The organism is Methylotenera sp., assembly GCF_029946165.1.
Lineage (GTDB): Bacteria > Pseudomonadota > Gammaproteobacteria > Burkholderiales > Methylophilaceae > Methylotenera.
This window is the reverse complement of the sequence record NZ_JAQSDZ010000026.1, coordinates 1-54,716: the sequence shown is the minus strand read 5'-3', so window position 1 is coordinate 54,716 and position 54,716 is coordinate 1. Positions and strand designations below refer to the sequence as shown.

The 54,716-nt window shown below is 43.1% G+C and carries 70 protein-coding genes (1 of these 70 running past the window's edge); 31 read left to right on the top strand and 39 right to left on the bottom strand.

Going from position 1 to position 54,716, the window contains the following annotated elements:
- The 5 genes from erpA to fdx form a co-directional block, all read left to right on the top strand.
- Positions 1–337: the 3' portion of an iron-sulfur cluster insertion protein ErpA gene (erpA, locus tag PSV17_RS13575; protein WP_300483604.1), read on the top strand. 41 nt of this gene lie to the left of the window's left edge; only the last 337 of its 378 coding nucleotides appear in the window; the start codon falls outside the window, past its left edge; it ends in the stop codon at positions 335–337.
- Positions 338–347: 10 nt separating this feature from the next.
- A complete protein-coding gene (gene iscA, locus PSV17_RS13570; RefSeq protein ID WP_300483601.1) occupies positions 348–671 on the top strand; it encodes an iron-sulfur cluster assembly protein IscA in 324 nt (107 codons plus the stop codon).
- A 72-nt stretch (positions 672–743) separates the two neighbouring features.
- Positions 744–1,268, top strand: coding sequence for a Fe-S protein assembly co-chaperone HscB (gene hscB / locus PSV17_RS13565; protein WP_300483598.1), 525 nt, complete (start codon positions 744–746; stop codon positions 1,266–1,268).
- Between the two features lie 13 nt (positions 1,269–1,281).
- On the top strand, positions 1,282–3,174 hold the full coding sequence (gene hscA / locus PSV17_RS13560) for a Fe-S protein assembly chaperone HscA (RefSeq protein WP_300483595.1): 1,893 nt from the start codon (positions 1,282–1,284) through the stop codon (positions 3,172–3,174).
- Positions 3,171–3,524 carry an ISC system 2Fe-2S type ferredoxin gene (gene fdx / locus PSV17_RS13555; RefSeq protein ID WP_300483592.1) on the top strand — a complete coding sequence of 118 codons (354 nt, stop codon included), beginning with the start codon at positions 3,171–3,173 and terminating at the stop codon, positions 3,522–3,524. Before hscA ends, fdx begins: the two co-directional genes overlap by 4 nt.
- Positions 3,525–3,766: 242 nt before the next feature.
- On the opposite strand, the gene PSV17_RS13550 is transcribed toward fdx, so the two are convergent.
- The 6 genes from PSV17_RS13550 to PSV17_RS13525 all read right to left on the bottom strand — a co-directional run bounded on the left by PSV17_RS13550 (position 3,767) and on the right by PSV17_RS13525 (position 9,480).
- Entirely contained in the window at positions 3,767–4,078 is a 312-nt protein-coding gene (locus PSV17_RS13550; RefSeq protein WP_300483589.1) for a Rieske 2Fe-2S domain-containing protein, read from the bottom strand.
- Between the two features lie 29 nt (positions 4,079–4,107).
- Positions 4,108–5,652, bottom strand: a complete 1,545-nt coding sequence (locus PSV17_RS13545; protein WP_300483586.1) for an FAD-dependent oxidoreductase — start codon at positions 5,650–5,652, stop codon at positions 4,108–4,110.
- An 11-nt stretch (positions 5,653–5,663) separates the two neighbouring features.
- Complete coding sequence (locus PSV17_RS13540) at positions 5,664–7,013, bottom strand: 4Fe-4S dicluster domain-containing protein (RefSeq protein ID WP_300483584.1); 1,350 nt, start codon at positions 7,011–7,013, stop codon at positions 5,664–5,666.
- A 115-nt stretch (positions 7,014–7,128) separates the two neighbouring features.
- Positions 7,129–8,019 carry an NRDE family protein gene (locus tag PSV17_RS13535; protein WP_300483583.1) on the bottom strand — a complete coding sequence of 297 codons (891 nt, stop codon included), beginning with the start codon at positions 8,017–8,019 and terminating at the stop codon, positions 7,129–7,131.
- Between the two features lie 81 nt (positions 8,020–8,100).
- Entirely contained in the window at positions 8,101–8,730 is a 630-nt protein-coding gene (locus PSV17_RS13530; protein WP_300483580.1) for a glutathione S-transferase family protein, read from the bottom strand.
- A gap of 144 nt (positions 8,731–8,874) precedes the next feature.
- Positions 8,875–9,480 carry a DUF4202 domain-containing protein gene (locus PSV17_RS13525; RefSeq protein WP_300483578.1) on the bottom strand — a complete coding sequence of 202 codons (606 nt, stop codon included), beginning with the start codon at positions 9,478–9,480 and terminating at the stop codon, positions 8,875–8,877.
- Positions 9,481–9,691: 211 nt separating this feature from the next.
- Here PSV17_RS13525 and nifV point away from each other — a divergent pair, with 211 nt between their 5' ends.
- From nifV to PSV17_RS13440, 17 genes are all read left to right on the top strand, one after another.
- On the top strand, positions 9,692–10,828 hold the full coding sequence (gene nifV, locus PSV17_RS13520) for a homocitrate synthase (protein WP_300483575.1): 1,137 nt from the start codon (positions 9,692–9,694) through the stop codon (positions 10,826–10,828).
- Between the two features lie 45 nt (positions 10,829–10,873).
- A complete protein-coding gene (locus PSV17_RS13515; RefSeq protein WP_300483573.1) occupies positions 10,874–11,212 on the top strand; it encodes a nitrogenase-stabilizing/protective protein NifW in 339 nt (112 codons plus the stop codon).
- A gap of 156 nt (positions 11,213–11,368) precedes the next feature.
- Positions 11,369–12,214: an electron transfer flavoprotein subunit beta/FixA family protein gene (locus tag PSV17_RS13510; protein WP_300483570.1), complete on the top strand. Its 846-nt coding sequence runs from the start codon at positions 11,369–11,371 to the stop codon at positions 12,212–12,214.
- A gap of 15 nt (positions 12,215–12,229) precedes the next feature.
- Positions 12,230–13,321 carry an electron transfer flavoprotein subunit alpha/FixB family protein gene (locus tag PSV17_RS13505; RefSeq protein WP_300483568.1) on the top strand — a complete coding sequence of 364 codons (1,092 nt, stop codon included), beginning with the start codon at positions 12,230–12,232 and terminating at the stop codon, positions 13,319–13,321.
- Positions 13,322–13,468: 147 nt separating this feature from the next.
- Positions 13,469–14,767 (top strand): FAD-dependent monooxygenase, encoded by a 1,299-nt coding sequence (locus PSV17_RS13500; RefSeq protein WP_300483566.1) that lies wholly within the window; start codon positions 13,469–13,471, stop codon positions 14,765–14,767.
- The gene (locus PSV17_RS13495; protein ID WP_300483564.1) at positions 14,764–15,060 is read left to right on the top strand and encodes a ferredoxin family protein; all 297 of its coding nucleotides are present in this window, start codon (positions 14,764–14,766) and stop codon (positions 15,058–15,060) included. The genes PSV17_RS13500 and PSV17_RS13495 overlap by 4 nt, the downstream gene beginning before the upstream one ends.
- Before the next feature lie 12 nt (positions 15,061–15,072).
- Positions 15,073–16,347: an FprA family A-type flavoprotein gene (locus PSV17_RS13490; protein ID WP_300483562.1), complete on the top strand. Its 1,275-nt coding sequence runs from the start codon at positions 15,073–15,075 to the stop codon at positions 16,345–16,347.
- Between the two features lie 52 nt (positions 16,348–16,399).
- Positions 16,400–16,759 carry a 2Fe-2S iron-sulfur cluster binding domain-containing protein gene (locus PSV17_RS13485; protein ID WP_300483560.1) on the top strand — a complete coding sequence of 120 codons (360 nt, stop codon included), beginning with the start codon at positions 16,400–16,402 and terminating at the stop codon, positions 16,757–16,759.
- 9 nt (positions 16,760–16,768) lie between these two features.
- On the top strand, positions 16,769–17,053 hold the full coding sequence (locus PSV17_RS13480; protein ID WP_300483557.1) for a 2Fe-2S iron-sulfur cluster-binding protein: 285 nt from the start codon (positions 16,769–16,771) through the stop codon (positions 17,051–17,053).
- 44 nt (positions 17,054–17,097) lie between these two features.
- The gene (locus tag PSV17_RS13475) at positions 17,098–17,421 is read left to right on the top strand and encodes a (2Fe-2S) ferredoxin domain-containing protein (protein ID WP_300483554.1); all 324 of its coding nucleotides are present in this window, start codon (positions 17,098–17,100) and stop codon (positions 17,419–17,421) included.
- Positions 17,411–17,896 carry a hypothetical protein gene (locus tag PSV17_RS13470; protein ID WP_300483552.1) on the top strand — a complete coding sequence of 162 codons (486 nt, stop codon included), beginning with the start codon at positions 17,411–17,413 and terminating at the stop codon, positions 17,894–17,896. The genes PSV17_RS13475 and PSV17_RS13470 overlap by 11 nt, the downstream gene beginning before the upstream one ends.
- Entirely contained in the window at positions 17,893–18,252 is a 360-nt protein-coding gene (locus tag PSV17_RS13465; RefSeq protein ID WP_300483549.1) for a hypothetical protein, read from the top strand. Before PSV17_RS13470 ends, PSV17_RS13465 begins: the two co-directional genes overlap by 4 nt.
- Before the next feature lie 109 nt (positions 18,253–18,361).
- Complete coding sequence (modA, locus tag PSV17_RS13460) at positions 18,362–19,132, top strand: molybdate ABC transporter substrate-binding protein (RefSeq protein ID WP_300483546.1); 771 nt, start codon at positions 18,362–18,364, stop codon at positions 19,130–19,132.
- A complete protein-coding gene (locus PSV17_RS13455) occupies positions 19,129–19,542 on the top strand; it encodes a TOBE domain-containing protein (protein ID WP_300483544.1) in 414 nt (137 codons plus the stop codon). The genes modA and PSV17_RS13455 overlap by 4 nt, the downstream gene beginning before the upstream one ends.
- Positions 19,529–20,197 (top strand): molybdate ABC transporter permease subunit, encoded by a 669-nt coding sequence (gene modB, locus PSV17_RS13450; protein WP_300483543.1) that lies wholly within the window; start codon positions 19,529–19,531, stop codon positions 20,195–20,197. Before PSV17_RS13455 ends, modB begins: the two co-directional genes overlap by 14 nt.
- A complete protein-coding gene (locus PSV17_RS13445; RefSeq protein WP_300483540.1) occupies positions 20,194–21,069 on the top strand; it encodes an ATP-binding cassette domain-containing protein in 876 nt (291 codons plus the stop codon). The genes modB and PSV17_RS13445 overlap by 4 nt, the downstream gene beginning before the upstream one ends.
- A gap of 175 nt (positions 21,070–21,244) precedes the next feature.
- Positions 21,245–21,538, top strand: a complete 294-nt coding sequence (locus PSV17_RS13440; protein WP_300483538.1) for a 2Fe-2S iron-sulfur cluster-binding protein — start codon at positions 21,245–21,247, stop codon at positions 21,536–21,538.
- 92 nt (positions 21,539–21,630) lie between these two features.
- Here PSV17_RS13440 and PSV17_RS13435 read toward each other — a convergent pair whose 3' ends face one another.
- The 14 genes from PSV17_RS13435 to nifH form a co-directional block, all read right to left on the bottom strand.
- Positions 21,631–21,960, bottom strand: a complete 330-nt coding sequence (locus PSV17_RS13435) for a hypothetical protein (protein ID WP_300483537.1) — start codon at positions 21,958–21,960, stop codon at positions 21,631–21,633.
- A gap of 62 nt (positions 21,961–22,022) precedes the next feature.
- The gene (locus PSV17_RS13430) at positions 22,023–22,808 is read right to left on the bottom strand and encodes an ankyrin repeat domain-containing protein (protein WP_300483535.1); all 786 of its coding nucleotides are present in this window, start codon (positions 22,806–22,808) and stop codon (positions 22,023–22,025) included.
- Positions 22,809–22,819: 11 nt separating this feature from the next.
- Positions 22,820–24,493 (bottom strand): SagB family peptide dehydrogenase, encoded by a 1,674-nt coding sequence (locus PSV17_RS13425; RefSeq protein ID WP_300483532.1) that lies wholly within the window; start codon positions 24,491–24,493, stop codon positions 22,820–22,822.
- Between the two features lie 13 nt (positions 24,494–24,506).
- Entirely contained in the window at positions 24,507–24,902 is a 396-nt protein-coding gene (locus tag PSV17_RS13420) for a nitrogen fixation protein NifQ (RefSeq protein WP_300483530.1), read from the bottom strand.
- A 13-nt stretch (positions 24,903–24,915) separates the two neighbouring features.
- Positions 24,916–25,221, bottom strand: coding sequence for a ferredoxin III, nif-specific (gene fdxB, locus PSV17_RS13415; RefSeq protein ID WP_300483529.1), 306 nt, complete (start codon positions 25,219–25,221; stop codon positions 24,916–24,918).
- A 1-nt stretch (position 25,222) separates the two neighbouring features.
- Entirely contained in the window at positions 25,223–25,429 is a 207-nt protein-coding gene (locus PSV17_RS13410) for a CCE_0567 family metalloprotein (RefSeq protein WP_300483527.1), read from the bottom strand.
- A gap of 27 nt (positions 25,430–25,456) precedes the next feature.
- Complete coding sequence (locus PSV17_RS13405) at positions 25,457–25,960, bottom strand: NifX-associated nitrogen fixation protein (protein WP_300483525.1); 504 nt, start codon at positions 25,958–25,960, stop codon at positions 25,457–25,459.
- Positions 25,961–26,015: 55 nt separating this feature from the next.
- Positions 26,016–26,420: a nitrogen fixation protein NifX gene (nifX, locus tag PSV17_RS13400; RefSeq protein WP_300483524.1), complete on the bottom strand. Its 405-nt coding sequence runs from the start codon at positions 26,418–26,420 to the stop codon at positions 26,016–26,018.
- 18 nt (positions 26,421–26,438) lie between these two features.
- Entirely contained in the window at positions 26,439–27,842 is a 1,404-nt protein-coding gene (gene nifN, locus PSV17_RS13395) for a nitrogenase iron-molybdenum cofactor biosynthesis protein NifN (protein WP_300483522.1), read from the bottom strand.
- Positions 27,839–29,254, bottom strand: a complete 1,416-nt coding sequence (gene nifE / locus PSV17_RS13390; RefSeq protein WP_300483520.1) for a nitrogenase iron-molybdenum cofactor biosynthesis protein NifE — start codon at positions 29,252–29,254, stop codon at positions 27,839–27,841. The genes nifN and nifE overlap by 4 nt, the downstream gene beginning before the upstream one ends.
- Positions 29,255–29,477: 223 nt before the next feature.
- On the bottom strand, positions 29,478–29,825 hold the full coding sequence (locus tag PSV17_RS13385; protein WP_300483517.1) for a 2Fe-2S iron-sulfur cluster-binding protein: 348 nt from the start codon (positions 29,823–29,825) through the stop codon (positions 29,478–29,480).
- Positions 29,826–29,890: 65 nt separating this feature from the next.
- Positions 29,891–31,450, bottom strand: coding sequence for a nitrogenase molybdenum-iron protein subunit beta (gene nifK / locus PSV17_RS13380; protein ID WP_300483514.1), 1,560 nt, complete (start codon positions 31,448–31,450; stop codon positions 29,891–29,893).
- A 13-nt stretch (positions 31,451–31,463) separates the two neighbouring features.
- Complete coding sequence (nifD, locus tag PSV17_RS13375; protein WP_300483513.1) at positions 31,464–32,921, bottom strand: nitrogenase molybdenum-iron protein alpha chain; 1,458 nt, start codon at positions 32,919–32,921, stop codon at positions 31,464–31,466.
- A 168-nt stretch (positions 32,922–33,089) separates the two neighbouring features.
- Entirely contained in the window at positions 33,090–33,965 is an 876-nt protein-coding gene (nifH, locus tag PSV17_RS13370; protein ID WP_300483510.1) for a nitrogenase iron protein, read from the bottom strand.
- 462 nt (positions 33,966–34,427) lie between these two features.
- Here nifH and gnd point away from each other — a divergent pair, with 462 nt between their 5' ends.
- The 9 genes from gnd to PSV17_RS13325 all read left to right on the top strand — a co-directional run bounded on the left by gnd (position 34,428) and on the right by PSV17_RS13325 (position 40,111).
- A complete protein-coding gene (gnd, locus tag PSV17_RS13365) occupies positions 34,428–35,336 on the top strand; it encodes a phosphogluconate dehydrogenase (NAD(+)-dependent, decarboxylating) (RefSeq protein ID WP_300483507.1) in 909 nt (302 codons plus the stop codon).
- A 14-nt stretch (positions 35,337–35,350) separates the two neighbouring features.
- The gene (locus tag PSV17_RS13360; protein ID WP_300483504.1) at positions 35,351–35,782 is read left to right on the top strand and encodes a group II truncated hemoglobin; all 432 of its coding nucleotides are present in this window, start codon (positions 35,351–35,353) and stop codon (positions 35,780–35,782) included.
- Positions 35,783–35,800: 18 nt separating this feature from the next.
- Complete coding sequence (locus tag PSV17_RS13355) at positions 35,801–36,391, top strand: hypothetical protein (protein WP_300483502.1); 591 nt, start codon at positions 35,801–35,803, stop codon at positions 36,389–36,391.
- Between the two features lie 47 nt (positions 36,392–36,438).
- Positions 36,439–37,266, top strand: coding sequence for an NAD(+)--dinitrogen-reductase ADP-D-ribosyltransferase (locus tag PSV17_RS13350; RefSeq protein ID WP_300483500.1), 828 nt, complete (start codon positions 36,439–36,441; stop codon positions 37,264–37,266).
- Entirely contained in the window at positions 37,259–38,167 is a 909-nt protein-coding gene (gene draG / locus PSV17_RS13345) for an ADP-ribosyl-[dinitrogen reductase] hydrolase (RefSeq protein WP_300483498.1), read from the top strand. The genes PSV17_RS13350 and draG overlap by 8 nt, the downstream gene beginning before the upstream one ends.
- Entirely contained in the window at positions 38,164–38,580 is a 417-nt protein-coding gene (locus PSV17_RS13340) for an ArsC/Spx/MgsR family protein (RefSeq protein WP_300483495.1), read from the top strand. Before draG ends, PSV17_RS13340 begins: the two co-directional genes overlap by 4 nt.
- Before the next feature lie 206 nt (positions 38,581–38,786).
- Complete coding sequence (bfr, locus tag PSV17_RS13335) at positions 38,787–39,266, top strand: bacterioferritin (RefSeq protein WP_300483492.1); 480 nt, start codon at positions 38,787–38,789, stop codon at positions 39,264–39,266.
- Positions 39,267–39,276: 10 nt separating this feature from the next.
- Positions 39,277–39,750, top strand: coding sequence for a bacterioferritin (bfr, locus tag PSV17_RS13330; protein WP_300483490.1), 474 nt, complete (start codon positions 39,277–39,279; stop codon positions 39,748–39,750).
- Between the two features lie 163 nt (positions 39,751–39,913).
- Positions 39,914–40,111: a (2Fe-2S)-binding protein gene (locus tag PSV17_RS13325; protein ID WP_300483489.1), complete on the top strand. Its 198-nt coding sequence runs from the start codon at positions 39,914–39,916 to the stop codon at positions 40,109–40,111.
- A 74-nt stretch (positions 40,112–40,185) separates the two neighbouring features.
- Here the strand turns inward: PSV17_RS13325 and PSV17_RS13320 are convergent, their stop codons facing one another.
- The 19 genes from PSV17_RS13320 to PSV17_RS13230 all read right to left on the bottom strand — a co-directional run.
- The gene (locus PSV17_RS13320) at positions 40,186–40,416 is read right to left on the bottom strand and encodes a zinc ribbon domain-containing protein (protein WP_300483487.1); all 231 of its coding nucleotides are present in this window, start codon (positions 40,414–40,416) and stop codon (positions 40,186–40,188) included.
- Positions 40,417–40,483: 67 nt separating this feature from the next.
- Positions 40,484–41,338, bottom strand: coding sequence for an SIR2 family protein (locus PSV17_RS13315; RefSeq protein ID WP_300483485.1), 855 nt, complete (start codon positions 41,336–41,338; stop codon positions 40,484–40,486).
- A 29-nt stretch (positions 41,339–41,367) separates the two neighbouring features.
- The gene (locus tag PSV17_RS13310) at positions 41,368–42,552 is read right to left on the bottom strand and encodes a DegT/DnrJ/EryC1/StrS family aminotransferase (RefSeq protein ID WP_300483482.1); all 1,185 of its coding nucleotides are present in this window, start codon (positions 42,550–42,552) and stop codon (positions 41,368–41,370) included.
- Between the two features lie 7 nt (positions 42,553–42,559).
- Entirely contained in the window at positions 42,560–42,820 is a 261-nt protein-coding gene (locus tag PSV17_RS13305; protein WP_300483480.1) for a hypothetical protein, read from the bottom strand.
- 9 nt (positions 42,821–42,829) lie between these two features.
- Positions 42,830–43,042: a putative nitrogen fixation protein NifT gene (gene nifT / locus PSV17_RS13300; protein ID WP_300483478.1), complete on the bottom strand. Its 213-nt coding sequence runs from the start codon at positions 43,040–43,042 to the stop codon at positions 42,830–42,832.
- A 67-nt stretch (positions 43,043–43,109) separates the two neighbouring features.
- The gene (locus PSV17_RS13295; protein WP_300483476.1) at positions 43,110–44,252 is read right to left on the bottom strand and encodes an aminotransferase class V-fold PLP-dependent enzyme; all 1,143 of its coding nucleotides are present in this window, start codon (positions 44,250–44,252) and stop codon (positions 43,110–43,112) included.
- The gene (locus tag PSV17_RS13290; protein WP_300483474.1) at positions 44,249–44,596 is read right to left on the bottom strand and encodes a DUF3024 domain-containing protein; all 348 of its coding nucleotides are present in this window, start codon (positions 44,594–44,596) and stop codon (positions 44,249–44,251) included. Before PSV17_RS13290 ends, PSV17_RS13295 begins: the two co-directional genes overlap by 4 nt.
- Before the next feature lie 9 nt (positions 44,597–44,605).
- A complete protein-coding gene (locus tag PSV17_RS13285; RefSeq protein ID WP_300483473.1) occupies positions 44,606–44,845 on the bottom strand; it encodes a nitrogen fixation protein NifZ in 240 nt (79 codons plus the stop codon).
- A complete protein-coding gene (locus PSV17_RS13280) occupies positions 44,838–45,206 on the bottom strand; it encodes a nitrogen fixation protein NifZ (RefSeq protein ID WP_300483470.1) in 369 nt (122 codons plus the stop codon). Before PSV17_RS13280 ends, PSV17_RS13285 begins: the two co-directional genes overlap by 8 nt.
- Complete coding sequence (locus PSV17_RS13275) at positions 45,196–45,987, bottom strand: 4Fe4S-binding leucine-rich repeat protein (protein ID WP_300483468.1); 792 nt, start codon at positions 45,985–45,987, stop codon at positions 45,196–45,198. The genes PSV17_RS13280 and PSV17_RS13275 overlap by 11 nt, the downstream gene beginning before the upstream one ends.
- On the bottom strand, positions 45,977–46,486 hold the full coding sequence (locus PSV17_RS13270) for a hypothetical protein (protein WP_300483466.1): 510 nt from the start codon (positions 46,484–46,486) through the stop codon (positions 45,977–45,979). Before PSV17_RS13270 ends, PSV17_RS13275 begins: the two co-directional genes overlap by 11 nt.
- 37 nt (positions 46,487–46,523) lie before the next feature.
- Complete coding sequence (locus PSV17_RS13265) at positions 46,524–46,913, bottom strand: iron-sulfur cluster biosynthesis family protein (protein WP_300483464.1); 390 nt, start codon at positions 46,911–46,913, stop codon at positions 46,524–46,526.
- 9 nt (positions 46,914–46,922) lie between these two features.
- Positions 46,923–47,144: a 4Fe-4S binding protein gene (locus PSV17_RS13260; RefSeq protein WP_300483461.1), complete on the bottom strand. Its 222-nt coding sequence runs from the start codon at positions 47,142–47,144 to the stop codon at positions 46,923–46,925.
- A 56-nt stretch (positions 47,145–47,200) separates the two neighbouring features.
- The gene (gene nifB, locus PSV17_RS13255) at positions 47,201–48,784 is read right to left on the bottom strand and encodes a nitrogenase cofactor biosynthesis protein NifB (protein ID WP_300483458.1); all 1,584 of its coding nucleotides are present in this window, start codon (positions 48,782–48,784) and stop codon (positions 47,201–47,203) included.
- 223 nt (positions 48,785–49,007) lie between these two features.
- On the bottom strand, positions 49,008–50,624 hold the full coding sequence (gene nifA, locus PSV17_RS13250; protein WP_300483455.1) for a nif-specific transcriptional activator NifA: 1,617 nt from the start codon (positions 50,622–50,624) through the stop codon (positions 49,008–49,010).
- Positions 50,625–50,762: 138 nt separating this feature from the next.
- The gene (gene glgX / locus PSV17_RS13245) at positions 50,763–52,853 is read right to left on the bottom strand and encodes a glycogen debranching protein GlgX (protein WP_300483452.1); all 2,091 of its coding nucleotides are present in this window, start codon (positions 52,851–52,853) and stop codon (positions 50,763–50,765) included.
- 445 nt (positions 52,854–53,298) lie between these two features.
- Positions 53,299–53,670, bottom strand: coding sequence for a response regulator (locus PSV17_RS13240; protein WP_300483449.1), 372 nt, complete (start codon positions 53,668–53,670; stop codon positions 53,299–53,301).
- Between the two features lie 53 nt (positions 53,671–53,723).
- Positions 53,724–54,356 carry a response regulator transcription factor gene (locus tag PSV17_RS13235; protein WP_300483447.1) on the bottom strand — a complete coding sequence of 211 codons (633 nt, stop codon included), beginning with the start codon at positions 54,354–54,356 and terminating at the stop codon, positions 53,724–53,726.
- 253 nt (positions 54,357–54,609) lie between these two features.
- The coding region (locus PSV17_RS13230; protein WP_300483709.1) for a DUF1328 domain-containing protein at positions 54,610–54,716 on the bottom strand (107 nt) is incomplete at its 5' end.

Sequence of the window (54,716 nt, the reverse complement as noted above, 5' to 3'; positions counted from 1 at the left end):
CCCAGCGCTTGCACCGATTATTTTCACTACAAACGCTGCTGGCAAAGTCAGTGAAATGCTTATAGAAGAAGGCGATGCCACACTTAAGTTACGTGTTTACGTAACGGGTGGTGGCTGTTCTGGTTTCCAATACAGTTTTGCTTTTGATGACCAAGTGGCAGAAGATGACTTGGCGCTAGAAAAAGAAGGGGTCACATTGCTTGTTGATGCCATGAGCTATCAATATTTAGTGGGCGCGACGATTGACTATCAAGAAGGTTTGGAAGGATCTCGTTTTGTAATCACTAACCCAAATGCCACAGCGACATGTGGTTGCGGTAGTTCATTTTCGGTATAGGAGAAATAATATGGCCGTTACTTTAACGACAGTGGCAGCAGCCCGTGTGCAAAAATTTTTGGACAGCCGCGGTAAAGGCATTGGTTTGCGTTTAGGCGTTAAAACTTCAGGCTGTTCAGGCATGGCTTATACCCTAGAGTTTGTAGATGAAGCTTTACCTGAAGATATGATTTTTGAAAGTAATGGGGTTAAGGTGTTGGTTGATCCAACCAGCTTGGCATACATGGATGGTACTGAGCTAGATTATGCCAAAGAAGGGCTAAATGAAGGCTTTAAATTCAACAACCCAAATGCCAAGGCTAATTGCGGTTGTGGTGAAAGCTTTAGTGTCTAATTTAAAGCATTCCTTAGCGCAACACTATGTTGTGAAATCTTTAACTCAATCTAGAGTGAAATGGATAGCGTGATGCAAACGTTGACTCAACCCAATTATTTTGAACTGTTTGGCTTGGCACCACGCTTTAGTATTGATTTAAATAGCTTAGAGCGCTCTTTCCGCCAACTACAGTCTGAAGCGCATCCAGATAAACACGCAAGCCATACCCAATCTGAACAACGATTAGCTTTGCAACAATCTACGTTAATCAACGATGGCTATCAAACTTTGCGTAACCCAACTAGCCGTGCGCAGTTTTTAATTAACCTCTCAGGTAAAACTGAAGCTGCCCAAGCGCTTTCTACTACTTTTTTGATGTCGCAAATGGAATGGCGCGAAGCGATTGAAGAGGCTGTTAAGAGTAGAGATGTGACTGTGTTAGAAGCGCTATCTAAACGCTTAAAGCATAAAATTAGCGTGCAAGTGAATGAAATAGCCGCTGTTTTAGATTTGCAGGGTGATTTTGCAACAGCGGAAGTACGCGTCAATGAATTACGTTTTTATGAAAAATTGCGCCATGAAATTGGCGAAGCACTCGATAAAATTAGTGATTGAGATAAATTCATAAATGGCTCTCTTACAAATTACAGAACCAGGTCAAAGCGCTGCACCGCATCAACATCGCTTAGCTGTTGGCATAGATTTAGGCACAACGCATTCACTGGTTGCATCCGTACGCAGTGGCATTGCGGTGGCCTTGCCAGATGAGGCTGGACGGACATTATTACCCTCCGTCGTACATTATCAAGCTGATGGCGTGGTGGACGTAGGCTGGGATGCACGCAGCAATGCCGCAAAAGATCCACATAACACGATTGTTTCGGTAAAGCGTTTTATGGGGCGTGGCATTGAAGACATTGCAGATGCTGCCAGCATGCCATATCAATTTGTTGAGGCGGTTGGTGCCGAATCTCAAGGCATGGTCAAACTAAAAACCGTGATGGGTGAGTTAAGCCCAGTTGAAGTTTCAGCCGAAATTCTAAAAGTATTGCGTTTGCGTGCAGAAGAAAGCCTTGGCGGCGAGCTATCTGGCGCGGTGATTACGGTGCCCGCTTATTTTGATGATGCACAACGTCAAGCCACCAAAGATGCAGCACGCTTAGCAGGCATATCTGTATTAAGACTGCTTAATGAGCCAACCGCAGCGGCCATAGCATACGGCTTAGATAATGCCTCAGAAGGCATTTACTGTGTGTATGACTTGGGTGGTGGCACTTTTGACTTTTCCATATTACGTTTAACACGCGGTGTGTTTGAAGTACTGGCAACCAGTGGCGACTCTGCGCTTGGCGGGGATGATTTTGACCGTGCGATTTTTGATTGGTTAACGAGCACACTTAAACTAAGCCATATTACAGACGAAGATACGCGTTTGTTGCTCACTGAATCTCGTCTTGCGAAAGAGCGTTTGACAGACGATGCTGTGACTGAGATTTCATGTACTTTGGCTGATAATTCAACGGTCAACGCCATTTTAAGTCGCGAAACTTTTATTGATTTAACCAAGCCATTATTAAGTAAAACATTCAGCCCAGTGCGCCGTGCACTGCGTGATGCGGATTTGCAAATGGAAGATGTTCAAGGCGTGGTATTGGTTGGTGGTGCAACGCGCATGCCACATTTAAGAATAGCGGTAGGCGAGTTTTTTTATCGTGAACCATTAACTAATCTTGACCCAGATAAAGTCGTCGCACTAGGCGCAGCCATACAAGCCAATGCACTAGCTGGCAATCACGGTGGTGATGAATTACTGCTGCTAGATGTTATTCCGCTCTCATTGGGCATTGAAACAATGGGTGGCTTGAGTGAGAAGATTATTCCACGCAACGTCACTATTCCAGCAGCACGTGCACAAGACTTTACCACCTTTAAAGATGGCCAAACTGCGATGAGTTTTCATGTGGTGCAAGGCGAACGAGAGTTGGTAGCAGAATGCCGCTCATTAGCTAAGTTTGAATTACGTAGGATTCCTGCAATGGTTGCTGGTGCAGCGCGTATACGCGTGACTTTTCAAGTGGATGCGGATGGTTTGCTTTCCGTTTCTGCGCGCGAGCAAACCACCGGTCACGAAGCGCAAATTACAGTAAAGCCTTCTTATGGTTTGACCGATACTGAAATTACGCAAATGCTTTCTGCCGGCATAGCTAACGCAGCCCATGATAAAAACATGCGTGCGCTACGTGAAGCGCAAGTTGAAGCGCGTCAGCTAGTTAATGCCACAGAAATAGCCATGGCTGAAAGTGGTCACGAGCTTTTAAGCAAACCTGAGTGGGATGCTGTTTGGGTAAAAATATATGAGTTGGCGGAATTACTTTTATTAGGTGATGCAAATAGCATTCAAGACTTACGTGAGGCAACATCGGCGTTAAATGAAGAGACTACAACCTTTGCCAATCGCCGTATGGATCTTTCGATTCATAAGGCACTTTCAGGTAAGCAAATAGAAAGCATCAATATATGAGCCAAATTAGCCTCACCAAAGTGACAGTTTTACCGCATCCTGATACTTGTCCAAATGGCTTGGAGTTGGAAATTAAGCCTGGTAAAGTGCTTTGCGATGCATTGCTAAATGCAGGAGTTGAAATTGAACATGCGTGTGATGGGGTGAGCGCTTGCAGTACTTGCCATATCATTATTCGTGAAGGCTACAAGTCACTCAATGCCGCTTCTGATGAAGAGGAAGACCAACTAGATAAAGCGTGGGGATTAACGCCAACATCACGTTTGGCTTGCCAAGTAAAAGTAGGGCAGACACCTTTAATCGTTGAGTTACCGCGATATAGCCTTAACCATGCGCGAGAGCATGAATAAGTCAGGTTTTTCAAAGCTTACAGTAATTAATCCGCATTTCCCCGCGATTCTCCATAGGTGCATCTAGGAGCAATGCTCTCGTCACGAAATATAAATGACGTTAATTAGCACAAGGTATGCCTCTAGCTGTTTTATAGTTGGAGCGGCTTGTAGCCGAGAACCTTTGCGGAATATTTTACAGTTGCTTTCGGGGCTAAAAGCCCCTCCTACAATATGAGTTTTGGAAGTATTGTGATTAATAGTTAATCTGCGTTTAAATCAACTTGTACCATGCCATCCTCTATCCGCAGAGGATATTGTTTTAATTCACAGCCAGTAGGATTCAAGCCTTTCCCTGTGCGGCCATCGAATACCCATTGATGAAACTGACAAGTAATGATGCGACCATTAAATGTATTCCATAACGGTACATCTTGATGCGGACAAGTGCCTTGAAAAGCTTTTAACTCGCCATCATCTGGCCAAACTAGCATGACTTCACCCTCATCTGTGCTAAAGGCTGCAAGCTCGCCTTCCATGATGTTTTTGTGTTTGCATAAGGTGATGTAGCTCATTGCAACCTCCTAACTATATGATTCATGCGCTAACGCGCAAGTAGCGTATCGTTCACCGAAAGGGCAAACTCACGCCAAGCAACTAACAAATCAAGGCGTATGGCTTCTTGGTATTCTGCTGCAGGTGCATTTTCTTCTGGAAAGTTAGAGATCGCACATGAGTTACGATTGAACTCCCAGGCCGTTTCAACTAGGTCTTGGTTAATACCGTTGAAGTGTGACAAAACCAATGGTGTAAGCGCTGAGCGGCCTTTATCAACGCTAACATCACTGGTATTGAGTGGTAATGCATTGAGTTTCTCAATCGCTTCTCTATAAATCTGCTCTACCGTGTCTAGCAATGCGCGTTGCGTGAGTTGCTCTTTTAATTGCAATGTCATGTAACGGTTTAAGTGGCTGCGATAGCGCGCTAATACTTGGCTGCGTTGTGCGGTTAACCAGCTACTAAAATGACTCATACTGGCATTGTTATCCGCGTTAAGCGTTTTTAACAAATCCTTTGTGGATAACATGAGAGCTAGTCTAGTCGCTGCTTCTAACGCGCCCTCTAAATATCCCCCAGCATGTGAGGCCGTTTCTGCGCCACCAAAAAATAACTTAGTATTCCAGTATGAATCACGCAGATGGCGGCTGCCATATATCGGCTGGCTAGTCGGTGGCGTTTGATCAAGTGTGGAGCAGGTATGCACTTCATTTGCCCAGTCTTGATAATGCAACTCCCCATTTTGTGCCTCTATGCCAAATAATTGCGCTAGCTGACTTTCCAGCAGCATAGGCATGCCTTGCCGAAAAGACTCTCGCAAGTTTGTAGGCATGGCGGATAAGCCGCCAAGGGCGCCGTGCTGACCATGTGCATCACTGGCATCGAATACTTCGGATAATACGGCTTGCGGATGACTCACAAATGCATTGCCTGAATGGCCGTCTTGACGCCAAAATGCTTTTGAATAACCCATCACAGCCTTGGCTTGATCTGCCATCCAAGTATGCGTGCTACGCATGGTTTGCACTAATGTTTCATCTAAGGTTGGGACAAAGTTAACGTGCTCTACTAGTAATCTTGGAGGAAGTGCTAAAACCACACGTTTTGCCTCAACATTAATCACCATATCATTTAGTTGGAATTGCAGACAAATATGATCACCTTTGTCTTCCATATGAATTAGCTTGTGTTCTAAATGAATACTATCTTTCGGCAAGCGCTTTTCTAACGCGCTGACGATGGCTCCCATGCCATTTTCTACGCGATGAGCACCGCCATGTACACCAATATTTTGTTTGTCTGAGTCTCTGTTTGGGTCAGTCAGCGTCAGCACTGTACCTTGATCGTGCTGCGGAAAATGTTTGAGTTGCAGGGCTTCCACTAGCGCCAACATATTTGGCTGAACATCTGGCCAAAACCAAGTAGGACCTAGATCAATCGTCATGTCCGACATCGTACAATGTTTCGATAATATGCGACCGCCAAGCCTTGTTCTTGCCTCAAACAAAGCGAAAGATTGGCCTGATTGATGCAGTCGGTCAGCTAATGACAACCCGCACAAACCACCACCAACAATGACTGAATCTAACATTATTTGTCTCCTTAAGCGTTAATTGAAGCGCGTAATATCTGGGCAAGATGAAGCGGCTGGCGTCCAACGCCATCCAGTATTTGGTGGCGGCAACTGGTACCGTTAGCAATGATTAGGTTATCTGTGCCAGCCGCTCTAATTTGTGGCAATAGGGCGAGTTCTGCCATTTGCATCGATGCCTCGTAATGCTCCGCTTTCATCCCAAAGGCGCCAGCCATACCGCAGCAACTGGATTCGATAAACTCCACTTGCAAATCTGGTACTAAACTCAACACTTTGTGCATAGACTTCATTGCGCCAAAGGCTTTTTGGTGGCAATGACCATGAATTAAAGCTTTGGCGGTGATTGGTTTTAGTTCAATATAGAGTTGATTTGCCGTATGCTCACGTGCAATAAATTCTTCTAGTAGCAATGCCGCCTTCGCCAAGACGGGAACACGCTCATCTAGATTCAACATTAGGTATTCATCACGTAACATCAGCAAGCATGATGGCTCTAAGCCAATGACGGGCAAACCACGTTGAACAAACGGCCATAATGCATTAACCAAACGCATAGCCTCGGCGCGCGCTTCATTGATCATACCGTTAGAAAAATAGGTGCGCCCGCAACATAGCGCACGTTCACCTTTTGCTGGCCTGGCAAAGTGCACGGTATATCCACCAGCCTGTAGTACTTCCAGCGCGGCTTGGGCAATATCAGGGTCAAAGTGGTTAGAAAAAGTATCGACCAGTAGCACCACTTCACGCGCACTTTCTGCAATGTGGGTCGATGGCGCTGACGACATAAAGCTATTTGGCGCCGCTTTAGGCAATGAACGTTTAGCGGCGATGCCGATGTATTTTTCAAACAATTTTGCAATCAGCGGAACCTCCTGACGTAAACGGCTTAACCATTTGATATGCTTAAAGTGATGTGCAAAACGTGGTAGATGCGCTGTTAAGCGTTCGCGTAATGGAATCTTGCCAATTGCAGTCCAGTGTTGTGCCAGTGCTTCGGTGCGTAACATGGCCATATCCACGCCATTTGGACATTCGCGTTTGCAGCCTTTGCATGCCACACACAACTCCATTGCATCAGCCAAGTCTGGGCTAATAAATGGGTGCTCACCTAACTCGCCATTCAACGCGGCTTTGAGTGTGGCAGCCCGGTGTCGTGTTGAATGAGCATCCTTATTTGTTAATCTAAAACTTGGGCACATCACACCTGCATCGGTGCGTTGGCAAGTTCTACTGCCTATGCATAAAGAGGCTGCCTTGCCATACGCGCCACCTTTAGCTGGAATCTGCGCATAAGCATCTCCCTCGCCATAGCTATCGTAGGCTGACCAGTCTAGTTTGGGTTCAAATGGTTTTTTCATATGAGATTCAGCATGTTTTGAGAGTGGCTGTAATATTCAAGCTGCATAACAGAACGGTTCGCTCAATCTGAATTTTCATTTTGCATCCCGTTAATCAGCACCTTTATTCAGTACCTTAATCGGCACCGCCAGAAAATGCCGATTCGTCCATCGTCCAATGTTCTATAACGCAATTGGTTTGATTGCCAGCCGCGTCAAAACTGCGCTCTTCAAAACGTACCTTGCCGTCACGCGCCATCACCAGCACTGTGCTTGAGCGCGTGCCATGCGCTTCGCCCATGACAAAGCAGGCTGAAAGCCGTGCTTCTTCGTCTTTGTCCACACCAGTATTAGGCAAACTATTACTGTAGCAAGTGCGGTCAGCCAGCATGGCAAAGCTCGCGGCAAAAATATCTTCTGCTTTAAGTTCACTGCCGCTTGGTTTTGGCAATGCGCTTGCACCGCGTGCTGGGGATTTATCTAATCTTGGGAAAGCCCCCAGTGGAATGCTAAAGCCGCCATTGCTGAGTAGATACGGGCCAAGCAATTGCTCAAGTTCTACGCACTTAGGCCAGCGCTCGTCTAATAATCCGTTCGAGATGGTATGCACGCCATGCGTCACCGCCAGTGGTTGGCGCGTGTTAGTGCCAGCGTAATACACTTGGCGTGTTGTGCCGACCAGCAAGTTAAACGGGGGATGGCTACCGCGGTTACGTTGAAACTGTCGTACATGCGTGACTGGCGCATCTTCCGATGCCAAAAAATCTACAGTGAGTTGTTCAATGGGGGGTAGGGCAGTGTCGATAGGCTGATTGTCACGAAAAGATGTGACAGCAGCAAAACGGCCGTCTGGCAGAATGCCAAACCATGCGCCACCATTTGTTTCATCACGCCCTGCAAGGCAATTTGGAGCATCAGCCCACCATTTGGCTGGCGCTGTTTTATTATCGTGGCGCCCATCCTGATTCATTAGTACGATCAGTGGAAAGTAAGGGTGCGCGCGACTGGCAATAGCGATAATGCTCATGAATTGTCTCGTTTGTCGTGAATGTAGGGTTTTGTAGCCATTAAATTTGATTAAGCAAAAATCATGCTTAAGTGTGTTTCGCTAAACCCGATAGCCCTCCTCCAATAAAACCTGCCGCACCACTGGCCGTTGCAACATGCGCTGGTAGTGTGCTTGGCAGTTGGGTGGCAAGTCAACTTTAATTTTGTCCGCCCAAAACTCAACATAAAACAAAGCCGCATCGGCAATGCTGAAGTTGCCGACCACATACTCTTTATCCGCCAGCAGCGCATTCATCACCGCAAACCCTTTTTCGACAATCTCGCGACCACGTGTCTGAATCACCGCATGGTCAGCTTTGCCAGCACTGTCATTGGTGCTGTAGTTAGCCGTGGTGAAAATGCGCGTGTAGCCTTGCCCGTGAATCGTACCAACCACATAATTCATGGTTTCCAGCACGCGCGTTTCACCCTCTATATCGTCAGGCAATAGCTTGGCTTTTGGATAGCGCCGCGCAAGCCACCATGCAATGGCTTGAAAGTCGGTGATGGATGACCCATCATCGCGCACCAGTGTTGGAATGGTGGCTTTGGGGTTAATGGCAAGATATTCAGATTTAAATTGGTCACCCGCCATGAGATTGACCAAATACACCTCAAATGGCAGTTCCAGCGTTTCAAGCAGAATGTGAATGCCAGTCGAGCACGAACCTGGGGTCATATAAAATTTCATGGGGATGCTTTCCAAACAATGTTGTATTGCCGACAAAAAAATATCGGTAACAACAGAGTAAGCATTTGGTGTGCCAGCGTTTGAAAAAAGCTGTCAGCTAGCCCAGATAGGCTAGCTGACTGATGTGAGATATGAGATGTTAGCTTATACCGTTTGAATGGACTTAAGAATCAGTGGTACTAATGCTTCTGGCAGTTGAATTTTGCCAGCCAAGGCAAATTCATGCGCACGTGGCGACATTTTTAGCCATGTTTTTTTTATGATTTGAATCCATTTAGCTTCATCATATTCTGGGTGGCTGGAAGCAAATGCAAACATATAGTATTGAATAAACACCAAGCCAGCAACGTCTTCCGTCAGCTGCGTTTCAGGGTTTATTTTCAAACCTTTTTTGCCAATATTGGCCTGAACAAGCGTAATGCTTTCATCGTCATAACCCACCGATTTCATCAAATTACCTGCTGTTTCAGCGTGAAATTTGTATAAACCTGTACGCCATTGCAAATAACCTTGCCTATCCATTGGGTAGTTGCTTCGTGGCGTTTTCCAACGCTGAATATGCTGCGCACGCACAGATAGTTTTAAGGTTTCAGACGCTTCTGGTATGTAGATTTCTAGCATGTCAGTCATGCGCTGCGCATAGAGTAATTCTTTTGGATACTCCTTACCGTTGAATACTTCGAGGTTGGGGTCTTCTGCATTGGCTTTGTCAAAAGCTGCTATGGCAGAGTGGTAGCGTTGCTGTGTCATGGGTATTTCTCGTTAATTGATATAGATATGTACTTGATTGGTTAATATCTTACTTCATTCACAACAAATAGTTTCTAGCTTTGTAATAACTGTTACAAACCATACAATCCGCGCAACAACCTAACTTGTTGTAAATAAACGTCTTTTTCATTGGCATGTTTGATGCTTAATTTGTATTAAGTGAATCAAAGGATGTCAGTGAGAATATATTGTGCCAACGATTACGCCAATTGTGAATGATACTACCCTACGTGACGGTGAGCAGACTGCTGGCGTGGCGTTTACACGCGCTGAAAAGCAATTAATTGCGCTTTCGTTGGATACCATTGGCGTGCAGGAGCTTGAAATTGGTATACCAGCGATGGGTGAAGCGGAGATTGAAGATATTCGCGCTATCGTTGATTTGAATCTAAGTAGCCGTCTAATGGTATGGGGACGGATGACGGAGGGGGATTTAGCAGCATGCCTAAAAACAGGTGTGAATATGGTTAACCTGTCTATTCCTGTTTCTGATTTACACATTGAACGCAAATTGCGAAAAGATCGTCATTGGGTGCTCAATCAAGTTTCGTATTTTGTACAAAAAGCCTGTGATTTAGGTTTGCAGGTTTCGGTGGGCGGCGAAGATGCCTCACGCGCTGAACAATCATTTGTTTTACAAGTGTTGGATACCGCTCAACGAGCTGGTGCAAGCCGTTTCCGCTATGCAGATACTTTGGGTGTGTTAGATCCCTTCGTCACACATTCAAGAATTGCCGAACTGGTCGCCGCGACAGATATGGAAATTGAGATGCACGCCCACGATGATTTAGGCTTGGCGACGGCTAACTCGATTGCGGCCATCATGGCAGGTGCTAGTCATGTAAACACTACTGTGAATGGCTTAGGCGAGCGTGCCGGCAATGCGCCGCTTGAAGAGGTGGTGATGGCCTTGTGGCGTATTCATGGCGTAGACACGGGAATTGATATGCAAGGTTTCCCCTCGATTTCTAAATTAGTGGCTGAGGCTTCAGGCCGTTCTGTAGCGGCTAACAAAAGCATTGTTGGCGAGGCAGTTTTCACCCACGAATCAGGCTTACATGTAGATGGCCTTTTAAAAGACCCAAGCACTTATGAAAGTTTTGACCCGGCAGATGTGGGTCGGGATCGCCAACTCGTGCTCGGTAAGCATTCTGGCGGACATGGTTTGAAGTATGCCTACGCTCAGTTAGGTATTCATTTGCTCGAAATAGAAGCGCCGATGTTAATGGCGCAGATACGCCAGTTTGCCAATAACAATAAACGCATACCGCAAGCGGATGACTTGCGGAAAATGTACCTCGAAATCACCCATAGCACTCAGCATTAGATTGATACACTTTTCACTTAACCCCTATTATTTTTTGGAGTCACCATGAGCCAGTTATTAAATGCAATGCAAAAGTTTTCAGCGGCAGAAGAGTTTTTTGATTTTTTAGGTGTGGATTATGTGCCACAGGTGGTGCAAGTAAACCGCTTACATATTTTAAAGCGCTTTCAGCAATATATCGGTCGTGACCCAGTGCCAGAAGGCTTGTCAGCAGAAGCTGAACTTGAAGCTTACAAAGCAAAGCTACAACAATCTTACCAAGACTTTGTGGAATCAAATTCAGTGGCAGAAAAAGTCTTCAAAGTCTTTCAAGACAAAGCTGGTGTGCAAACTGTGAGCGTAAATAAGCTAAAACAGACATTGGTTGAGCGTGGTACAGCGTAAATTGTCAGGTTTGCTACAAAATATAAAGCTTAGCCAATAGCACTATAACTAATTGTATTTAAAGTAAATATTTATTTTTAAGTCGATTGGCACAAAGGTTGCTGATAGTGAATCGTAAAGTGGCTAATAGGTCACTGGTTAACAAACGGAGTTGATATGCATATTGTAGTTTGTATTAAGCAAGTACCTGATAGTGCGCAAATTCGCGTACATCCAGTGACCAATACGATTATGCGTCAAGGTGTCCCTGCGATTGTGAATCCCTATGATCTTTTTGCACTAGAGGAAGCCTTAAAGCTAAAAGATAAATACGGTGGACGCGTGACCGTGCTTACTATGGGGCCGCCGATGGCAGAAGCCGCGCTTCGCAAAGCCATTTCATACGGCGCTGACGATGCAGTGTTAGTGACAGATCGCGCGTTTGCAGGGTCTGATACGCTGGCTACTAGTTGTGCGCTGGCTTCAGCCATTACGCAAATTCACAAAGATATGCCTGTGGATTTAGTGTTCACTGGCAAGCAAACGATTGACGGAGATACCGCGCAAGTTGGCCCTGGTATTGCCAAACGTCTAAACATGCAACTCTTAACTTACGTTTCAAAAGTGCGTTCAGTTGATTTAGAAAACCATGAAATCACAGTTGAACGCCGTTCTGAAGGTGGTGTGCAGTTACTTAAAACCAGCACCCCTAGCTTAATTACCGTGTTGGAAGGCACTAATGAAATGCGCTTTGCCACTATGACGAATATGTTTAGAGCATCGCGCTACCAAATCAGAGTGTGGAATCGTGAGCAGGCAGGAATTGAGGATGTCACCTCAGTTGGCTTGAAAGGTTCTCCTACTGTGGTTTCTAAAGTATTTGCACCTACGCCCAGAGCGGTTAAAGCAGAAATTATCCAGTGTGAAGGGAATGACCCCAAAGAATTGAGTGTGACTTTGCTGGCTAAGGTATTTGCTAAATATCCGAAACTAGAAAAAGAAATCGCTAAACGTGCGGTATGAAAGAAAGGTTAAGTCATGAGTGAAGCTCCAGAAGTTAAAAAGCCAATGGGCAAAAAGCGCATTGAGCTTGACGATAGACTAAAGGCTTATAAAGGCGTTTGGGTTTTCGTTGAGCATGAACGCGGCAAAATTCATCCAGTATCGCTGGAATTATTGGGCGAGGGCAGAAAACTCGCTGATAGTTTAAGTGTGGAATTAGCTGGCGTTGTGATGGGTGAGCCTGGTGAGGTAACTCGTAGCTTTTGCCAAGAAGCATTTACCCACGGCGCTGATTTATGCTACTTGATGGAAGATGGTTTGATGACGGATTACCGCAACGAACCATTTACTAAAGGTTTAACAGACTTGGTAAACAAATATCAGCCAGAGATTTTACTGTTAGGTGCAACAACCTTGGGCCGCGACTTAGCTGGTAGTGTTGCAACAACCTTAAAGACAGGCTTAACGGCTGACTGTACCGAATTGAATGTAGATATAGAAGCGCGTAGTTTGTTGGCAACACGCCCAACTTTTGGCGGTAGTTTGCTTTGTACCATCCAAACACTTAATTATCGTCCACAAATGGCGACAGTACGCCCTCGTGTAATGCCAATGCCTGATGCAGATACATCGCGTACGGGTCGCATTATTGAAGACACTTTGGGTATGTTTGAAAAAGACATTATTACCAAGGTGTTGGAATTTATACCAGACGCTATGCAAGACAAACCACAACTGCCATTTGCTGACATCATTATCTCAGGTGGTCGTGGGATGAAAAAACCTGAAAACTTTAAGTTGATATGGGATTTAGCCGCAGTATTAGGTGCTGAGGTCGGTGGAACAAGACCAGTTGTTCAAGCTGGCTGGCTTGATTTAGAGCGTCAGGTAGGGCAGTCAGGTAAAACAGTACGGCCTAAACTGTATATCGCAGCGGGTATTTCCGGCGCCATTCAACATCGCGTAGGAATGGATGCCTCAGATGTGATTATTGCCATCAATAGTGACCCGAATGCTCCCATTTTTGACTTTGCGCATTACGGTATTGTGGGTAACGCTATGACAATATTACCGATGCTGACCGAAGCATTTAAAGCGCATTTGGCAACCGCAAGAAAGGCAGGTTAATCATGGATACATCTAAAAATTCATTTTTTTTCGCCATACGGTGTTGCTCGCGAAAAATGCTTCCTTACATATCAGACATATGCCGCGTCACCATTTTCCGCTCGCGCCTAGTCTGCCTTCAAAACTTGAATTTTTAGAGGAATCCAAATGGCTGAAAAATTTGATGTCATCGTTGTTGGTGCAGGGCCTTCAGGCAATGCAGCTGCACTGAAGTTAGCTGAATCAGGCTTGAGCGTGCTGCAAATTGAGCGCGGTGAATCACCTGGCTCTAAGAACGTGCAAGGTGCGATTCTTTATTCAGATGCCTTAGAAAAGTTAATCCCAGATTTCCGTGATGATGCGCCATTAGAGCGTCATGTGATTGAACAGCGTATGTGGGTACTCGATGATGATTCATTCGTAGGTACACATTACCGTTCAGACAGCTTTAATAAAGAGCCGTACAACCGTTACACCATGATTCGCGCCCAGTTTGACAAATGGTTTTCAGAGCGCGTACAAAAAGCAGGGGCTTTGCTGATTTGTGAAACAACAGTATCACATTTACTACTAGATGGTCAGCGCGTGATTGGCGTAATGACAGACCGTCAAGGCGGTGAAATTTATGCAGATGCGGTGATTTTGGCTGATGGCGTGAATTCACTTTTAGCTAAAAAAGCAGGTTTTCATCCAGAGTTAAAACCTAAAAACGTGGCGCTGGCAGTGAAAGAAATTCACTTTATGCCGCAAGAGTTGATTGAGCAGCGTTTTGGTGTAAAAGGTGATGAAGGCGTAGTGATTGAGATGGTGGGAAAGATCACCAAAGGCATGATGGGTACAGGCTTTTTATATACCAATCGTGAGTCTATTACGATTGGTGTAGGTTGCATGTTGTCTGATTTCAAAAATCAAAAAATCACACCCTACGAATTATTGGAACAAATGAAAGCACATCCTTCCATTAAGCCAATGCTTGAAGGCGGTGAGATGAAAGAATACACCGCACATTTGATTCCTGAAGGTGGCTTTAACGCTATACCAAACTTGTACGGGGATGGCTGGATGATTGTTGGTGACGCAGGCATGTTTGTAAATGCCGTGCATAGAGAAGGCTCTAACCTCGCCATGACTACGGGTATGCATGCGGCTGATACCTTGATTGAGCTGAAGAGCGAAGGCAAAGAGTTTAGCGCTGCCAACTTAAAACGCTATAAAGCGCGTCTAGACGAAAGCTTTGTGATGAAAGACATGAAAAAGTATAAAAACATGCCAGATGTTTTCCATACTAATCCGCAGTTCTTTAACGATTATCCAGATTTAATTTCACAAGCCGCTCGCACCATGTTAACGGTAGATGGCGTGGATAAAAAGACCAAAGAAAAACAAATTCGCAAGAGTTTCAGTCAACGCCGCTCACTGTTTGGCTTAATGGGTGATGCATTTAAGTTATGGAGGGCATTCGAATGAGTGTCGTTGTAAAAGTCGAAGAAAAGCTGTTTCAGAACCGCTACAAAGTAGATTCTGGCCGCCCACACATCAGCATTATCGATGAAGATAAATGTCGCAATCATTGTGAAGCTCAAGCTTGTACCGTATGTTGCCCCGCTGCTTGTTGGACTGCAGAGGCCAATGGACAAGTAACCGTGATTAGCGATGGCTGTTTGGAGTGTGGCACTTGTCGCATTATTTGTGATGAGCATAGTAACGTCGCTTGGGAATACCCAAGGGGTGGTTATGGCATATTATTTAAATTCGGTTAGTTATTTAACACCATGACCAAATCGCCAGTATGGCTTTCAGAGCGGGTGCAATGGATAGGGGCTTTAGACCCTGATATGCGTAGCTTTGACATCATACTTAAAACCCCAAACGGCACGACGTACAACGCTTATGCGGTGCGTGGTAGCGATGGAGTGGCGGTGGTCGATACCGTTAAAGCCGAATGTGCCGATCAGTTTTTCGAGCGATTAGAAGCGGTTGCTCGGTATGATGAAATTAAGGTCATCATCCTTAATCACTTAGAACCAGACCATACAGGCGCATTGCCAGAGTTGATGCGCCGTGCGCCACAGGCTAAATTATATATTTCCCAATCAGCGCAATTGATGATTAAAGCATTGCTCAATCAACAGGATGTGGAATTTACTTCAGTTGGCACTGGTGACACGATTAGCCTAGGCGACCGTACGCTTAAATTCTTGCACACGCCTTATTTACATTGGCCAGATACGCAATGCACTTATTTAGAAGAAGAATGTATTTTATTTTCTGGTGATGTATTTGGCTGTCATTTTTGCGATGAGCGTTTATTCAATGACAAAGTAGGGGACTTTCGCTTTGCCTTTGAGTATTACTACGCACACATTATGCGGCCTTTCCGTGAGCATGTAATTAATGCGCTACAACTCATTGAGCCTTTGCCGATTAATATCATTGCACCAACCCACGGACCGATATTACGCGATAAGCCAACCAGTTATATACAACGCTATCGCGATTTAAGTGGGCAGGGCTTACAAAGTGAAGTGAATGCGGACGAGAAGACTTTATTGATTTTCTACATCAGCGCTTATGGCAGTACCACGCAAATGGCACGAATGATTCGTGATGGTGCTGAACAAGTTGCAGGGGTGCGTGCTTCATTGTACGACATGGAAGGTGGCGATTCCGACTTGTTTGTTGATTTGGTTGAAGACGCTGACGGCATTTTAATTGGCTCTCCCACCATTAATGGTGATGCCGTAAAACCCGCATGGGATTTGGTTTCATCCTTTGCCAAGATTAATGTGAAAGGCAAGCTAGCTGGTGCTTTTGGTTCATTTGGCTGGTCTGGCGAAGCGGTTCGCATGTTAGAAGACAGAATGCGTGGCTTAAAGATGCGCTTGCCACTAGATGGCGTGCGCATCAAGTTGATTCCTTCATTAGATGAACTAGAGCAATGCCGCAAGTATGGACAAGAAGCTGGCGAGCACTTAATGGGTGTGAATGCGCCACGTGTTATCGATATGGCGACATTGCTTGCTTCACGCAAAGAATTGATCAATTAAAGCAATACTAATAATCAAATACTGTTAATGCAACAAAAATAGGAAGTGAATTATGGCCAAAGCAAAAGTTACATTCTCTGACGTCAACGTGACAGTCAATGTCCCAGTCGGCACGCGAATTATCGAAATATCAGAAGCGGTTGGTTCGTATATCGCTTACAACTGCCGCGAAGGCGATTGCGGAGTTTGCTTGTTTGAAGTGATTAAGGGCAAAGAAAATATGTCGGCAATCTCTAAAGAAGAGAAAGCCGTGCTGCTTGCTCGCTATCAAGAAATCATGGACGGGTGGCGTGCCACAAAAGACATTGATGCTTTACAAGCAAAAATGCAGCGTGAAAATTTCATCGGTAAAAATTGCCGCCTTGCTTGTCAAACGCAGGTTTTTGGTGACGTTGTCGTCGCACCTTTGTAAGGAAAGATTATGCCTAAATATAATATTACATTTGCTGACATCAAAACAACCGTAGCCGTACCACGCGGAACGCGCATTGTTGAAGTGGCAGAAAAAATCGGTGCTAGCATACCGTTTGGCTGCAAAGAAAATGACTGTGGTGACTGTATGGTTGATGTGCTCGAAGGCGCGGCAAATCTATCTGTCCCTTCGCCGCTTGAAATAGATTTACTTAAACAAAAGTTTGCCAAACCGAATAACCGCCTTGCTTGCCAAGCGATGGTCTTAGGCGATGTGACAGTTAAGCCAGCATAACTTACTAATACAAAAGAATTTGCCAAAATATAAAAGGAAACATGATGCCAAAACCACCTAAACAAGTATTTGTATGCAATCAAGCGCGACCACCAAACCACCCACGTGGCTCTTGCCAAGGCAAAGGTGGCAACGAGATTTTGCAGGCTTTTTGGGGACAATTACAAGCCCGTAATCTATGGGAAAAATTTGCTGTGACTAATTCAGGCTGTCTTGGCCCATGTGACAGTGGCCCAAATGTGTTGGTTTATCCTGAAGGAATTATGTACGGCGGCGTCACTAAAGAAGATGTCGCGGCAATCATTGATGAACATTTGCTTGGTGATCAAGTAGTGGAACGCTTAAAAGTACCTGAAAGTGTCTGGTAATCAATCTTTAAAGGGGTTTGTCGCCACAGAAGACTTGCCGCCACGCATCCTAGGTTACCTTAATGCAGCGGCTTGCTCGCATGATTGGCGTGATGCGGAATCATTGTTATTGAGAGCGCAAGCGACCGACCCCGATTGCTTGCAAGTTTACTATACCCTTTATAAGTTTTATTTTAACCATAAGCGATTAAGTGACGCTGAACGGCAAACTTGTCTTGCGCTAGATGCTGCTGCCAGGCAGGCTAAGATTGAGGCTGACTGGCGTTTACAAAAAAAAGACAGTTGCGATTGGTCAATAGTTAGTTCGCCGCAGCATTTTTATTTGTTTAGTTTGAAAGCGTTAGCCTTTATTCGTCTGCGCCAACTACGTATTGCAGATGCGAATGTAATTTTGGCCAAACTGCGTGAAATCGATCCTGATGACTCTGTTGGGGCTTCAGTGATTGAATCTTATGCTACAGGAGCCTCTGTATGACGATAGTATCTGGTGCAATGCTAGGTATTTTGCAAGAAGCGGGTAATTCGATTCTGATTATGACAGAGGGGCTTGAGTATGATGAATTTTTTGCTAGCCGTATTACTCAGCAAGAGGTCTTAAGACAACTTCGTGCAATGACCGATACCACGTTTAATTTACCTTATGAAATTAAGCAAAGAATGATAGAAATCGATTGGGAAGCTTGGTCAGCTTTAAGCATTCAGTTTATGAAAACAGACGAGTCTATGAAAGATGCGGTTTGGTTTGCTGTACGTTCATTAGTACCAGCCACTTTGTTGTGGCTAAGAGTTTTTCATAAAAGCTCACCTGAATTATTCTCATTTGTGGATTAATATAGACGAAAAATATGTGGTATACACTACATATCTTGGGTTTTGTGTGATGACGAATGAGAAGGTTTTTGATGATAATGCTTAGATGTGCTTTTAACAGGAAAATAGTTTGAAAAATCTAATTAAAGCGTTATTAGTCATTAGCATGTTGACCGCACCGTTCGCTAACGCAGAGGTTTTGACTGTTGCAATAGCGGGAAATCTAAAATATGTATTCGATGACCTTGCGGTAGCGTTTAAAAAAGAAACAGGAATAGAAACGCAAAGTGTGTTGAATGCCTCTGGTAAAATTGCGACACAAGTGCGCAACGGTGCGCCTTTTGATGTATTCATGTCTGCCGATATGGATTTTCCAAATGGCTTGTATAAAGATGGCTTTGCCACCACAAGGGCTAAACCTTATGCCTATGGTCAACTGGTGTTATGGACTGATAAGGGTGTAGATTTGAGTAAAGGCGTGGCATTTTTGGCAGATAAAAGTATTGTCAAAGTAGCCATTGCTAATCCTAAAGTTGCTCCATTTGGCAAGCAAGCCCTTAAGGTTTTAGATTATTATAAAGTGAGGGCTGTTGTTGAACCAAAGTTGGTTTATGGTGAAAGCATTTCGCAAGTCAGCCAATATGTTGATGCCAAAGTTGTGGACGTAGGCTTTAGCGCAAAATCTATCGTATTAGCATCTGAGGCTGCCGGTAAAGGACAATGGGTGAATGTGCCACCTGAAAGTTATGAACCGATTGCGCAAGGGATTGTAATTCTGAAGCACGGCTCAGAGGTCAATGGTGATGCGGCACGTAAGTTTTACGACTTTGTTATGTCAGCTAAAGCACGTGAAATTTTTGCAAAGAATGGATATGCAGTGAAAGCGTTGAAAGTACCTTGAATAGCTTAAAAGGCCAGATTGTAGCAATAGACAGCAACAACCACATGTCATTGGTAGACGTGGCGGTTGGTCAAGATGTATTTACGGCGACCTTGTTAGAAACGCCTGCAACAGCAGACTATTTACAAGTAGGCAGTGAAGTGACGTTATTGTTTAAAGAAACCGAAATTGCACTGGCAAAGAACTTAAGTGGAATGATTAGTTTACGTAACCGTATTCCAGTAGTCGTTAAGAATGTTGTGCGTGGGGACATTTTAAGTGCGGTAACACTTGATTATGCAGGCAAGCGCTTGGTGAGTGTGATTACTAGCCGAGCGATTGACCGCTTAGAGATTAAACCGGGCGACCCATTAGAAGCGCTAATAAAAGCAAACGAGATTGCATTAATGGCGGGTCATGATGACTTATGATATTCAACCATTAATACTCACTTTTAAGTTAGCTACCGTCACCACGGCGATTTTACTGATCATTGCCATTCCTTTTGCTTGGTGGTTAGCTAACACTAAAATTCGCTTTAAACCAGTTGTTGAATCGCTGGTGAGCATGCCATTAGTGCTTCCGCCTTCTGTACTGGGGTTTTACTTATTGCTCGCATTTAGCCCAGAACATTGGTTTGGTAGTTGGCTGGATAAAGAACTAGGTATTAGACTAGCCTTTAGCTTTGCAGGCTTAGTCATTGCTTCCGTTATTTTCAGCTTTCCTTTTATCGTGCATCCTGTTCAGGCTGCTTTTCAGAACCTGCCAAAGTCGCTAACAGATGCTGCAAAAGTATTAGGAAAATCAAATGTGCAGATTTTCTTTCGCGTTTTATTACCCAATATTAAACCCGCTTTGATTTCAGGCACCGTGTTAGCTTTTGCGCATACGGTAGGTGAATTTGGCGTGGTGATGATGATAGGCGGCAACTTACCTAATTCAACTCGAGTGGCGTCAATCGCCATTTATGATGAAGTGGAATCATTACACTATGACGTCGCCAATTTCTATGCGGGCGTACTAGTATTGTCATCGTTTGCTATTTTGATGGTTGTTTATATGGTTAATCGTAAGGCGCGTAAATGATAAAGGCGCAGATTAATAAACGGCTCATTGGCGCAAATGGAAGCTTTGAGTTAGATGTTGAGTTGCAGATTGCCAAAGGCGAATTTGTTGCACTGTATGGGCCATCAGGAGTAGGAAAAACTACACTATTACGCTGTTTGGCTGGCTTAGAACAAGCTGACCAAGCCAACATTAAATTTAATGGAAATACCTGGGTTGATACGCGCCTACGCATTAATCTTGAACCTCAACTGCGTAGAGTTGGTTATATGTTTCAGGACTACGCTTTATTTCCTAACATGACCGTGCGAGGCAATGTGGAGTTTGCCTTACGCAAAGGCAGCAGCACGCATCGCATCAACGAGCTCATTGAGCTGATGAACCTTGGTGAGTTGCAACATCAAAAGCCAGAAACACTGTCTGGCGGCCAAAAGCAACGCGTTGCTTTAGCGCGTGCTTTAGCCTCAGAGCCTAGTTTATTATTGCTTGATGAGCCATTTTCAGCCTTAGATACAGAAATGCGAAGTCGCTTACATAATGAGGTGTTAAGGCTGCAAAGAAGCTTGGGGATTACAACAATTATCGTGAGCCACGATGTAAGTGAAGTTTATAAACTCGCCAAACGTGTTTTTGTAATGGAAGCAGGGCGTATTGCACAACATGGCACCCCAGCCGATGTATTCAGTGCGGGGCAAACCAGCGGGAAGTTTCGGTTTACAGGCGAGATTCTTGCGTTAGAACCCATGGATGTTTTGTATTCATTAACGGTGTTAGTGGGCAATCAAATTGTTAGAGTGGTTGCCATGCCTGAAGAAGCACTCAAGTTAAGCGTAGGAGATGCTGTGATGCTGGTATCAAAAGCATTTAATCCGATGATATTAAAACTTGAATAATCATATAGATTACTGCCATAACGTTTTAACAAGCCTTATTCACTTAAAAAACGCGCTTTAATTTAAAGCTGGTATAGCCTTTGCTTTTAGTCATATATGCACTACTTTTAGGTGCTTCTGTTGTTGCGTTTGCGACAAATTAGACAAATATTTTATGATTAAAGGAGTAAAAGCAATGCCCTCAATTACTGTTCAACCTTCAGGTAAAATCTATCAAACTTCATCTGGAATTAGCATACTTGCAGCTTTATTGGCTGGCGGTGAAACAATTGCGCATAAATGTGATGGCAAAGCTGAATGTGGCTCTTGCCATATTTCAGTAATAGAAGGTCGTAAAAGCGTCTCTAAAATTAAGCCTGCAGAAAATGAGCGTTTAGATATGACTGTGGGTGTAGGTTCTAAATCTCGCCTTGCCTGCCAAACAATTGTTGGTGAAGAAGATTTAATCATTGAAATACTGAGCGTGTAAACTTAAGTTTTAATATGGCGGATTCAAATTATAAAATCCGCCATACTCTACAGCCCTCAATAATGAGTTATTTTTCACGTGCGCTAGTTAACTTACCTGTTGTGCGCTGCCATCAACATTTCTGATACAAACTCAGCTCTTGATTCGGCATTATTCACCTTTTTATTCTGCTCGCACCAATCAAACAGTTCTTGCGGAGTGATGTGAAACTCTAAGGTGCGCGCTCCTGAGCGTTGCAAATCTCTTCGAGCAGTTACAGCCATTGCTTCCCAAGCTGAAAATGACTCTTCAAAACATTCAGGGTCTGACGCTGCGGCTTTTACAATCAACCAAGTTTCGTCGGTGTACCAAGTAACACCGATAATCATAGATTGGGTACGCTTCTTAGCCCTAAGACGTTCAAGCAATGAGGGTTTTCTCATAATCATTGGTTAACGATTTGAGTTGTTGTCTCGACCATATAAAAACAACATTAAAATAGTCATTAAGATGCAGTATGTCTTAACAATTTAAGGCACTCCTCGCTTGCAGCAAGCTCTATGGCAAGATAATCGTCATCATTACGAATAAATGGATCTGCTCCATGATCTAACAGTAGTTTTGTTAACTCATGTTTGCCGCTTGATGCGGTATACATCAAAGTCGTGGCGCCTGTGACATTGCGGTTATCAATATCAATGCCAGCTTCGAGAAATAGCTTAATAATCGCCAAGTTTCCAGATACGCAGGCTAACCACAAAGCGTTGTTGCCGTCCAAGTTGCGCATATGAATATTAACGCCTAATGCGAGCAATTCTGTTACCAAAGACTCATTGCCAAATAAGGCTGCGCGCATCAGTGGCGTTAAGGCATGATGCCATGGTGAATTTAGGTCTTCTGCGTCAAATTGATGTTCTTCAATGAACTCTGTTAACGTGACGCTAGATTGAGAATGTAATTTCGGAGTTTCTGAAAGCGCTGGTACAAGAGCCTCGTAGCCACCATCGACACTATAAACTTCATTATATTGAAAGTCTGCAAACATGCTGGCATACACTTGGCTAGCATTGCCGTGGTAACAGTAAATCATCACTGGCACGCTTTTAGGTAAATTGGCGATGACTTCGCCAAAGTCATGCTCGGTCAGATGGTCTGTGCCAATAATGTGGGATTTTTGATAACTTGCAGCATCTCTAGAGTCAAAAAGTGCCAGTGGTTTAATGCCGGCTCTGGCGCGTAGAATAAGGTCAGATGCATGTTGAGGTGAAATACGTTGGAATGCGGTTCTCATGATATTCTCGCTTAAGTATTGGTTAATGAAAAGGTTGGAACATTTTCAATGCGCGTGTCGTCAAGCGGCAAACCCACAGTGAAGTGATAAATGGTTTGAAATGTTTCATCGGTCAAACCCAGTAGCTCGTGAATTGGGTCATCAAAAAAACAACCAATGCCAGTGCCACGCAAACCAAACATTTCCGCTTGTAAATAAAGTACTTGGCCTATGAACCCAGCTTCTCTATGTATGCTGCGATAGCCACTGGGGTTATCGACAAGCACTGCGTTATACTCAGTTAACATGCCAAGTGCAAAGCAGGCATTAGAAGCAATGTCTTGATGACAGTGAAGGCTACGTGCAATACGGTTTAAATCACTCACTGGAGACGGTGTAAGAAACTGTAGATTTAAATGCGCGGGGACATTCGTAACAGGCTCATACTCAAAATTCTGTTTTAAAAGACCATCCAGTTGCGGGCTAAGTCTTGGTGTTCGAGTGAGTAGATAAAGTCCAGCTTTAAAGCTTTCTACGCGATGTACAAAAAGAAATAGATTGATGCTTGGTGCTGATGTTAATGCATTCCACGGGGCAGTATCTTTTGGCAACAATGCCTCAAGCATCGCGATAAAATCCTGCGCGGGCATCACATGGTTGGCATTAAAGCGTTGCGCACTGCGGCGGCCTAGAATTACACTGGCCGCACTTATTAGGTTGTTTTTGGTGCTGGCATTAATAATATTTGTAGGGAGCTTCGTGCTCAAGTTTGAATTATTTGCCTTATACCTTGAGGCAAGTGCTACTTCATCAATAATAGGCCAGCGATAGAATGGATGAGCATCGATGGTAGATGCGATTCCATGCCATTGTTCTGGTGGGGCAGATTTAACCATATGTGGCTGTTGGCTGTTGAATGACACTCCCAGCAATACTACCGCCTCTTCACGCTCAGTTTCAACTTGACGGCTTGCTGGAAAATCTGCACTTCTATCTACACCTAGCAAATGTGCTAATGCGTCCGTTGTAATGTCGGTTTTTTCGGTCAATGACCAACCTAACACTTGTGCGGCATAACTTAACGAGCCAATCGCATGACCTGTATCTAATTGGCAGTATCGAAATGCGCGCTCACCATATTTCCATGCTTCGCGCCACATGACTGTACTTAGCCCGATTTGTAGTGAGGGTGAGCTATCCGCCTCAAACCTTAATTCCGCACGACATTCAAGTGCATGGCTGTCTGGGCAGTAATGGTAGACACCATCAACTACGCCTTGCAAGCCGCCCACTATCACATAGGCTTCAATCGGGTGAAGGTTACCGCTAGAAGGGTTAGCACGTACTGCCCAGCGATCAGGCCCGTATGATTTCCAAGCGGTAATGCCAAGTGCTAATTGTAGTAAAGCCCCCAAAGTACTTAATGTGTAAGGTAAAGGTTGAATTGCTTCGCCTAATTCGCCAAATGGCCGCTCAAGCGCAGCTAACAGTGCAGGTTCTTTTAGGCTTTCATTAAAGTTTGGTAATTGAATGTTTGCAGTATTTTCAAAATGCCGAAAAGGGGCGGGCTGTGCATCCCAATCAAGTGTTTCTGGGCCTTGTGCGTAAGCAGTAAATTGATGTTTTGTACGCTGGTGATACGCACGAACTGTTGCCAAAGAGTGGTTGTTGATTACCGTATTTGTTATGCTAGGGTCGGGATTCATGATGTCACGCTGCTTAGTCCTCATTGCCAAAGCATTGTTGATAATCTACACACTCGCCACAAGACGGCGATTTGCAGATAAAAATATCCTCGCGTTCGCATAATTGCTTATAGAAGAACTTTTTCCACTTCATATCTCCCGTGTTTTTAGCCGCGAGTGTGGGGAAATAGTACAGCATTAAGTCTGATAATGCCTGACGATTTGGCAACTGCATATCTTGCCATAAATGATTACTACCCATGCAAGCGTCCGCCACGTAAGCCACCACATGCAGAGTTTCGTCGCTTGCATCACGACCATGCTCTTTTAGTAACTTTACGATGTCATCATATTCATCAATATGCTGATGCTCAGGATGCTGATGCACCTGACTAGCTTTGCGTAAAATATGAACTGGCTGAGCTTGCATGGTGATGTTTTATTTATTCAGCTGCTGGGCCATGTGTGTAGCATTTCTTAGGACAAATTTTAGAGCAAGCTTCACAACCTACGCAGTTTTCTGGGTGGGCAATCGTCATAATCATTCTCACGTATTCATCAGCATCTTCATCGTCTTCGGTAGCCACTGCAATTCTCTCGCCATCTTCATCAATTCCAACCAATTGCAGTACATCGCGACCACAAACTTTGAAGCAACGACCACAACCGATGCATTTTTCTTCCTCAATTTCTTGAGCAAACTGTGGAATCCATTCCACGCCACTTGGTAAGGTAATGGTGTATGCCATATTAGCCTCCTACGCCTGCAAGTCTTTTGCGTGCACTTGTTAGTTGTTCATAGGCATTAAAAGTTTTTTCGGCTATTTCAGGAATTTTCTCCCAGCCTATCGGCAAATCTTCAGATAAATCATGCAAGTCCATTTTTAACTGTGTGGCTTGGCCATTTAACTTTTTGATTTCAGCTTTTATTGCATCAATTGCTTCTACTTCTGTCATTTCTTGTACTCCTTAACTATTTTTCTTTTAGCTATAATTAGCCACTTCAGGAAATTTATGTATCATCTCAACAGCAGCAGATACAAACTTTTCACCTTCAGCAGCTAACTTCTCAATCGTTTCAAAACCAAATCTATGAACATCGCGCAGTTGCTTATTCACTACCACTAAGCGCCCAGCAGTCAGAATCATTTTGCCAAAACCTTCATGGTGCATCTTCATCATTGGCGATACCATATTCTTCGTTTCACGTTCGATAGCAAGCCCAACCGCATTGTAAAAAAGCTCTAAACGCCAAATAGTTTCAGGATCTGGGTCGCCAATAATTGGCATTTCTTTACGTTGTTCTTTGGTGATAAGGTAAGGCGCAAGTAAAGTTGCATCATCTTTACCTTCCCAAGCGCCATGCGTGTCTTGTGCGCGCCACTGTTTGATAAGCTCCAATACAAATGGAGACTTCCAAGCGTCAGAAATTACTGTTTCAGAAATGGCTGTTGGTGTTTCTGCAACTGCGGCAGCGGTAGATGTCATGTGTTTCTCCTAATACTTACGAATAAATTTACTAAGTAATTAAATGCAATTACTATTAAATGGTCTCTTCATCAAACTCAAATGTGCGTTCTTGATCGCGCATCATGGCTTTTCTTAAGAATGGAGGTGGGGTGCCATTAAGCACATCACGTAGTTTTGCTAATACCTCTTCAATCACTTCTGGCTCTGAAACTTTGATTGGATGAATTTTATGTGCGACGACTCTAGCGGCAGCAGAACCACCAATCGCTGCCACATATAGCAAAGCACAGTCTTTAATGGCCTCTAGTTTTGGTGCTAACTTATCTTCGTCACCATCTTGTTTTAAGTCGCCATCAAACTGCACGGTTTCAATAAAAGTCCAATCCTTTTGCGTAAGTTCATAAATCGAAATATTCTTAGCCCAGCCAAAGTGGGCATCCACGCGTTTGAGGTCTTGTGTTGAGAATGCGACTTTCATGTGTGTCTCCTAATAAATTTAATTGCAACTAGAACAACTGCCGTTTGAGGCGCAGGTGGTTTGGGCTTCACTGGCTACTTCGGTATTTATTTCTTGAAACGTTTCTCGCCAGCTATCAGGCGTTGCTTCGTGGTCTTCTGCCAGAAAAGTATTGGCTAATTCAAACGCCAGTTCTTTTGTACCGCGATAGCCCACGGTTAATTTGTGTGCGGCGCCGAGGCGGTCAAAAGTAGGAATGCCAAAGCGCAAGAAAGGGATATGTAAACGCTCTGCCATCTGCCTGCCGTGTGAGTGCGTGATCAGTAAATCACAGTCTTTAGCACGCATTTCTAAGTCTTCTAAATCGCCGATTAACACTTCTTCGGCTGGCATTTTTTCAAGTAATGGCGATTGCGTTGTTGTGACAACGGCAGCTAATTCACAGCCCATTTCGCTCAAAAAACTACCCAATGACCATAACAAATCTGGTTCAGCACCGATGGCGATTTTTTTTCCGCCTGTGTAAAAGTGTGCGTCCAACATTGCATCTTGCAATTGGCTGCGTTGGCGGCGATATTTCAAAGCCACAGGTTTACCAGAAAGCTTAGATAGAAATTGCACGAAGTTATCGTTAGCATCTAAACCTGTTAAGCGGTCAAACATGGTGTAAGGCACGCCTGTTTTCATTTCCAACTCAATTGCTGCGGCGTGCATTTGTTCGCCAATCGCAATCGTCGCGCGGGCAGCACCCATGGTGCGAAGTTCTAAAACGGTTGTGCCACCTAATGTAGTTGGGGTGAAATCTTCAGGAATGTGCCCGTCTAAAGAGCCAGAAATATCTGGAATAAACACTGCAAATAAACCAAATGATTCAATTATTTCTCGTATTTCATCAATATCAGCCGGCGTTAAGTGAGAGCCTGGTAACACGTTGACGCGATTGACCTGTTTCACTTGGCAAGGCTCTGCTGTTTCCTGAATGATACAGACGGCAGCTTTGCTCCAACCATCTTGAAACGCACCAACATAGTCAGGCGTGGATGCATAAACAATGGCGGTATCTGCAAGCTCGGGATGTTTTGCGCGAATGAGCTTGATGTAGGCATTCACATCATCGCCTTTTGTTTCGGTAAGCCCTGTAGAAGCCAAACCAATCACGGCCGGTTTAGTGCGCTCCCATATATTGACGATTGCTTGTTCGATGTTCTCCATGCCGCCGAGAATAGTGTTTACCTCGTTCATAGCCGTGGTTTGCATAGGGATCATTTCGCGGAAATGGCGCACAAATAACACTAAGCCAAACGAAGTGCAGCCCTGTGAACCATGCAGGGTCGGCATGCAATTATTCAAACCCATGAAGGCGAGAGCGGCACCGATAGGTTGGCTCATTTTAAGCGGGTTAACCGTACAAGCTTTGTGATTGGTGTTTACGATAGCCATCATGCAGCCTTTGCTTCAGACACTTCTGAAACTTCAGTTTCCCAAGGTGCTGGTTTGCGCACCTGCGCCCACACGGGGTGATAAAGCGCTTGTTCGATCTGCTTAACTAACTCAACCATGCCTACATAGCCTGCATAAGCGTGGTGACGCTCTTGGTTAATGTCTAACCATGGCATTTTCACTTTTAACGCGACAAATTGACTGCGACCACCTGATAGCATAATGTCAGCACGGCATTCTTTGAGCATGGCGTACATATCACGCGGGCGCATATCATCAAACATATGCGCATCTTCGCCCATCAACTCTTTGATTTTGTCCTTGTCTTCATCGGTAGATTTCTTAACGCTAGTGCCTACAATCTCCATGCCGCCTTCTTGTAAGGCTGAAACGACAGACCAAGACTTAACGCCACCAGTGATCAATAAAACTTTTTTGCCTTGTAATTTAGCGCGATAACGATTGATGCCTTCCCATGCGCGAGTCTCTTCGCGGAAAATGAGTTTTTCAGTTCGTGAGAGTAAATCCTCTGCGGCACCTTGTTGTACAAGTAACTTAGAAATTTGGCGTAGGCTTTCACTGGTGTCAGTAATGCCATAGAACGAGCCTTCAAAGAAAGGAATGTTGTAGCGTTCTTCCATTTTACGCGCCACGTTAATCATGGCTTTGGAACAGACCATCATGGCCGCTTTGGCGCGGTGTGAATAAGCCACTTCTTTATATTTAGCATCACCAGAAATACAAGCCAAAATGCGTATGCCTAGCTCATCCAGCAATGGTTTGATTTGCCACAATTCACCAGCTAAGTTGTACTCACCAATAATATTAATGTCGTAAGGTGTGGTTAACTCTGGCTCTTCCGTACCGATAACGTACTCAAGTAAGGCTTCGCCAGCGAGTTTATTACCTAAGTTTTTAGCGCCGACAAAACCGGGTGCGTTAATTGGAATGATTGGTTTGCCGAACTTTGTCGTAGCTGCCTTACAAACGGCTTCAATATCATCGCCGATAAGTGCAGTCACACAAGTTTGATAAACAAATACTGCTGGTGGATTATATTTTTCTAATACTTCACGAATGGATTTATATAAGCGTTTTTCACCACCATAAATCACATCTAGTTCGCTAATATCCGTAGTAAAGCCAGTGCGGTAAAGCTTTGAATCTGACGACTTGGCGCCGCGATTATCCCAACCATTGCCTTCGCAAGCGATAGGGCCGTGAACTAAGTGTGCAACATCGGTGATAGGTTGTAAGGCGATCTTTGCACCATCAAAAGCACAACCACCAGCTGCTGCACCTGGGGTGAGCTGTTTGGTACAACCTTTTTTACGCTCTTTCTCACCTTTTGCCTGGTTTTTATCGCAAGCAGGTTCGTTAAAAACGTCTTGTACCTTTTCGTTGAGCGATGCCATGACGGTATGCCTTTGTCGTTTGTTGTCATTTAATGTTTAGCAAACAACATGCCAACGGCATTTAATTTTCAACCTGATGATTTATAAGGTAAATATTTAATATGTCACACGTAGCAAACGCGACAATTTAAAATAATGGCGTAGTAAACGATACATTTAATAAAAAAAGCCTCCCAGAGGAGGCTATAAAGGTTCGGATTTATACCGAGGAAGCTAAAAAGCGTTAGAACTTAACCAAAATATCCTCGTTACGCACAATAAATTGGCAAGCAAGACGCCAAGGTGGTGGAATATCAGTCACTTCAGCATCTGCAATCTGTTGCTTGGTGATTTTGCCCGCCAGTTTAAGTACAGTCTTTTCTTTTTCAGTGAGATGAACGCCCATTGGCTGCTTATTACCAAGAATGGCAACTTCTACTGCGCATGAACCGCATTCACCATTTTCGCATTCAAACTCCACAGGTACTTTGTGTGTTTTAGCTAATGCTAGCAAAGTGCTACAGTCGCCAGCAGTGGCATATACCGTGAGGTCTTTTTTCATCTTTGGTGAACTAAATGTTACGTTTGCCATGATTTTTCCTTGTCTTTATAAGCACCACAACTTGCGCATTGCCAATTGCGGTGCTTATAGTGGTTTTAACGAATGATGTCGAAACTGTAGTCAGTGGTTCCAATACCATCAGTATCTGCATCCATCACATCAAAAATCTTATCGAGGATAGTCACTAGCACATTCATCGCACCTTGATAACCCCAAACTGGATAACGATGTTTATGATGGCGATCAAAGATTGGGAAGCCAATACGAATTAATGGTGTTTTGGTATCACGATCCAAGTATTTACCGTAAGTATTACCAATTAAGAAATCCACTGGGTCTGTGAACAACAATGAGCGCAAGTGCCACAAATCTCTTTTTGGATAAACTTTACAATTAGCACCAAATGGGCTTGCATCAAACAGAGCTTGCACTTTAGCTGCCCAGTCCTTATCGCCATTTGTTGATAATACTGTGACTGGCTCAGCACCAAGCTCTAACAAGAAACCTGTTAGGCCAAGCATTAAGTCTGGATCACCATACAAGGCAAATTTCTTACCATGAATGTGTGCGCTAGAGTCAGCAATTGCATCCACTAAACGGCCACGTTCTTTAGTGATTGAGTCTGGAATCGCTACACCCGTGATACGAGATAACTCCATTATGAATTTATCTGTGCCACCTACACCGACTGGGTGGTGTAATTTAACAACTTCTTGGCCATGCTCTTCAATGAATTTAGCGGTTTTTTCAGTGCTAATAGTTTGCATTGTGATGGTTGCTTTTGCATGAAGTGCATTCGCAGCATCTTCTAAGCTTGTACCACCATCATACATACGGAACTCACCGTCAGTTGGCGTATCCCAAGCGTCTGAAGGGTCACACAACATGGTATGTTTAATTCCAAACTCATTGAAAATACGTTTGATTTCACGGTTATTACCCACTACATAACCATCGAAGCCACCAATGAAGTTAACGCTTTCATTTTCTACGCGTTTTAATGGTTCAGTCGTACCGGCTTTGCCATCCCAAAAGTGTTTTAACACGCCATGTAAAGCATTGTCATAACCTGTGATATGGCTACCAACGAAAGCTGGTGTATGTGCGAACGGCACATCGAAAGCTTCTGGCACACTGCCTTTTTCTTTAGAGGTTTTGATGAAGGCATTTAAGTCATCACCAATCACTTCAGCCATACAAGTGGTAGAAACCGCAATCATTTTCGGTTTATACAAGCTGTATGAGTTAGCTAAACCATCAATCATATTATTTAAGCCACCGAACACCGCAGCATCTTCAGTCATTGAAGAAGATACGCATGATGTTGGTTCTTTAAAGTGACGGCTAAAGTGCGAGCGATAATAGGCAACGCAACCTTGTGATCCGTGTACGAATGGCAACGTACCTTCAAAACCATTAGCAGCAAACACTGCGCCTAATGGTTGGCAAGCTTTAGCTGGGTTTACAGTTAAGGCTTCACGCGCGAAGTTTTTATCACGGTATTCAGTGGATTTAGTCCACTCAATAGTGTGTTGTAAAGCTTCGTTTGGAACTGGATATTCAAATTCCGCTTTCTTTTTCGCGAACATTTCCTTGTATTCAGGTTCACGGAATAGTTTGAAGTGGTCTAATACTTTTTCAGCGCTTTGGCTCATTTCATTTCTCCTTTTAAGCTGCTTTTTTCCATGGGGTTTTTGTCAACGCCCACACTGGGTTGTTAATTGCCATATCCATGTCACGGGCAAAGATGGCAAAGCCGTCATAACCGTGGTATGGGCCTGAGTAATCCCAGCTGTGCATTTGGCGGAAAGGTACGCCCATTTTCTGGAAAACGTATTTTTCTTTAATGCCTGAACCAACGAGATCTGGTTGTACCGCTTCTACAAATTTTTCAAACTCGTAACCAGTCACATCATCGTAAATTAAGGTACCGTCTTTAACGTAGTGAGTGGTACGTTGATAGTCATCGTTATGACCAAACTCGTAACCAGTACCGACTACTTCCATGCCTAAATCTTCATAAGCACCAATCACGTGACGTGGACGTAAACCACCCACAAACAACATCACTTTTTTACCTTGTAGGCGTGGTTTGTATTTCGCAATGACGGCATCAGTCAGTGCCTTGTATTTAGCAATGACTGCTTCAGTTTTTTCTTTGATTGAATCGTCAAAGAAGCCAGCTATTTTGCGCAATGACTCTTCAATTTTTGAAGGGCCAAAGAAGTTGTACTCAACCCAAGGTATACCGTACTTTTCTTCCATGTGGCGGCTGATGTAGTTCATTGAACGGTAGCAGTGAAGGATGTTCAATTTAGCTTTTGGTGAGTTTTCTAACTCAGCTATTGAGCCATCGCCAGACCATTGTGCAATTACACGTAAGCCCATTTCTTCAAGCAAGATACGGCTAGACCAAGCATCACCACCAATGTTGTAGTCGCCGATAATCGCTACGTCATAAGGTGTGCCAGTGAATTCGTTTTTGTTTGGATCAGTTTTATCAAAAATAAAGTCACGCACCGCATCATTGGCAATATGGTGACCTAATGATTGAGATACGCCACGGAAACCTTCGCAACGCACTGGCACAATGGTTTTGCCATCATATTCTTTAGATTTTTTCTTAGAAACCGCTTCGATATCATCACCAATCAAACCGATAGGGCATTCAGATTGCACTGTGATACCTTTGTTGAGTGGGAATAACTCTTGGATTTCATCCATAATTTTCTCAAGTTTTTTATCACCGCCGAAAACGATGTCTTTTTCTTGGAAATCTGAAGTGAATTGCATGGTACCAAACGAATCAATACCAGTAGTACCAATGTAGTAGTTACGACGAGATGCCCATGAGTATTGACCGCAGCCTACTGGACCATGGCTGATATGGATCATGTCTTTAATTGGACCCCAAACCACACCTTTTGAACCAGCGTATGCACAACCACGAATGGTCATCACGCCAGGGAGCGATTTAATATTAGATTTAACATCGCAATCAGACTTACCTTCTTCATGCACGTTTAAATGTTTTGCGCGGCGTTTAGCAGATTTCTCTGGGTAGGCTTTTAGCACCTCCTCAATTAATTCTGCGCCATTGACGCCTAAATCAACCGTATAACTCATTTCTTTCTCCTATATCTCATTGAAGTTGTTTCAAAAATTGCTTGCGCTTTAGTGGCATCTTCAAGTCACCTTGACTTTCAGCCCCCGCAACTTTTGAAACAACTTGCAAAAGGGGCTAGCAAAGAGCTTATGCTTTACAAGCACATAAGCTCCCGCCAGATTTACAACTTAAGCGACTGCAGCAGCCTTACCAATGACTGTTTCGTCTTCTTTCTTCATGATGCCGAAGTCCATCAACAAATCTTCTAATTGATCCATAGTGATTGGTGTTGGAATCGTACCGTTACCTGCGTTCGCATGAATCTTTTGAGCTAACTGACGATATTCTTCAGCTTGTTTAGATTCTGGTGCGTACTCAAGCACAGTCATACGACGCAATTCAGCGTGTTGAACAATGTTGTCGCGCGGTACAAAGTGAATCAATTTAGTACCTAACATGCCTGCTAAAGCTTCAGCTAATTCAAGCTCTTTATCTGTTTGGCGTTCGTTACATACCAAGCCGCCTAAACGCACGCCGCCTGAGTTTGCATATTTAAGAACACCTTTAGAAATGTTGTTTGCAGCGTACATCGCCATCATTTCACCAGACATTACGATGTAAATTTCCTGCGCTTTGTTTTCGCGAATTGGCATTGCGAAACCACCGCAAACCACGTCACCTAAAACATCGTAAGAAACATAATCAGCACCATCGTAAGCACCGTTTTCTTCTAGGAAGTTGATAGAAGTAATCACACCGCGGCCAGCGCAACCAACACCAGGTTCTGGACCACCAGATTCAACGCAACGGATGTCGCGGTAACCCACTTTCATCACATCTTCAAGCTCTAAGTCCTCCACGCTACCAGCTTCAGCAGCAAGTGAAAGTACGGTATCTTGTGCTTTCGCATGCAAGATCAAACGTGTTGAGTCAGCTTTAGGATCGCAGCCGACGATTAGGATCTTTTGACCCATTTCAGCCAGAGCGGCCAATGTGTTTTGTGATGTCGTAGATTTACCGATACCACCTTTGCCGTAGAAGGCAATTTGACGTAATGCAGCCATATTAATACTCCTTAAAAAAATTAAAGTTCGTTAAGACCGTTTTGCTGCCGGGCTTCCGATTCCGAATCGCTAATCACTCTTCTTATCTGCCGTCGGATGGTTGGTCGGTCATGCAAAGTAGACACAGCAAAGTACGTGCCAACGTCTTTATTTAAAATTAACCTATTGAAATATAAGGATATTTAACTACTCATAGCGGAATTTTGGGTGATTTTAGTTTCTGTCGTAAACCCTACAAATGCACATGTATTGGTGTTGTATTGAACAAAATCGATTCAATGCAAACCTTATGTTTTAAATCATAAAAACCAACTTAAATTTGGTATCAAGCTATTGTTTTTATTGCATTTAATTAAATTTAAGAGACATTAAAGGGCTGTTGGCATTACCTTTGCTTATTAGAGCTTATGTGTTTACAACAAATACAGCGACTCAGCTGATATAAACAATAGGAGCGATGAAATGAAATTAGCAATAATCGGTTTGGGAAAAATGGGCGGCAATATGGCAACGCGTTTGCTACGCCATAAAATAGAAGTAATCGGTTTTGACTTTAACACTGACACCGTCAATAAGTTAGCTAAAGAAGAAGGCTTAATTGCGGCAAGTACTGTGGCAGATGCTGTATCTAAATTATCTGATCAGAAAATTGTTTGGATGATGTTGCCAGCGGGTGACATTACAGAAAACCAAATCAAAAACTTGATTCCTATGTTGAGTAAAGGCGACATCATTATTGATGGTGGAAACTCTAACTATAAAGATAGTCAACGCCGCGGTGCAATGTTAGCTGAACTAGGCATAGGCTTCATGGATTCTGGTACCTCAGGCGGTGTTTGGGGCTTAGAAAATGGCTACTGCCTAATGGTAGGAGCAACTAAAGAAGTTGCAGCGGCAGTCACCCCTATATTAAAGGCTTTAGCGCCAGCAGAAGATAAAGGCTGGGCACATGTTGGGCCAGTGGGTTCAGGTCACTTTACCAAAATGATTCATAACGGCATTGAATACGGCATGATGCAGGCGATGGCGGAAGGCTTAGACCTTATTAAAGGTAAGGAAGAGTTCAATCTAAACTTGGCGGAAATTACTGAATTATGGCGTCATGGCTCAGTGGTGCGCAGTTGGTTGCTCGACCTGACCGCAGATGCATTAAAAGATGACCAAGAACTCAAGGCAATTGCTCCGTACGTCGCAGACTCTGGAGAAGGTCGCTGGACTGTGATGGAATCAGTAGAACAAGGTGTCGCTGCGCCAGTGCTTACCTTAGCATTACAAGCACGCTTTAGAAGCCAAGATGCCACTGGTTACAGTTACAAACTGCTCTCAATGATGCGTAATGGTTTTGGCGGCCATACCGTCAAGATGTCTTAAGTATTGCTACTTAAATGAATGCCGATAACGCTAATCCTTACGCAACACTCAAGCCTGTGACTCAGGTAATGAGTAATCCTCACTATGAAAAGATTGGTGGGGAGGCTGGGATTATTAAATTAGTCGATAAGTTTTACGACTACATGAATACCTTGCCAGAAGCCGCCGGCATTAGAACCATGCATGCAGCTGACCTTAGCCATACTAAACAGCTTTTAGTCCAGTTTTTAATTGAATGGCTAGGCGGGCCTAAGGTTTATTCCGCCGTTCATGGGCACCCAAGCCTGCGCAAAAGGCATATGCATTTTCCCATTGGTGAAGCTGAGGCTAATGCTTGGATGTCATGTATGCGACATGCCATGGCAGATGTCGTTAGTGATGCAGCATTCCGCCAACAGTTAGAGCAATCATTTTCAAAAACCGCAAATTTTATACGTAACAATTAATCATGGGAGTAAATAAGTATGACCACGTTAGAACAAACCGCTTTTGCTAGATTAGAAACCGAAAAACGCCTGCAAAACCCAGTATTAAAGGCAGCTACACCCACTAAAGGACGTTTTGGTTTTCGTGGTGAAATTGCCCTAAAATTTGCAGAGCAAATGGCAGATGAAGCCAGACCGCCAGAGGTCACTGCCGATCAAGTATTAGCAATTGCTACTGAAGGTGAAAAAGGCATTCCATTTTTTGCTGGGTACTTATTATCTTTTGGTTATCTAGACATGTTAGCGGAAGCTTTGGGCGATACTTTACAAGCAGATGGTAAGTATTTTGTATTCTGCAACAATATCGATTTGTTAAAAAAATATCAGGTCAGTTTGGGTGGCGCTACGTTCTATATTTATCCACTAGATGAAGCTACCGTTTATAACGAACTTCTAGAACTTCTACGTTTGGAAAAGGGCGACCTTAAAAAGTTAGACACTGCCACTAAACTAGATGTCATTGCGGATAAAGCGCTTAAGTTTACTGCAAACTATCCTGTGATTACTTATGAGGAAGGCTTGAAATTAATGGGCCCAGTACGTAACCCAAATGAAAATCGTCCAGTTTAAGTAGCGGCATAGTGGTAAGTTTAGACCTTTGGTTTTAAGTAAACCTAATGTCTGAAGATGAGAAATATAGTAACCCGCGAGATTGGTATTCAACGAATCTAGTTGGAATTCCCGCGTGGTTACTTGCTTCTAGTGAATTTAATGATCATCCACAAGCTTTACGAATAGCCGGGGCGAGAGAAACTCACCGAGGCTTATTCAGGCTACTTGAGGAGGCCGTAAGCCGCAAAGATTGTGCTGAAAAATTCAGGCGCTATTTAGACATTGTCTTTGAATTAAAACCCAGCAACTATGCGATTGAACATGCTGAAATTCGACGTTTCCGCCCTAGTTATCTTAAGTTAATGGAAGGCTGGGGATTTGATTCAAACAGCCCGCAAGGCGCGGTGCTAAAAGGCTGGGTTGAAAGCAGATTTGGACTGACCCCCACTTTTCACAGAGCGCCATTACACCAGTTTCCCTCTGAAGCGTGGGTGCGATATTTAGAAGAAAAATACTCAAGTCGCTTTCATAGCAATAGCATTCATATGCAGTTAGATTTGTTGTACGAATACTGCCAATTTGTGATTCAACGCTATGGTTACCCAGCGCGGGATTGGGTGACATTGTGGCGTGGCGTGAATAGCTATGATGAACCAACTATGACTAAAACCAAAATGGAAAAAGGTCATAGTTTGGTTAGATTGAACAACCTTGTTTCATTTACGCTGTCGCGTGAGCGCGCAGACGAATTTGGTGATTGGATTCTTGAAGTCAAAGTACCTGTTGTTAAGTTGTTATTTTTTCCTGATTTACTAGAAAAACCTGTGCTGAGCGGCGAAGGTGAAGTATTGGCCTTAGGCGGTGAGTATTGGGCGAAAGTAAGCTATGCCTAAAAACTCGACCATTGTTAAACAACCATTATCAGCAGATATAAAAAGCCGTGCGCTAGGCGCATATTTAGGTCTTGCCGTGGGGGATGCTCTAGGCGCGCCCATTGAGTTTCTGACAAAACGAGAAATAGCACATCGGGGTGGTCACCAAGAAATGACAGGTGGAGGTTGGCTGAAATTAAAGCCAGGTCAAATAACTGATGATACGGAGATGTCTCTATATCTTGGCCGCGCATGGATAGAAACCGGCGGTTGGAATGCCCAACTAGCGGCAAATCAACTAGCCGAATGGTTAAAGCACTACCCAATTGATGTGGGTAATACCTGTCGTAGGGGAATTAGACGATTTATGTTGGATGGCACATTACATGGATTGGAAAATGAAGCAGATGGTGGCAATGGCGCGGCTATGCGTATTCTGCCCATTGCCTTAGCAACCTATGGCGATGACGCTGCTTTTGAGTGTGCTGCCATAGAGCAAGCACATCTTACTCACTATCACCCTTTATCAGACGCAGCCACCTTAACCTTGGGTCGTATGGTGCATCTACTATTAGCTGGGCAGGGTGTAAATGCCTGCCTAACGCTAGCAAATAAGTTGATTGTTGAGCACCCGCAATTTCGCTACGCTCCTTATGCAGGACGTGCTAGTGGTTACATTGTAGATACTATGCAAACAGTCATGCATCATTTCTTTAATAGCGCTAATTTTGAAGACTGCGTGGTCGCCACAGTGAATTGTGGCGAGGATGCAGACACTACGGGCGCTATTGTGGGTATGCTAGCAGGGGCTTTATATGGAGTCTCGGCGATTCCGCAACGTTGGCTGAATAAGCTAGATGACAGCGTAAGAAGCGAAATTGAATTTCAAGTGAGTGCGTTAATGAAAGGAGTTTTAAAGTGACTGTCGTAGTTTTTTATGAAAAACCTGGCTGTGCAAACAACACTAAGCAAAAGCTCATGTTGGCTGCTGCAGGACATACGGTGTGGGCTAAAAATCTGCTTACAGAGGCTTGGACGGCAGAAAGATTACTCACATTTTTTGGTGCTAGGCCTGTTTCTGAATGGTTCAATCGTGCTGCACCAAAAGTTAAGTCTGGTGAAGTTATCCCAGAGCAGATTCATGCCGACAGAGCACTAGAGATGATGCTTGCAGAACCAATATTGATACGTCGACCACTTATTGAGGCAGATGGCCGCTTTGAAGTTGGATTCGAGATTGATTTAGTTAATAGTTGGCTTGGATTGAGTAAACTAACAGCAGATAATCTAGAGGTATGCAAAAAGCAGCCTGCACAAAAGGCTTGTCTGCAATAAGCGTTGTCTACAAAAAGCGATGTAGGGAATAGGCAAAAAATATTTTAAATTTAAAGTTTAAAGTTTAAATGATTAATGAGTTATCAGTTGCAAAAACATGCTTTTACTGTATTTTGAACTTATGCTCTGAATACCCCATTGCTTTAAGTTAAAATTACCATAACGTATCAGTTGTCCAGATAGCCATTTAATCTAAGGAGATTTATATGCAAGGCGCAAAAAATATAATAGACATACTTAACAGTTTACTTGCTGGTGAACTTGCAGCTGTAGATCAGTATTTGATTCACGGCGAGATGTATGCACAACTTGGTTTAGCGGGATTGGCAGAAAAGTCTTTGCATGAGTCCGATCATGAGCGCCAACATGCACGCGCAATCATTCAACGTATTCTATTCTTAGAAGGAATACCCAACATGGTGAACCGTTTGCCGATTAATGTTGGCAACACGGTACCCGATATGCTGGAAGCAGATTTAGCAGTTGAGTACCATGTAGTTGGTGCATTAAAACAAGCAATGGCGGAATGCGAGCTTGCGCAAGACTATGTAACACGTGATATGTTAAAAATTCAGTTGGAAGATACTGAAATGGATCATGCATACTGGCTAGAGCAACAATTGAAATTAATCGAATTGGTCGGGCTTGCCAATTACCAACAAAGTCAAATGAAATCTGGCGTCTAGGAGACATATTATGCAAGGTGATAAAAGAATTATTAGCATGTTAAATAAAGTGTTGACCAATGAATTAACAGCCATCAATCAATATTTTTTGCATGCGCGTATGTTTCGCAATTGGGGATTAGAAAAACTCAATGATTACCAATATAAACAATCAATCCGCGTGATGAAAGAGGCCGATTGTGTGATTGAGCGCGTACTTTTCTTAGAAGGTTTACCAAATCTGCAAAATCTTGGAAAACTGTTGATTGGTGAAAATGTCGTTGAATGCTTGGCAGGTGATTTGAAATATGAGCAAGAAATTCACCGTCCCATGTTAGTTGATGCTATCGCTCTGTGTGAGACTCTTCAAGACTATGTAACACGTGATTTATTAGAAGACTTGTTAGAGCACTGCGAAGAAGCGATAGATTGGATAGAAACGCAGCAAATTCTTATTCAGGATGTGACACTGCCAAACTATTTACAAACTCACATTAAAGATTAAACCTTTATTAAGAGATTGATCTTTATGGTTAAATTTTAGGGATTAATCTTAAGTATATCTCTCTTAATTGGTACGTTACTAAAATATAGCTTGACAATATTATGTATATAAATGAGAATCATTATCAACAAATAATTGTTTATGAGATGGAGCATTCTTCTGTATGTATGTTTGTATTTGTCAAGCAGTGACCGAGAGCGATATTCATCAGGCGGCCCAAAATGGCGTAAAAACCCTTAAGGATTTGCGTGCGAAACTTGGAGTAACAATGGAGTGTGGTCGTTGCGCGGCTTGTAGTATGCAGTGTCTTCGCAATGCACATGAGAAAAGCACCAATAGCCTATTATTATCTATGGGCTAACAATTCAAAGCCTCTAGATCACTTGCCCTAATATGAATAGGGCAAGCACTTTTCAAGCGTTTTATTTACTTTAACTATTTAAGTTTTGCACGCTCTGAAGGTTTGTAATTACTAAAATGTCCTTCACGCGCAGCACGTTGGCGGGCGCTGGCAATAATGCCAGCACTTTGGCCTGGCGCTACTGGACACGACACTTGTTTTGAAATTTCCCCGCTACAATCTGGGCAAACAGGCGTGCTAGAGGCTTTTACTAGCAACTCAAATACTTTGTCGCACTCGGCGCAATAAAAATCATATAGTGGCATCATCATTCCTTAAATGAACCTGGTTTAATAAATAAACTGGGTCTAACAAATAACTTGGTTTAACCAGTTAGGCGGCTAAAGCCTGTTGTGATTTATTTGAGATTAACCATTCCACAAACTCCGCTAATGGCATATTAATTTGTGTGATATTTTGTTCTTCAATGAATTTTTTTTCCATGCGAGTAAGCGGACCTTCAATGACTGCCCAGTGCTTGTCGGTCGATCGCTTCATTACTTGTCTAGCATAAGTGCGTGCAAGCTGATTATTAAATCGGCAACCTATAAATAAGAAGTTAGCACCCACGCGCAGCTCTTTGACGCGCGGCGGAATTGGCGTTTGAATATCAATCTCCGTCAACACTTCCACAAAATCTGAATCAGAAATAATGAAGTTTTTGGCAGGTGAAATGGAGCCTAATGGTTTATACAATACGATTGACCATGCATCAGCCTCTAACTCTGAGGATTCATTGCCTTGCGCATCAAAATAGTTTACCCAAGTACCATAATGCTCAGACTGCGAAACGCCTTGAATTTGCCCCCAACTTGCAATGTCTGACAGCGCTTTACCCATCGCGTCGTCATACCAAGTATCAACAATTAATAATGGGCGCTTACTTAAGCCCGCTAAAAATTGATGCAAAATATTTGGCGTTAGGCTAGGGGAGAAAGCTTCTGTCATTAAGCTGACTACCGATTTACGGTGTTTAAAGTTTTCAATAAATTGAGCCGCAGCGGTTAAATTGTTGCGAATCTTATGTGGAACGCTTACCTTAGTCGTCAGCAGTTTTACTAAATCTTCTGGCGTTGCGGGAACATGGCAAGTTGCCGGCTCTAAAGAAAGCACATTTGGACCAATGTACGGTATGGCGCTACCACTGGCGATAGCCGATGCTATTTCTTGTAATTTTGGGGTGATCATGATGTGTTTCCTTAACTTAAAATAACTGACTAATAAATAGCAGCACCTGCACCTACGTTGATAGAGGCATCTTTGGCTGTTTTGACAATAAAGGCCACTTGGTTTTCAGTAATTTGCCCATGAAAAGGCAAAGCAAGGGATCGATCTGCAACCTTTTCGCTGACTTTAAAATCACCTTTGCGGTAGCCGTAGAGCTCGATATAAGCACGTTGTAAATGTAGCGGTTGGCAATAGGCTGATGATTCAACTAACTCGGTTTCCAAATCATCGACAAGCGCATCGCGGCTGCTTGCACTAAAACGAGTACCTAAATGGACGGTATATAAAAACCAATGCACCTCATCCACACCTGGCGCTATGTAGGGCGGTTTAATGCCCTCAAAGCTGGAAATCTGCGCCTGATACCAAGCTTCAACCTGCTTACGTTTAGCTAATGTTTCCGATAAACGCTGTAATTGAGCTAACCCAAGCGCAGCAGTAATATCTGAAATACCTGCGTCTAATGTTGGGCGTAGCGTGGCAGTTAGCGAACTGCGGTCTTGCTTTTGGCGACTTCTATAGTGACGCAATTTAAGTGCTAAGGTATCGTCGTCAGTCACAATCATGCCAGCTTGTCCGCAGCACAATGGTGAAAGCTGCGAGAAATCGAAAATTGATACATCGCCAAAAGTACCGACTATTTTGCCTTGGTAGCTAGAGCCTATTGCTTCAGTTGAATCTTCGATTAACAAGATTGAAGATTGATTAGCTAAGGCTTGTAACTTATCCCAGTCAGCAGGGTGACCATTAACGTTGGTCGCTAAAATTGCGCGGGTTTTAGGCGTTATTTTTTCTGCGGCTTTATCAGGAGAAAGTGTTTGTGACCAATAATCAATTTCAGCCAAAACTGGTTTTGCACCTGCCCATGCTATTGCTTGAGCGCATTGTCGCCAACTATAGCCTGAGGTAATCACTTCATCACCTTCGCCAATACCAGCGGCCTTTAGCGCTAATAAAACACCAATGGTGCCGCTACTCACGGCAATTGCATGGCGGCGTCCGACATAGGCGGCAAAAGACGTTTCAAATGCCTTGGTGATATGTCCGTCTATTTGTGATGCGCGATTGAGCACAGTTTCGATGGCGGCTAACTCTCTTGCCGAGTAGTCAGGGTCAGCAAGCGAAATCCAAGTTTCCGTTCCTGCATCCTCAGTATTGGTGTTTTCGGTGGTCATCAATAACTCATTTATGCGCAACTACGATTGCCGTTGCTGTACTTAAGTCACTCGTTAATTGCACACAATGTTCACGTCCATCCAACAAATATAAATTGTAATTATCTAGTGAGCGAAACGGTGCCTCGTCAATATCTGCAGCAGACATACGTAAAAAAGATGTTTTAGGAAAACAGTCTTTGAGCATGGGTAGGGGGTTGTTTGAAAGTTGATGGAAATCGAGCAGAGACGATTCAATTTCATTCATGGTTTCAGTCGAGATGCACATGGCTAGCTCCTAATCTTCACTTAAACGTTTTGCTTCAATGGTAATGGGTAGGCGAGTGCCTTCTGGCATTTCTGGTAAAGCCAGCTGCCAGCCATTTGCTAAGGTAATAGTGCCGCCAAATAAATCTGGCATTTCATGCGAGACAATGTTTTCTTCTAAATCTTTTTTTGGAACATATGCAGACAACACACCCACCTCGTTACGTCTAATCATAATTTTCATTGTTAAGCCTTTTCTATAGTGTTAAATGACATAGTGTTAAACGACGATTTCTTTATTCAGTGACTTTTTACACATTCACTGGCGAGCGCATTTCCGTTACAACCTGGGTAATAATTTGAGTGAGCATTTTCACTTCACTATCTGTGGTTTCTTTTGACAGGGATAACCGTAATGAACTGAAAGCATCTTCACGACTGAGTCCCATCGCCAGCAATACATGTGAAGGATCGGTGCCGCCAGCAGTGCATGCACTACCTAGTGATGCCATCACGCCAGCTTTGTTAAGCTTATGGAGTAACTCTTCGCCATGCAGCCCTGTAAAACATAAATTTGTTGTATTCGGCACGCGTGGTTCACTGCCATTAGCGCTAACAAAAGGCAGTGTTTTAAGCACAGTTTGTTCAAGCTCATTTCGTAAAGCGGCAATTGTAGAATTGGCATTACTCATGGTTTGCTGAGCAAGTTGGCAAGCAACGCCTAGGCCAATAATGCCCGTAATATTTTCTGTACCTCCACGGCGGTTTCGTTCTTGATGCCCATAAAGTAAAGGTTTAGCGGTTAAGCCTTTTTTCACATACAACACGCCAACGCCCATAGGTGCGTGTAGCTTATGACCTGAGAACGAAAGAAAGTCGCAGGCAATTTGTGCGACATCTAAAGCAATTTTCCCCGCTGTTTGCGCTGCATCAGTGTGAAATAAAGCGCCTTTTTCATGAGCGATGCTCGCAACTTCAGCAATGGGGAATATCACGCCAGTTTCGTTATTAGCATGCATTAAAGTGACTAAGGCGGTATTTTCATTCACCGCTTCTTTTAGTCTTATTAAGTTCAATTCGCCTTTTGCGTTGACTGGCACTTGAATGACTTCTATGCCCGTTCTTGATAGTTCATCTAGTAATCTTAATGTTGAAGCGTGCTCTACAGCGCTCGTTACAATACGGCTTCGGTTAGGATGCAAAGCGAGTGCGCTTATTATCGCCATGTGGTTTGATTCTGTTGCGCCACTGGTAAAGACAATCTCAACAGGGCTTGCATGCAGAAACTTAGCCACTGCCGCCCGCGCTGTCATTAAAGCCTCTTTCGCAAATTGCCCAAACTGATGACTACTTGAAGGGTTGCCGTAGTGCTCAGTAAACCAAGGCAACATGGCTTCCAACACTTCAGGCAAAACCCGTGTTGTGGCGTTATTATCGAAATAATAGCTAGTCAACGCCAAAACTCCTTTTTAGGGTCTGCAATCAATCTTGCTAGTAGGGCAGCGAGGCTTAGGTATTCTGAATGGGGTTTCCAACGATTATGTTCATCGTCTTTTTGATATAGCCGCCAAAAATCACCTGATTGATACTCAATGCGCGCAATATCTATTTCACCACCTTCGGGATCCACACTTCTTGAACAACAAGGGCTTCGAACAAGATATCCCTCAATATCTGGCGATACCTTAGGCGCCACATATTTATAACGCTCACGCTCAGCCAAGGTTTTTTCAATTCGTTTACGATCAACCTCATTCGGATGCGGGCAAATCTCAGTTTGGATGTGAGCGGCAATCATTTGATTCACCTAAGCAAGTGAAATCTCATCTTCAAGCACACCAACTACTTTACCGTTTGTAAACTCAACGAGATAAACGGGTATGCCTGTTTCTTCTACAGAACCAACATTCACCACTTCACCACGCATACCTTTTTCAACGAGCACAGCTTCCATTTCAACATCGGGAAAGCTCCCGTCATTGAGTAGGTCAACTTGACTACTAATGGTTTGGCCCCATTGGAATTTTGCAATTTGTGCTTCAGCCATGTGCTTGCTCACTTTCTATTATTGTTTCAGCGTCTGTTTCATTTCCTGTTTCGCCATCTGTTTCAATCTCGTCGTCTTCATCTTCTTCCACAAAGACTTCTAACTCTTTACCGCGCATACCTACTCTGTAACCTAGCTGGTAGAAATCGACACCGTAGATATAAAACTGTTGTAAGAAAGTACCAATACTGGTGACATAACCTACATCGCCTTTGCTGACTAAAATGTCACCCACTTCACGACCCGGAAAAGTGCCATCGTTACGCACATATTTTTTCGAAAAGACTTTTTGACCATAATCGAATTTAGGTGGATTCACCAATTCAACAATATCGCTTTCACGGCTAATTTTAGTGCCCATGCTTATTCTCACTTTGCATATCAGGGTTAATTCGGTTACTTGCTGTTGCAGCCACTATTTCATCTTCATCCTTGGTTAAAACTGCTAGGTATTCAAGAGGTACTCGCTCCGCAGTTTCTAAGCGCACACGCCAATCTGAGTCGAAACGAAAGGGCGGTAGTAGCGCTGCTGGTAATCTGCGTATAGCAACAAGCCTTACGCTCTCTTCAGCATCATTTGCCAGCATGGTGAGCCATTCCGTACCAATTCTTTGAGCTACTTCTTGCCGTACTGAGGTGTCTACATCTCGTGCTAAATGAAACAACATGCTTGGGGCGATGCGACGTGCGATGACAACTCTCACGTAATAATCTGGATCATTGAGCATTGTGCTTAATGATGTAATTTCCATGCGCAACGCTACGCGTATGCGAACTTCACGGTCTTCATCAAGAATCATTTTGATTAATAGCTTAGGCGGTAAACGTAAAGCCACGCTGGCACGCACTGTTTCGTCAGGGTCGTTAATCAGGCGATTGAGTTGGAACAAATCTAAATATTTAGCCGCTACCGCACGCACTTCAAAATAAGGATGGGCTATATAAACGCTTGCCAAGCCTGGGTTCGTGCCAAAAAATCGATCTATGCGCTTGGCGTAACGGTCATGCACGCAAGAGCGTAGTGGGGCACATGTGCCTAATGCTAATCTGTCGGTATGCGCGCAAGTTTCGCAATTAATTGCATTGCCTTGCCAGTCGACACTGGGAATTTCGTTAGTAGGTAGCGCCTTGTCAATCGTCATAATCGTCTATATCCCTACGTAATAAGACGTCCAAAAGTACTTGCCCACCGACTTGGTTATGCTTATCTAGTTGCAGTAACTTCTCTGTCGCCGCCCAACCTTGCTCAATTCTCTCCATACGAAGCAAAAGATAAGCGTAGGCTTTCAGGCAGAATAGATAAAAGCGGTTGGCTGCTTCATCGCTACTAAAATTAGCATGCGTTGGCATGACTTGTTGCCACTGTTGTGGTAAACCTAATTCTTTTGCAACAATAATTAAACATACCTCCGCCACCCTTAGCGCCTCTTCTAAACGACCCTTGTAGAAGTAATAACGATATTCACCAATATGGACAACCGGGTTATCAGGCGCAATCGCTTTGGCTAGTGCCAAATGCATTTCTGCTTTTGTACTATCTGCATAAGCGTGGCTTGCAAGCCGTAATTGCATTTCAGCTACGGGAGATAAATTACTGTAGCGGTTTGCAAACCATGCATTGTCAAGCGCTTCATTTTCCATATAGGTTCGATTGCATCAATATTTAATCAATATTAGATCAATGTTTACGCTGAATGCTTTCAATGCTCACCGTGGCAGGACCAGCATGTGAATGGTCACCATGGCTATCACCACTGCTACTGCAACCACAACTGCCGCCTTGTACTGTAATGAAAGTTAGACCAGATTCCATTGGCGTGTCTTTAAAATCAATGGTTGCGCCTTCTAGCAAAATACGTGATTCAGCAGGTAAAAATAATCTTAGTCCGCTCGCTTCAACAACTGCATCGCCATCTAGCGGTCCAGCTTCAACAGTGAACTCAGAACTTAAGCCAGAACATCCGCCTGGGCTGACGACTAATCTAAATCCATGCTCAGGCGTACCGCCATTAAAGCGAATCATACGACCGATAAATTTTTCAGCTTTGGGTGTAATTGAAAGTGCCATTTTTATTCCTTAAGCTGCTTGATAACGTGGATATGCGGTGTCGATAATGCAGGTGTTATCTACAGGGCAGGCGGCTACACATTGAGCCTCGTCAAAGTGGCCGAGACATTCGGTACACTTTTCAGGTTTAATGTAAAACACACCATTTTTTTCGAAAATAGCGACATTCGGACATTCAGGCTCGCACGCTGAACAACCAGTACACTGTGAACCAACGATTTTGTATGCCATTTTATTTCTCCTCTTTTTAATATTTAATACTTAAGATTTAAGCGGCTAATTAACGCTTATGCCGCCATGAATGCACCTTGTCGAATGGCTGCATCGCCGCGTGCCACGTGGGTAATTTCACCTTTTGCAACACGTGCACGGTAATCTGCAAACCAAGTTAATGCTGCTTTTTCAATAAACTCATGGGCATAGGCATCCACTGGCTCAATACCTGCCGCCAAAAGCTCATCACGTGGGCAAGCGCCAATTTTTGCAACTAATACGGCGTGACAATCATTGATTGCATTGACGATAGAAGGCAGTTGTTCATCTTCACCAAAGCCACCTTGGCAATACAAGTCAACACGACGATGTCCAACAAATGTGGTTGAAGATGAAGTAATTTCGTAAATTTGGAACTCTGTTGCATGTCCAAAGTGTTCGTTAACCTTGCCGCCGCCAGTGGTGGCAACTGCAACCATCACTTTCATGCTGTCATCAGCATCTGCTGTAACCGTTGCCAATGCATCATGCTTAGCGCTTTGTTGTGCTTGACGCTCAGCTTCAACGCCTTCTTGATATGCACGACGTTTTTCTAAGTCGTAAACCACATCCATTTGTTCAATTTGGTCTAAGGTGAACTCATCACTTCTGTCTTCACCTAATAAACCAACCGCATCAGCACGGCATTGGCGGCAATGACGCATTAAATTAGCGCCACCCATACAAGCATCTTGAACGTCTTTTAATTCTTGAGCAGAAGGACCGCGTTGACCTGTTAAGCCATATACAGTGCCATGTTCAGCTTCTGAAATAAGCGGCATGATGTTATGCAAGAATGCACCACGTGATTTCACCGCACGATTCACTTCATACAAATGCTTATCGTTAACGCCAGGAATTAATACTGAATTGACTTTAGTCAGCACGCCGCGCGCGGTGAGCATTTCTAAACCTTGCATCTGACGGTCAGTGAGGATTTGTGCTGCTTCACGACCGTAGTAGCGTTTATGGTTATAGAAAATCCATGGGTAGATTTTTTCACCCACTTCAGCATCAATCATGTTGATCGTAATCGTCACGTGGTCGATGTTGTATTTGCAAATTTCATCAACATATTCAGGCAGCATCAAACCATTGGTAGAAAGGCATAACTTGATGTCTGGTGCTTGCTCTTGCAACATGCGAAATGTTTCAAAAGTTTTTTGTGGACTAGCAAGCGCGTCGCCAGGGCCAGCAATGCCTAATACAGTCATTTGAGGAATTTCACTGGCAACGGCGATGACTTTTTTCACAGCCTGTTCTGGTGTTAGTTTTTGCGACACAACACCTGGGCGAGATTCGTTTGAGCAATCATATTTACGATTGCAGTAATTACATTGGATATTACAAGCAGGCGCCACAGCCACATGCATACGAGCATAGTGGTGATGAGCTTCTTCAGAATAACAGGGATGGTTTTTCACTTTCTCCCAAACTTCTGGAGACATATCTTCAGGTCCATCAGAAGTACCGCAGCTGGCTTTACCTTCGCCACCCGTGGTTTCGCAGCCAGAAGATTCTGGTTGTCCTGTCACCTCAACCTTAATACCTATCAAAGGTTTAAGACGGCTTAAACTAGGTGATGTGCTTTGCGTTATGTTTTCTGATGCAGATGCCATGATGAGATCCTTTATAGTCAGTTTGACTAGAGCACTGCAAAACGCGTGCCACATGCAGGATTTATTTATTTATCATATAAAACAGGCGATTACAGGGGTGTTTGCTGCGCTAGACAGCTTGTCGTGATTACGACAAAACAGCCAGATTTGTCGTGAAGGGTACAGGGGCGGGGGAACTGATTTTACTTTTCTTGGAACGTGTTTCTACAGGCTGATTTGCTGCCTAAAACCGTTTAACTTCAATATTGTATTTTCTTAATGCATAACCCATTTGACGGGGAGTTAAATTGAGTAAGCGAGCCGCTTTAGCCTGCACCCAACCACTTTTTTCCATCGCATTGATTAGTTGTTCACGCTCGGTTTGTGAAAGTGGCTCATCATCAATATTCGAATATTCTGGTTCTGGTATCTTTGATAGATGGGATGGTGCCGCTGCGACTGGAGCAATGGAAATAACGCCCCCAGTAGGTTGGTATTTCCACAATGTGGAAGACAAGCATTGATTGGTTTGACAAGGGATATCAACCTCACGAATAAGGTTAGTACGGGACATAGTAGCAAAGCGTTCAACACAGTTTTCTAACTCACGTACATTGCCAGGCCAGTGACAATTACTTAGCACATGCATGGCTTCTGGCGTAATGCCTACTCTTGCATTATTGTCACGATTAAATCGAGCAATGATTTTTTCAACCAATAGCGGAATATCATCTTTACGTTCACGTAAGGGCGGTAAATGTATTGATATCACATTGATGCGAAAGTACAAATCAGAGCGAAAATCCCCCTTATTCACAGCCTCTTCTAAATTGCGATTGGTTGCGCAAATTAATCGTACATCTACTTTAATTGTGCTATTTCCGCCCACACGTTCAAATTCTCGCTCTTGTAGAACACGTAATAACTTAACTTGGAAAGCAGGGGATACGTCGCCAATTTCATCCAAAAATAAGGTGCCACCATGTGCCTGTTCGAACCGTCCTATACGGTCTTGAGTCGCACCAGTAAATGCGCCTTTTTCGTGTCCAAATAACTCCGATTCTAATAGACTCTCGGTGAGCGCTGCGCAGTTAACCTTAATGAAAGGCTTGTTCTTGCGTGAGGATAGAAAGTGTATAGACCTTGCAATAACTTCTTTACCCGTGCCAGACTCACCACGTAATAAAATTGTGCTTTTACCTGGTGCGGCCATATGCACATCAGCAAATACCTCTTGCATCCGCTTGGATTGACCTACGACATTATCAAGACTGTATTTGCCACCTAATTCTTTTTGTAATCTTGATTTTTCTTGTAAAAGTTGTTCCCTGTCGTTGGTAACCTGCTGATTTAATGAGATAGTTTGACCAATTAAACTTGCCACCATAGACAGTAGCTGTAAATCATCTTCAAAACCATGCCAATGATCAGCGGCATTGCGCTCAAACGAAAGCACCCCAATGGTTTCCCTACCTACCTTTATTGGCACGCCTAAAAATGAAATTGCTTGATCTTTTATTAGTCTTTTCGCACCAGTGCGATTCAGAAATAGGGGCTCATGCGCTACATTTGGAATAACTGCGGGAAATCCAGTTTGAAAAATCCTCCCTGTCACTCCTTCGCCAATGGCGAATCGACCTCGAGTTGTTTCTTCTTCGGTGAAACCGATGGAGGCAATGATACCAAGATCTACTGCATTTTGTAGAACGCAAACCATTCCACGTTGCATATTTAAATGGTTGGCAATCACATTCAACACCTGTCTCAAGGTTTTATTGAGGTTAAGTGAGGAGCTTAGAATCTTGCCGATTTCGTAAACAGTAATCAGCGCAATTTTACTGGAGGTTTGCAATGAGGACATGACATGACGTCCGTAAAAAAGTTTATCGTATTTTATTATAAGCAATTTACGTACCATAAAGTCAGTTTATGGTAATGCCATGACACTCAATTGATTTTGAAGCGCACTAAAATGTATACCTTCTAATTGTAAATTGAATTATGAGGATTGCTGGATTACTTCACCTTCATAAACATACATTGAGTGCGGCGCCAACACCAAATGATTTTTAGAATTTTCCACGTCCTTGATTTGTACTGTTTCCTTGTTTAGTACGGTAGTGATAAGAAACTTCCACTTAAATAAGTCAGTGCAAGGCATGACTGCTTCAACATTTACATGAGAGGCATTCAAGAATACTAATATTGAAGCTTCATTTTTATGAAAAGAACTAAATTTAACCATCATTGATTTACTATTCGGATCTCTCCATTGCTCGTTGGTCATGGCTGAACCATTCACATTTAGCCATGCAACATCAGAGTTTCCGTGTTCATTTAATTTACCCGTTAAAAACTCAGCTCTAGAGATTGCATTATATTTTTTGCGGATGCTTACTAAGCTTCCTACAAAATTGATCAAATTCTCATCAGCCTTATCCCACTTCACCCAGCCTGTTTCATTGTCCTGACAGTAAGCGTTATTATTTCCAAATTGAGTATTATTTAATTCATCGCCAGCTAACAACATAGGGATGCCCTGAGAAAGAAATAAGGTAGCAAGAAAATTTCTTTTTTGTTGTGCCCTTAATGCATTTATCTTTGCTGAATCAGTCTCGCCTTCAGCGCCACAATTCCAGCTACAATTATTATCACTCCCATCTTCATTATCATTAAGATTAGTTTCATTATGTTTTTCGTTGTAAGTGACTAAATCATGTAATGTAAAACCGTCATGAGAGGTTATAAAGTTAACGCTTGACCAAGGTCGGCGATGGCGCTCGTTAAATAAATCGCTTGAGGCAGCAAACCTACTAGCAAAACTAGAGAGTATGCCTTCTTTCCCTTGCCAAAATTCTCTGGTTACGTCTCTATAATCGCCATTCCACTCTGAAAACCCAGGGAGAAAATATCCTAACTGATAGCCACCTGGACCCACGTCCCATGGCTCTGCAATTAACTTGCGTTGACTTAACACGGGGTCTTGTAGCATTGCATGGAATAAAGCATGGTTTGAATCAAATCCATCTTCTTTGCGGCCTAATGTTGATGCAAGGTCAAATCTAAAGCCGTCAATGCCATAAACCGTAGCCCACAAACGCAGACTATCCATGACCATTTGAAGCACTTTAGGATGAGTTGTGTCTAAGGCATTTCCACAACCTGTTAAATTGTCGTAATAGCGAGGATTTTCAGGCGCTTGTTTATAATAGCTAAGATTATCAATACCTTTCCAAGATAAAGTGGGACCTAAATGATTGCCTTCACAAGTGTGGTTATAAACCACATCCAATATCACCTCGATACCCGCTTTATGTAAGGTATCAACAGTTTGGGAAATCTCCTCTAACTCGCCGGAGGCCATGTAAGCTGGCTCTGGCGCAAAAAATGACAGTGTGTTGTACCCCCAATAATTCGATAGATTCTTATCCAGTAAATAATGCTCTTGGCTAAACGCGTGAATAGGTAAAAGCTCTATTGCGGTTACACCAATTTTCTGTAAATGATTAATTAAAGCAGGCGCGTTTAGCGCGGCGAACGTGCCGCGGATGTCATTTGGAATTAAAGGGTGCTGCATGGTAAGCCCTTTAACATGGGCTTCGTAAATGACTGTTTTTGGCCATTTGATATTTGGCAGTTTTGCTTTCACTAGAACTGCTGGATCAATGACGATAGCTTTAGGCATAAAAGCCGCACTATCTCGACCATCTAAGATTAGATCGGAATCTGGTACGTCGTTAATGGTATAGCCATAAAGCGACTCATCCCATTTGATTGAGCCTGAAAGCTTTCTAGCATAAGGATCTAACAACAGCTTATTAAAGTTAAATCTTAGACCTTCTAATGGACTCCAAGGTCCATCGACGCGATAGCCATACAGTTGTCCAGGCTTCACATCATCCAAATATCCATGCCAAACACCATTAGTACATTCTCTTAGAGGGATACGTTCTTCTTCAAAGTCTCCATTTTTACTAAAAAGACAGACGGTGACTGAAGTCGCATAATCTGAAAACAATGCAAAATTCGTTCCCTTACCATCAAAATATACTCCGCGTGGGTAAGGTAATCCTTCTTTTACTACTCTCATTTTTACCTTTCTATTAGGAGATTATGCTTAACTCAAGTGTTTTGTATAAAATTTGGAAGTGGTTACATAAAATTGGCATTCAATTTGGAAGTGAACTTTTTCTGTGAATAATTCTTTTCATTGCATCAAGATAATCTAAAGCCAAAGTTAACTTAGAAATGAAGATAAAGTGATGGAATACCTAAACGCTTACCATGTAAATTAATTAACAAATAGCGATTAATTTTTTTGTAAAGGCTAACTGCTTATGAATGATAAGACATAAGACTTGTCATAATCTGTACGTTTACACACACAAAAGTTGAGTGGAGTCTAGAAAAAAGCTACCGAGATTGAGGGCGAAATATGTGACGGTTTACAGAAAACCATTCAGAGCATTAACTCCAATATATTGGATTTAATGTTGCATTGAATTCAACTGTTAGATTACTTAAGTGTGAATATGTTAATTCAAGGATTCATGCACTATTGATTGAATGGCACTTTCAAAATCTAATGATTTGTCATAAAAGTACTTAATATTCAACTTCTGGGCTAATTTTTTATAATAGCTATTGCCATGGTTAGTTAGCATCACCACGGTTGGCGGTTTAAAGGCATAAAAGTCCTGCATAGTATGCTTAACCACATCAAATCCGTTACCTTCATTCAATTCTATGTCAGCAATAATTAAATCATATTGCATTTCATCAAGAAACGTAATTGCTTCATTTTTGGTGCTAGCAACATTCTCTATTGAAATGTTTTCATATCCAGAAAGCATGTCCTTTATGGCATCTCTGAGCAAAGGAGAATTTTCAACAAGTAATAATTTCACTCCATACCCCAATTAAGTTTAGCTCTTCTATAATCAGCATTGGTTAATAAAAATTAAATAATTAAGCCATATTTGATGGCGTAATAAGTCATATCTGCATTTGTTTTTAATGACATTTTTTCTAATATACGCGTGCGATAAGTGCTCACAGTCTTAATGCTAATATTTAATTCATTAGCAATTTCTATGGGGCTCAAACCGCCAGCTAGTTTAAAAAATACCTGAAACTCTCTTTCAGAAAGCGTCTCGTGAAGTTGTTTGTCAGATGGATTACTCAACTCATTGGTTAAAAGTTCGGCCAGTTCAGCAGAAATATATTTTCTACCGTTAGCGATACTTCTTATTGCTTTAATAATTTCATCTGAATCTGCATCTTTAGACAAATAACCTTTACAACCACTACGCATCAAATTCAGTGCGTATTGCTCTTCGGCGTATCCGCTTAAAATCAGCACAGGCAAATTTGGGGCAATATGCTTAAGATCATGCAGTGTATCTATGCCATTCTTTTGTGGCATTGTTACATCGAGTATGACAATGTCGTACTCGTTTTTTCGGATAAGATTCAAAGCCTCAATACCCGTTGATGCTTCATCCGCTACTTGTAGATCTTTTTCTAATTCAATCAGGTTTCTTAAACCTTGCCTGACAATTTGATGATCATCAACAAGCAAGATTTTTTTCATAAGTTTCTCGATAAATAATAAATTATATTAAATTTAAATTGACGCGCTTGAGTCAATTTAGATGTTTTCAATAGATGAAAAAAATAGCTTAAAAGTAACAACTATCTCCTAATTACCGCTCTTTTAAGCATGTGATAATAATCACATAAACGTAAATACAGCGGTAACTATTGATGCGAATATTACAAGATAGAAAGCAACTTTAAACTAATTTAGTAACTTAAGTATATATCTTTTCATACAATCAAAATTATTAATTCCTTGATTTTAAAAATGAAAATATAGCCAAGACAAGAAAAACTATAAATAAAACTTTTGCAATACCAGCAGCAGTTCCTGCAATACCACCAAATCCTAAGA

Excerpts from the sequence above, each read along its gene's own strand:
- iscA (WP_300483601.1), top strand. The coding sequence starts at position 348 with ATGGCCGTTACTTTAACGACAGTGGCAGCAGCCCGTGTGCAAAAATTT.
- hscB (WP_300483598.1), top strand. The coding sequence starts at position 744 with ATGCAAACGTTGACTCAACCCAATTATTTTGAACTGTTTGGCTTGGCA.
- hscA (WP_300483595.1), top strand. The coding sequence starts at position 1,282 with ATGGCTCTCTTACAAATTACAGAACCAGGTCAAAGCGCTGCACCGCAT.
- fdx (WP_300483592.1), top strand. The coding sequence starts at position 3,171 with ATGAGCCAAATTAGCCTCACCAAAGTGACAGTTTTACCGCATCCTGAT.
- PSV17_RS13550 (WP_300483589.1), bottom strand. The coding sequence starts at position 4,078 with ATGAGCTACATCACCTTATGCAAACACAAAAACATCATGGAAGGCGAG.
- PSV17_RS13545 (WP_300483586.1), bottom strand. The coding sequence starts at position 5,652 with ATGTTAGATTCAGTCATTGTTGGTGGTGGTTTGTGCGGGTTGTCATTA.
- PSV17_RS13540 (WP_300483584.1), bottom strand. The coding sequence starts at position 7,013 with ATGAAAAAACCATTTGAACCCAAACTAGACTGGTCAGCCTACGATAGC.
- PSV17_RS13535 (WP_300483583.1), bottom strand. The coding sequence starts at position 8,019 with ATGAGCATTATCGCTATTGCCAGTCGCGCGCACCCTTACTTTCCACTG.
- PSV17_RS13530 (WP_300483580.1), bottom strand. The coding sequence starts at position 8,730 with ATGAAATTTTATATGACCCCAGGTTCGTGCTCGACTGGCATTCACATT.
- PSV17_RS13525 (WP_300483578.1), bottom strand. The coding sequence starts at position 9,480 with ATGACACAGCAACGCTACCACTCTGCCATAGCAGCTTTTGACAAAGCC.
- PSV17_RS13515 (WP_300483573.1), top strand. The coding sequence starts at position 10,874 with ATGAGCCAGTTATTAAATGCAATGCAAAAGTTTTCAGCGGCAGAAGAG.
- PSV17_RS13510 (WP_300483570.1), top strand. The coding sequence starts at position 11,369 with ATGCATATTGTAGTTTGTATTAAGCAAGTACCTGATAGTGCGCAAATT.
- PSV17_RS13505 (WP_300483568.1), top strand. The coding sequence starts at position 12,230 with ATGAGTGAAGCTCCAGAAGTTAAAAAGCCAATGGGCAAAAAGCGCATT.
- PSV17_RS13500 (WP_300483566.1), top strand. The coding sequence starts at position 13,469 with ATGGCTGAAAAATTTGATGTCATCGTTGTTGGTGCAGGGCCTTCAGGC.
- PSV17_RS13495 (WP_300483564.1), top strand. The coding sequence starts at position 14,764 with ATGAGTGTCGTTGTAAAAGTCGAAGAAAAGCTGTTTCAGAACCGCTAC.
- PSV17_RS13490 (WP_300483562.1), top strand. The coding sequence starts at position 15,073 with ATGACCAAATCGCCAGTATGGCTTTCAGAGCGGGTGCAATGGATAGGG.
- PSV17_RS13485 (WP_300483560.1), top strand. The coding sequence starts at position 16,400 with ATGGCCAAAGCAAAAGTTACATTCTCTGACGTCAACGTGACAGTCAAT.
- PSV17_RS13480 (WP_300483557.1), top strand. The coding sequence starts at position 16,769 with ATGCCTAAATATAATATTACATTTGCTGACATCAAAACAACCGTAGCC.
- PSV17_RS13475 (WP_300483554.1), top strand. The coding sequence starts at position 17,098 with ATGCCAAAACCACCTAAACAAGTATTTGTATGCAATCAAGCGCGACCA.
- PSV17_RS13465 (WP_300483549.1), top strand. The coding sequence starts at position 17,893 with ATGACGATAGTATCTGGTGCAATGCTAGGTATTTTGCAAGAAGCGGGT.
- modB (WP_300483543.1), top strand. The coding sequence starts at position 19,529 with ATGATGACTTATGATATTCAACCATTAATACTCACTTTTAAGTTAGCT.
- PSV17_RS13445 (WP_300483540.1), top strand. The coding sequence starts at position 20,194 with ATGATAAAGGCGCAGATTAATAAACGGCTCATTGGCGCAAATGGAAGC.
- PSV17_RS13440 (WP_300483538.1), top strand. The coding sequence starts at position 21,245 with ATGCCCTCAATTACTGTTCAACCTTCAGGTAAAATCTATCAAACTTCA.
- PSV17_RS13435 (WP_300483537.1), bottom strand. The coding sequence starts at position 21,960 with ATGAGAAAACCCTCATTGCTTGAACGTCTTAGGGCTAAGAAGCGTACC.
- PSV17_RS13430 (WP_300483535.1), bottom strand. The coding sequence starts at position 22,808 with ATGAGAACCGCATTCCAACGTATTTCACCTCAACATGCATCTGACCTT.
- PSV17_RS13425 (WP_300483532.1), bottom strand. The coding sequence starts at position 24,493 with ATGAATCCCGACCCTAGCATAACAAATACGGTAATCAACAACCACTCT.
- PSV17_RS13420 (WP_300483530.1), bottom strand. The coding sequence starts at position 24,902 with ATGCAAGCTCAGCCAGTTCATATTTTACGCAAAGCTAGTCAGGTGCAT.
- fdxB (WP_300483529.1), bottom strand. The coding sequence starts at position 25,221 with ATGGCATACACCATTACCTTACCAAGTGGCGTGGAATGGATTCCACAG.
- PSV17_RS13410 (WP_300483527.1), bottom strand. The coding sequence starts at position 25,429 with ATGACAGAAGTAGAAGCAATTGATGCAATAAAAGCTGAAATCAAAAAG.
- PSV17_RS13405 (WP_300483525.1), bottom strand. The coding sequence starts at position 25,960 with ATGACATCTACCGCTGCCGCAGTTGCAGAAACACCAACAGCCATTTCT.
- nifX (WP_300483524.1), bottom strand. The coding sequence starts at position 26,420 with ATGAAAGTCGCATTCTCAACACAAGACCTCAAACGCGTGGATGCCCAC.
- nifN (WP_300483522.1), bottom strand. The coding sequence starts at position 27,842 with ATGATGGCTATCGTAAACACCAATCACAAAGCTTGTACGGTTAACCCG.
- nifE (WP_300483520.1), bottom strand. The coding sequence starts at position 29,254 with ATGGCATCGCTCAACGAAAAGGTACAAGACGTTTTTAACGAACCTGCT.
- PSV17_RS13385 (WP_300483517.1), bottom strand. The coding sequence starts at position 29,825 with ATGGCAAACGTAACATTTAGTTCACCAAAGATGAAAAAAGACCTCACG.
- nifK (WP_300483514.1), bottom strand. The coding sequence starts at position 31,450 with ATGAGCCAAAGCGCTGAAAAAGTATTAGACCACTTCAAACTATTCCGT.
- nifD (WP_300483513.1), bottom strand. The coding sequence starts at position 32,921 with ATGAGTTATACGGTTGATTTAGGCGTCAATGGCGCAGAATTAATTGAG.
- nifH (WP_300483510.1), bottom strand. The coding sequence starts at position 33,965 with ATGGCTGCATTACGTCAAATTGCCTTCTACGGCAAAGGTGGTATCGGT.
- gnd (WP_300483507.1), top strand. The coding sequence starts at position 34,428 with ATGAAATTAGCAATAATCGGTTTGGGAAAAATGGGCGGCAATATGGCA.
- PSV17_RS13360 (WP_300483504.1), top strand. The coding sequence starts at position 35,351 with ATGAATGCCGATAACGCTAATCCTTACGCAACACTCAAGCCTGTGACT.
- PSV17_RS13355 (WP_300483502.1), top strand. The coding sequence starts at position 35,801 with ATGACCACGTTAGAACAAACCGCTTTTGCTAGATTAGAAACCGAAAAA.
- PSV17_RS13350 (WP_300483500.1), top strand. The coding sequence starts at position 36,439 with ATGTCTGAAGATGAGAAATATAGTAACCCGCGAGATTGGTATTCAACG.
- draG (WP_300483498.1), top strand. The coding sequence starts at position 37,259 with ATGCCTAAAAACTCGACCATTGTTAAACAACCATTATCAGCAGATATA.
- bfr (WP_300483492.1), top strand. The coding sequence starts at position 38,787 with ATGCAAGGCGCAAAAAATATAATAGACATACTTAACAGTTTACTTGCT.
- bfr (WP_300483490.1), top strand. The coding sequence starts at position 39,277 with ATGCAAGGTGATAAAAGAATTATTAGCATGTTAAATAAAGTGTTGACC.
- PSV17_RS13325 (WP_300483489.1), top strand. The coding sequence starts at position 39,914 with ATGTATGTTTGTATTTGTCAAGCAGTGACCGAGAGCGATATTCATCAG.
- PSV17_RS13320 (WP_300483487.1), bottom strand. The coding sequence starts at position 40,416 with ATGCCACTATATGATTTTTATTGCGCCGAGTGCGACAAAGTATTTGAG.
- PSV17_RS13315 (WP_300483485.1), bottom strand. The coding sequence starts at position 41,338 with ATGATCACCCCAAAATTACAAGAAATAGCATCGGCTATCGCCAGTGGT.
- PSV17_RS13310 (WP_300483482.1), bottom strand. The coding sequence starts at position 42,552 with ATGACCACCGAAAACACCAATACTGAGGATGCAGGAACGGAAACTTGG.
- PSV17_RS13305 (WP_300483480.1), bottom strand. The coding sequence starts at position 42,820 with ATGTGCATCTCGACTGAAACCATGAATGAAATTGAATCGTCTCTGCTC.
- nifT (WP_300483478.1), bottom strand. The coding sequence starts at position 43,042 with ATGAAAATTATGATTAGACGTAACGAGGTGGGTGTGTTGTCTGCATAT.
- PSV17_RS13290 (WP_300483474.1), bottom strand. The coding sequence starts at position 44,596 with ATGATTGCCGCTCACATCCAAACTGAGATTTGCCCGCATCCGAATGAG.
- PSV17_RS13285 (WP_300483473.1), bottom strand. The coding sequence starts at position 44,845 with ATGGCTGAAGCACAAATTGCAAAATTCCAATGGGGCCAAACCATTAGT.
- PSV17_RS13280 (WP_300483470.1), bottom strand. The coding sequence starts at position 45,206 with ATGGGCACTAAAATTAGCCGTGAAAGCGATATTGTTGAATTGGTGAAT.
- PSV17_RS13275 (WP_300483468.1), bottom strand. The coding sequence starts at position 45,987 with ATGACGATTGACAAGGCGCTACCTACTAACGAAATTCCCAGTGTCGAC.
- PSV17_RS13270 (WP_300483466.1), bottom strand. The coding sequence starts at position 46,486 with ATGGAAAATGAAGCGCTTGACAATGCATGGTTTGCAAACCGCTACAGT.
- PSV17_RS13265 (WP_300483464.1), bottom strand. The coding sequence starts at position 46,913 with ATGGCACTTTCAATTACACCCAAAGCTGAAAAATTTATCGGTCGTATG.
- PSV17_RS13260 (WP_300483461.1), bottom strand. The coding sequence starts at position 47,144 with ATGGCATACAAAATCGTTGGTTCACAGTGTACTGGTTGTTCAGCGTGC.
- nifB (WP_300483458.1), bottom strand. The coding sequence starts at position 48,784 with ATGGCATCTGCATCAGAAAACATAACGCAAAGCACATCACCTAGTTTA.
- nifA (WP_300483455.1), bottom strand. The coding sequence starts at position 50,624 with ATGTCCTCATTGCAAACCTCCAGTAAAATTGCGCTGATTACTGTTTAC.
- glgX (WP_300483452.1), bottom strand. The coding sequence starts at position 52,853 with ATGAGAGTAGTAAAAGAAGGATTACCTTACCCACGCGGAGTATATTTT.
- PSV17_RS13235 (WP_300483447.1), bottom strand. The coding sequence starts at position 54,356 with ATGAAAAAAATCTTGCTTGTTGATGATCATCAAATTGTCAGGCAAGGT.